Raw genomic sequence first — 56,597 nt, 5'->3', positions numbered from 1 at the left:
ACATGTCGGGAACGTCCACCGTCTGTCTCTGACGAAGTGATCTCATGCCAAGCGGTTTGTACAAAACGTACAACCCCCTCTGAAAACCCGGTACAATTTGTACATTTCAGGGTTCAATCCCCCGGCTTGACCCGGCGGGGCGGGTGGACCACAACTCGGTCAAAAGCCCCTCAAGGAACGGATGGTCAACCATGGATTATGATCCCGACAACATCTTCGCCAAAATTCTGCGCGGCGAGATACCTTCGTCAAAAGTTTACGAAGACGCCGAAACATTGGCATTCATGGACATCATGCCGCGCGCTGATGGGCATTTGCTGGTGATCCCCAAAACACCCTGCCGCAATGTGCTGGATGCCACGCCCGACCAACTGGCGGCGGTCATGAACACCGTTCAAAAGATGGCCCGTGCAGTAATGAAAGCCTTCGACGCGGACGGTGTAACCATTCAGCAATTCAACGAAGCCGCAGGCGGGCAGGAGGTTTTTCACCTGCATTTTCACGTCCTGCCGCGCCATGACGGCGTGTCGATGCGCCCACCTGGTAAAATGGGTGATTTCGACCTGATCGCACAACATGCCGAAACGATAAAAAGGTATTCATAATCAATAGCTTTGTGGGTGTTTATTAAGTTCCAGGCCGGACAATAGCCCACATTCACCCGCTCATGCCGTTGCAGCCGGAAATAAGAATACCCGAAAGACCGCCTCGGGACAGGTGAAGTGTCTCAACGGCTTGACAACGCAGAAATCGCCTGCTCCGAGCCAATACGGCTTGAGCACGGGTTTCAGCGTGAAGGGGGAAATGAATTGCCGTTCCGATTTGGGGTCGGAACGGCAGACTCGTAACCAAACACTTCTCGGATTTCGAGGGCGAGCCCTTGATCACCGGTTTAACATACCACTCACTCTTGATTGGCAGTTTCATATTACTCGTTAACAACACCGATGTATCCTAGAGAATTAAAAATTGCCTAAAGAATAACGTAAAACTGAATAGTTCTTGGTAAATTGCAACGTGTTTCGGAAACAGAGCCTTCCACACATGCATATTGTTGTAACCAAGCACAGCTGAAGCTGATTCTCTGACGAAATAGAATCAGAGATCAGAGGCACCAAAAACGTCCGAGAAGGTTTTTTTCAGGGCCGCATCAAGATCATCCATAGTGACCGGAAGCCCCAGATCCACCAACGAAGTCACGCCATATTCGCTGATCCCGCAGGGAACGATGCCCGAGAAATGCTCCAGATTCGGTTCGACATTGATCGAAATGCCGTGAAAGCTGACCCACTTTCGCAAACGCAGGCCAATTGCCGCGATCTTGTCCTCTGCCGGTTTGCCAGTCACCGTCAGCGGTTTGTCGTCGCGTCGCACCCAGACACCAACGCGTCCGTCGCGTATTTCGCCGTGTACGTTGAATTCAGCCAGCGCCGATATCACCCAGTTTTCCAGCTGCTTCACAAATTGGCGCACGTCACGCCCGCGCTTATTCAGGTCCAGCATGACATAGGCCACACGCTGACCGGGCCCGTGATAGGTGTACTCGCCGCCCCGTTTGCTTGCATAAACCGGAAAGCGGCCAGGATCGGTCAGGTCTTCGATCTTTGCCGACGTGCCTGCTGTATAAAGCGGCGGGTGTTCCAGCAACCAGATGCACTCCTCCGCGTCGCCGCGCGCAATCCCGGCGACGCGCGCCTCCATAAAGGCGGTGGCGTCGTCATAACTGGTCAGACCATCGGTGATTTTCCATTCCATGGCGGCCTCATATCCGCCCAAAGCGGGCAGGGGAAGAGGGGTCAGGCCGCTTCGGCCAAACACTGTTGCAGCACCCGAGAATAGGTGTCGACCCCTTGCGCTCCGGTCAGCAGGTATTTTCCGCCAAATACCATGGACGGCACACCAGAGATCCCCCGGCTGGTCCAGAACTGCTGTTTCTCTCGCACCAAAGCGATATGCTCCCCGGTCTCAAGCACCTGCCGTGCGGTATCAGGGTTCAGCCCTGCAGAAGTGACTGCCTGCAACAGAACCTCAGTGTCGGAAACATCCTGTTGCCGGGTGAAATACGCGTCGAATAGCGCAAGCTTCAATTGATGTTGCAGGCCCTGACCTTCGGCCCAATCCAGCAACTGATGCGCCTTGAATGTATTCACGATCCGGCTGTCTTCATCAAAGTTGAAGGTGAACCCCAATTCCGCCCCGATCGCCGTTAGCCTTTCGCGGGCCTGCTGGCTCTGTTCAGGGGTCGAGCCATATTTCTCCGTGATGTGTTCCCGAAGGTTCTGCCCTTCAGGCGGCATGTTCGGGTTCAATTCGAACGGGTGCCAGCGAAGTTGGGCTTGGATGCCCTGCTGTTTCATTGCCACATCAAGCTGACGAAACCCGACTATACACCATGGGCACACAACGTCCGACACGATATCGATCTGTATGATGGGGTGGGTGTCTGTCGAGGTCATCTTAGGCTCCTGTCAGATCGAAACTGCGCTGTGCATCGGCTTAGATAAGACTGCTGCGAAGGTTTTTAAACCAGTGTGTTTTTGCCTCTTCACATCGCGCGCGCCAACGTCTATACGCCGCTCTACCAAGTCACTGGCAGTGCGGTCGTGGCGGAATTGGTAGACGCGCAGCGTTGAGGTCGCTGTGGGGTAACACCCGTGGAAGTTCGAGTCTTCTCGACCGCACCAAATCTTCTCGTATCTTGTGATATTCAAATTGACATACGCGAAGCAGGCTTTGCCGTTCTGGTCTGTTCTCTTGCATTGCAAATCCGTGGCCCGTAACTAAGCCAGGTGTCGGGAAGCGCGCGATACCTCTGCAATGATGCGATTTTTCCCTTCGTCCTGAGTTTGCGAGCCAAGGTTGCGGGTAGGTGCGATGAGACTTGTCATATCAACGATGAAAGACGAGGGGCCGTTCATCCTTGAATGGATCGCCTATTACCTTTCGATCGGGTTCACGCATTTCATAGTCAATTCGAATGACTGTTCTGATGGCACCGACGCGATCCTGAAAAGATGCGAGGAACTGGGTTTTCTGGTGCATATCGATAACCCCGGTCCCTGGAAGCATGGGCCGCAGGCGTCGGCCTATGCGAACGCTATGGAACAACCCTGGTACGCTGAGGCCGAGTGGATTCTGGTTTGTGATGTCGATGAATTTCTCGATATCCGTGTTGGGGACGGCACGCTGGACGATCTGTTTCGCACCTTTCCACAAGCAGATGGCTTTGCCGCGATATGGCAGATGTTCGGGCACAATGGGATTGTCGAGTTTGAAGACAAGTTTGTGATCGAACAATTCACATCTGCAGCAGAGTTGGGGGTGGTTACGCCGCAGAATGTGCGTGCCTTCAAATCGCTTGTCAGAAACAACGGGTCTTATCGGGCAATCAACACACACCGTCCACGTGGCCCAATCGCCGGCAAGGCTGAAAGCTTTGCATGGATCGATGGTGACGGAGATCCCTTGCCACCTGCAATGCGGCGAAACGGTTGGTCTCATTCCACGACTGGCGCGGCCTTTGGGCAGCAGTTTTTCAGGATGAACCACTATGCCGTCCGGTCCATTGAGAGTTATCTGATGAAGCGGCTGCGGGGGGATGTAAACACAACCGCGTTTCATCCCAAGATGGAGGCAACGGGACAAGCCTATTGGCACATGCATTGCTTCAACAAGGTTGAAGAATTATCGATCCTTTCCAAATTGGACCGCCTTGGAAAATCGTATGATGAACTACGTGCGGATCGTATTCTGGGAGATTTGCACGAAAAAGCTGTTGCTTATCACAAGCGCCGTATCTCGGAGATACGTGAAACAGAGGCCGCGCAGGGATTCATAACTCGGTACAAGAATTTTGCCGGGGGGCGATATATCAAGGCGCTGGATCTGGGCGTGATGGAAGAAGGCGATCTTTCCTTTGATGCCGAGACCTACAAAGACCCCGAAGTTTCTTTCGCGCAAGTTGCGAAATGGACGCGCTTGGGCAAGATGTCCAAACCTGAAAACTCAAAACCCAATAACTACCCTTGGTTTACCCGGCTGGATTCTCTGGGAACGGCCATGGAGTACGAAGAAGCGGCGGCGCAGCATGCATTAATCACTAATGCAAAACAGGTGGACTTGCCGTTCGATCCGAAGGACCCATCTTTCCTGCCGCCAGTGTCTCCGGAGGTTGAAAGAACGAAAGAGCAGCGACAGCGGTTCTTGCGGTCAATCAGCGGCAAGAAGAACTGGGTTTTGATCGGGCATGTCGAAACCGAAATTGTAGAAGAAATACTCGCATTGGATGCAGTTGCTCAATTGACGATCATCGGGCCATGGGGGCTGTCGTGGGATACATTCGCCTGCAAGGATACGACGCAAGACAGTAATCTACAGGCCCTGGATCGCACGTTCTATGCATTGCTGGAGTACTTCCGCGAACCGATCATTGCGGGGCGTTTGAGGGTCTACCGGGCGCTGCCGCCTTTGATGCTGAAGCTGTTTCAGGATCAAAGTGTGGGCGTCGTGATCATACGCGGCGTTCGCGCCGAGCGTGTCATGTTGCAATTGCTGAACCGGATCGACAGGGTTCTGGCTCCGGGCGGAAGTATCGCTTTTACATCCTACAGGCGGGGCAAAGGGTCTTATTCCGGAATGTCTTCGGCTATTAACCGTTTTCTTGCGAGTAAAGCGAGTGACTATCGGATTACAAGCCTCGAGCCTCCATGGCTTGGTATCGACAAGTTGCCACCACTTCCCAAAAACGACACATAGCTTCTGGTTCTTGAAGCAACGACATGTTAGCCATTGCCCAATAAACAAAACGGGTTTCGTGTGAATTCAATACCCGTCTGCAAGTGAGGTCGAGATGTCAAACGAACCCAGAGTGATCGGTGCTGTTCCCGGCAGCCAGAATAAACCGAACGCAGACAAGGCAACCAAGCGCAAGAATACAAAAGACGCGATCCGTCGTACGTTCCTGACGCGCCTTCCCAAGGGTGGCGTGGCTGTTGAGATCGGTGTCTGGCAGGGCGAGTTTTCTCCGACAATCCTGAAATTGCTTGAACCCAGTCAGTTGTTTCTGATCGATCCCTGGAAACATATTGGCGAGGAAACGCATACAACGGCGTTTGTCGGCCGGACCGAAGACGAAAAGATGGAAGCCATCTTCCAGAAGGTCGTCGCGTCCTTCGAAAAAGAGATCGAAGAAGGCAAGGTTGGCATCATTCGCGATTTCTCGGTGCCGGCATTAAAGCTCTTTGACGATGAGAGCATTTCATTTGCCTATGTCGATGGGGATCATTCTTACGAAGGAGTAACTGCGGACCTGGAGGCGTTGTTTCCCAAGATCAAAGCGGGTGGGATCATGGCGTTTGATGATTACCACCGTCGCGGTTGGTGGGGCGACGGGGTGATCCGGGCCGTCAACGAGTTTCTGGGCAAACACCCCCGTGAATTGCGTATCCGGGCAATTGCTGGTGCGCAGATCGCTATAGAAAAAATCACTCCGCAAGACGACAGCAAGAAACAGGGCGACTAAGCGTCTGGGGTGAATGGCAGTGACGAACAAGCCTGAAAAAATCCTCATCTCTGCGATGAAAAATGAGGGCCCATATATTCTGGAATGGGTGGCTCATCATAAGGTGTTGGGCTTCGACAGGATCATTGTTTACACCAACGATTGCACGGACGGTACGAACAGAATTTTGCGCCGTCTTGAGGCCCTGGGTCATGTTGAGTTTCACAGAAACCGCGTGGGAACAGGCGGGATTCACAGATCAGCTCTGAGGCAGGCCCGCCGTTTGCCCGTAGTGAAAGAAGCCAAGTGGGTCTATGTCTGCGATGCGGATGAGTTTCTGAATATTCATGTCGGAAACCATAAGGTGGACGACCTGATCGAGGCCACACCGGGCGTGGATGTCATTTCCATTCCATGGAAGATATTCTCGAACAGCGGTCGCCATGTGTTGCGCGACGCGCCAGTGACGCAGCAGTTTTTCGATGGTGAGTTGGAGTATGAGCAGGGCGGGGCGGGGCGCCGGTTCGTCAAATCGCTTTTCCGGCAGGGTGAAGTCTATCTCCGCTATGGTATGCACAACCCGCACCCCAAGTCCGAGTTTGAGGCAGGTGTATTCCGGTCCGTTCCCGGGGGACACGCGAAAGAGCCCGCACCTTTTGGTAACCATGTTGCACCGCCTTATGGATTTGAGATTGCACAGATCAATCACTATGCGGTCCGCTCCACACAAGCCTATCTGGCCAAGCGCAGCCGTGGGCGGGCCAACCACTCCTCCCAGACGCTGGGAACGGAATACTGGGACCGTTGGAACCGGGGTGGTGCGACGGATGAGACGATCCTCAGGTACAAGGGCGAAGTTGACGCACTGATGGCGGAGTTTCAGTCCGATGGGCGGCTAGCTCGGCTGCACCGAAAAGCATTCCTGTGGCACAAGGCGTTGATCGAAGACCTTCTCAAACAGCCAGAATACAACGCGCTTTACCAGACGCTTGTTAATAAGCCGGCTGTAGAATTTGTTGCTAAAGACCGCGGATTGCACGCGCGTCTTTCGGCAGACAAGCAACCGTCTTCCAGCGAAAAACAGCCTGAATCCTGAAAAACCCGCCTTCGGAGAAACTGCATATGGCCGCGGAAAATACTCTTCCCACAATCGGAATGCTCTGGTTGGAAGGTCCTCTCAGTTTTCTGGAACAGATGTGCCTTTTGTCTTTTGTCGCGAACGGACACAGGGTCGTGCTGTTCCACTATGACGAAGTCGAGAATGTACCCGAAGGTATCGAACTGGTTTCGGCGAACGAAATTCACGAACCGCAGCGGTTCATTATGAACAACCAGTTTAAAACACCGGTTCCGCAATCTGATATTTTCAGGCTGCAGCTAATGCAAAAAACCGATTTTCTCTGGTGCGATACGGATGTGATTTCTTTGAAACCGATCCCGAAAGCGGATCATATTTTCGGCTTCTTCAATCGCAATACGATCTGCAATGCGATCATGCGGTTGCCGTCCGACAGCCCCGCGCTGAAAGCGTATACGGAATACAGCCTTGATCCATTCCCGATCCGTCCTTGGGTAGAAGGTGAGGAACGCGAGAATCTGGAACGCCAGAAAAAGGCCGGTGAGTTGCCTCATGCCTCGGATCAGGCACACAGTGTTTACGGACCCGGTGTCATGACGTGGTTTCTGCGACATCATGGCGAGATAGAACACGCCAGCCCACCCCCGGTGTTTTACCCGTTGCCGTTTCGGCAAACGGGGCAGGCGAACGACATTCCAGCGCGGGAGTTTCGAAAAAAGTACCTTACGGATCAGACGCAGGCCGTCCATCTTTGGGGCCGTCGGATGCGTTGGTGGATTGCCAAGGGTGTAAAACGTCATTCATTTCTGGATCGAAGGCTGCGCGGTTTGGGGATCAGTCCTGCCAATGCACCTTTGCCGCGCAGAGGGCGGGGCGCGCCGCAGAAAATCGAGTTTCCCGACTCGCTTCCGGACTTGCGGATCAGCAAAGAGGAAATCAGTGAGGCCACCAACGGCGTGATGTCTGTAGCTCAGGTCGCAAATTCTGAGCAATTCTTCAAATTGGCCCAGGTTGAATTGGATAAGATAAAAGACAAAGGGCTTTATGGGGTGAATGACAAACCCCAATCGGGTCATCAGCGAGGTTGGGATCACTATGCCAATGACGCATTGCGGTTGAATGCCATGTCTATGTCATTGTCGAGGTTTGCCAACAATCAGCGCTATTTGCCTGACTTGAGCAACCCCAAGACCGTGACTGAGAAGATGCTGGTCATGAAGCTGTTTGCCGAGATGCCCGAAGTGTCGGCGGCGGATAAGTTGACGGCGGAAAGTTATATCCCAGAACCAGCCAGGAACCTTGTTACACCGGTGAAGCGCTATTGGGTTTCATCGTCGCCTGAGTTGCCGGAAGACCTCGACCTAGAGCCCGGCAGCTATTGGCTCAAATGCAATAACGGGCAGGGGCAAAACCACAGGATCACCTGGCCCATGAACACAGAAGACCGCAACCTGGCCCAGGAAAAGCTTACCAATTGGAGCAATAAACCCATTCCCCACGGCTTCTGGGCGGCAGAATGGTGGTATTCCACGATCGAAACGCGCTATTTCCTTGAAGAGGATCTGGCGGCAGAAGGTCAGGATATCATCGACTGGAAATTCTGGGTTGTCGCCGGAAAGGTCCAGATTGTTCAGGTCGACCGGGACCGCTCTCGTGGACATGTGCAGATGATCCACGACCGGGATTTCAACTTCATCCCGAAAGAGTTGTATTTCCAGACAAGCGATGACACCGAGCCCAAGCCAGAGGTGTTTGACGATATGGTCGCAATTGCCGAAGCCGTCGGGCAACGTGTCGAGTTTGCGCGGGTGGACCTTTATGTAATTGGCGACAAGATTTATCTGGGCGAAATCACGCTCTGCCCGTTTGGCGGAAAACGCAAGATGCGTACGCCCGAACTGGATGTGCAGATGGGTGAGGCCTGGGTCGGCACCCGTCTGTTCCCGAACTGATCCGGTTACTCGACGGCGATTTCCTGACGCAGCTTTCCTGTTGTCTTGTCATAGATCAGGACGCGGTTGTCGTCGGTAACGACCGCATACCAGTTGGATCCAATGGTCAGGGCCTGCGCCCGGGCACCATCGGGTAAGTCGATCTGATCCGGCAGGGTGGGGGTGCGGTCTGATAGGCGGATGACAATCAGGGCGAATGTCACTAGAACCCCGCCAATCATCACCGCGGTCAGCAGCATGACCATCCGCCGCAGCAATCGTAGCTGCGGGGTTTCCTGCGGTTCTTGGGGTTCGGAAGGGACAGTCATGGGCACCCGCCAGATTGAGTTTCAGATCGCGGCCGATCCGCCGCCTCGCCTTGATAAGGCGCTTTCGCGGGATGTGCCAGACGGTGAAAACCTGTCGCGCACGCGGTTGGCGCGCCTGATCGAGGATGGCGCGGTTCGGATCGACGGGACCCGGATTCAGGACCCAAAGGCCAAAGTGTCCGAAGGGGCGCAGGTCGCCATAACTGTAGCCGAAGCGGAAGACAGTCATATCGGTGCTGAAGACATCCCGCTTGAGGTTGTTTTCGAAGACGCAGACGTGATCGTCGTCAACAAGCCAGCAGGCATGGTGGTGCACCCCGCGCCAAGCTCGCCCGGGGGTACGCTGGTCAACGCCTTGCTACACCATTGCGGTGACGCTTTGTCAGGTGTTGGGGGGGTGAAACGCCCCGGTATCGTTCACCGGATCGATAAGGAAACCAGCGGTCTTCTGGTGGTCGCCAAAACGGACGCCGCGCATCACGGGCTGGCCGAGCAATTCGCAGCACATAGCGTCGAGCGCTATTACCGTGCTGTGTGTTACGGGGTTCCGGATGCAAGTGATCCTCGTTTGCGCGGCGTCAAAGGTGTCAGCTTTGAGCCGGGCAACATCATGCGTGTGACGACCCAGCTTGCGCGGCATAAGACCGACCGTCAAAGGCAGGCGGTGTTGTTTCATGGCGGGCGCCACGCGGTGACGCGTGCGCGGGTTGTTGAAAAATTTGGCGCGCCTGCTGGTCTGGCTTTGATCGAATGCTGGCTCGAGACCGGGCGAACGCACCAGATCCGCGTTCATATGGCCCATGCCGGGCATGGGCTTGTCGGGGACCCGGTCTATGGTGGAAAGCGGAAATTGGCCATCAAGGCGTTTGCGCCTGCCGCTGCCGAATGCGTGTACGGCTTTACCCGGCAGGCGCTTCACGCTGCCGTATTGGGGTTCGAGCACCCGGTGACGGGCGAAAACCTGCGGTTTGAAGCCGAACTGCCGCAAGATATGGAGAACCTGATTGCCGCGCTTCGCGCACCGCTGACATAATAAGCAAAGTCCTGTGAGTAAGAGTTTCTTATCTTTCCTTCATGAAAGATTAATTTCAGACTGTTAGCAGCACCTCTTGAACAGGATGGGTTCCTTACCCATATCCCATGTTAAAGACTTAAACATTTGTCGGAGGGACATCATAATGGCAAATTACGCAAATCTCCCCGCGCCGACGCCCGAGGGCGGCCTCAACCGCTATATGCAGGAGATTCGCAAATTTCCCCTGCTCGAGCCAGAAGAAGAATACATGCTGGCCAAACGCTGGGTCGAAGAGCAGGACACAGAAGCCGCGCATAAGATGGTGACATCGCACCTGCGATTGGCGGCCAAGATTGCCATGGGATATCGCGGTTACGGTCTGCCGCAAGCCGAAGTGATTTCCGAAGCCAATGTGGGCCTGATGCAGGCGGTCAAACGTTTTGACCCTGAAAAAGGCTTCCGCCTTGCCACCTATGCCATGTGGTGGATCCGCGCCTCGATTCAGGAATATATCCTGCGGTCATGGTCGCTGGTTAAACTGGGCACAACTTCGGCGCAGAAGAAACTGTTCTTCAACCTGCGCAAAGCCAAGGCGCGCATCGGCGCACTGGAAGAGGGCGACTTGCGCCCCGAAAACGTCGCGCAGATTGCCAATGATCTTGGCGTGACCGAAGAGGAAGTGATCAGCATGAACCGCCGTATGTCAGGCGGGGACGCGTCTCTGAACGCCACGGTCGGGTCCGAAGGCGAAGGGACGATGCAATGGCAGGACTGGCTTGAGGATGAAGACGCCGACCAGGCCGGAGACTATGAAGCGCGTGATGAACTGGAAGCGCGTCGCGAGTTGCTGGCTGCGGCGCTGGACGTGTTGAACGACCGTGAAAAGGACATCCTGACCCAGCGCCGCTTGCTGGATCAGCCGGTGACGCTGGAGGACCTTAGCACGCAGTACAATGTCAGCCGCGAGCGGATCCGTCAGATCGAAGTTCGCGCGTTCGAGAAGCTGCAGAAGAAAATGCGGGATCTGGCACGTGAAAAAGGGATGCTGGGTGTCAGCTGACCACAATACCAGCCTGCAATAGCTGCGGGTTGGTTTTTCATCTGTGCGAAGAAACCTCCTCTTCGCGCAAATGCCCGGCGCGTTCTGGCAGATCATCACCTGCTGAACGTCTGCGGCCGCTATCCAAACTGTGAAGCCAAAAGAATGGCCGCAGGGCCAAAGCTATGGTACGGCAAAGACGCGTTTCATTTCGATGACGGTGTGACAGGTCGATCCTGCGGACCTCGCAGGGGAGCGAACCCTTTGGGGTTCGGAAATCTATGGAGAGCGTGATGCAAAAACCGGTTCAGTTTGGCGTGTTGGGGGCCGCGAAATTCGCGCGTGAATACATGGCACCGGCGATACATGCCGCCAACGGGGCGCGACTGGCTGCGCTGGCGACGTCAGATGCTGTAAAGGCTGAACCTTTTTTGTCGTTCTGTCCCGATCTGAAAGTGTTCGAAAGCTATGATGCGATGTTGGCGGACCCCGGTATCGATGCGGTCTACATACCTTTGCCGAACCACCTTCATGTGGAATGGAGCCTGAAAGCGCTGGATGCCGGCAAGCATGTGCTGTGCGAAAAGCCGATGACAATGAAGGCGGATGAGTTTGACGCATTGATCCAAAAGCGCGACGAAAGCGGCCTGCTTGCTGCCGAGGCGTACATGATCGTGCATCACCCCCAATGGCAACTGGCACGTAAACTGATTGCGGATGGTGCAATCGGAAATCTGGTGCATGTAACCGGGGCGTTCAGTTTCGACAATCGGGCAGATACCCAGAATATTCGTAACCGGGCTGAAACGGGCGGCGGCGGATTGCGTGATATCGGGGTTTACGTGATCGGCGGAGCGCGCTTTGCAACGGGGCAGGAACCGGTGGCGATACAGTCAGCCATCCGTTGGCAGGATGATATCGACATCTTCACCGAAATTCGCGCGCAGTTCACCGGTTTTACCTACTCAAGCTACGTATCCATTCGGATGCATCCCCACCAGGAAATGGTGTTTCACGGGGAAAATGGCCTGATCTGTCTGACAACTCCGTTTAATGCGCGTGTGTTTGGTGAAGCCCGGGTCGAGTTGCATCGCCCGGGGCTTGAGGTGCTGGTCACCCGGTTCCCCGGCGCAGACCATTACAAGCTTCAGGTCGAGGCCTTCTGCCGCTCGGCCCGGGAAGGGGCAGAGTATCCCTGTCCGCTGGAGTTTTCTCGAGGGACGCAAGAGGTGATTGACCGCGTGTTCGAGGGCGCAGTTTCGCTGTAACTTGCCCTTTGCGCGCGGGCTCGGCTATCCTTTTGCTTACGTTTAGCAGGAGATGACCCATGGCCGGAGGCTGGGCGCGCGACGGCGCAGTGAGCGAACAGATCGAAGCGTCGATTTCGGATGAACTGGCGCGGATGCAGGCGCAAAAGCGGCCTGTTGGTGAAAGCCTGACCCATTGCGCCGAATGCGAAGAGCCGATCCCTGAAAAACGCCGCGTTGCTTTGCCGGGCGTGAAGCTGTGCCTTGATTGCCAGCAGGAACGCGATAGTGCGTTCAAGGCACGTGGCGGCGTCAATCGGCGTGGGTCAAAAGACAGCCAGTTGAAGTGATCTCAGGTACGGCTGCTGAGACCCTGGAGCAGTCATCCAACGTTGCTTGGGCAGGACAATTAATTGCGCATTTGACAACAAGTATTTACGGCGCTCATGCTAAAACTTGGAAATCGAGGTGGAGCGACCAAAGGTAATTTCATGTTTAGATCATCAACCCGAAGTGAAGCAGAAAGTTTGTTAAGCGGACTTGCTCTTGGATTTTCTGCGGACCCTTTCATGCGTTGGCTGTATCCTGAACCTGCCGAATTCCTCTCCAACTTCCCGCGAGTAATGGACTTCTTTGGAGGGCGTGCGTTTGAACAGGGCAGCGCTTTTCGAAACGATGAATTCACCGCTGGCGCACTTTGGCTTCCGCCAGGCATTTACCCTGATGAAGAACGGCTTGTCGCCTGTTTTGAGCAGACGGTCTCACCAGAGAAGCATAATGCGTTGTTCGAAACCTTTGGGCAGATGGACAATTATCATCCCGATGAGGACTGCTGGCATTTAGCTTTTATTGCGGTTGATCCATTTCGCCAAGGAAAAGGGTTGGGGTCCGCATTGCTTGAATGCTGCCTCAAACGTTGTGACGAAGATGGAAGACCTGCTTACTTAGAGTCGACAAACCCCACAAATCTATCGCTGTATAAGCGCTATGGTTTTCAAGAGATGGGACTAATCAAAGCGGACCAAGCCCCACCGCTGTTTCCAATGTTTCGAGCCGCCCAATAGCGATAGTTCAAACGCCAGCTTCGTCCCGCGTAGCGGGCATTCAGTAGCCCCTTGGGCGTGACATTCCCGGGCATGGCAGGTTCTTTCCGCAAGGCAGATGTCGCCACCCTCTGTCGAGGGCGTCTCAGCCCTCCATCGCTTCCAGCTCATCAATAAAGCCCGAGATCATCGACAGGCCCTTGTCCCAGAACTTGGGGTCGCTGGCGTCCAGGCCGAACGGGGCCAGCAGTTCCTTGTGGTGCATTGAACCACCAGCGCGCAGCATGTCGAAATACTTGTCCTCAAACCCATCCGAGCCGTTTTCGTATACAGAATAAAGCGCGTTCACGAGGCCGTCGCCGAAGGCATAGGCATAGACATAAAAGGGCGAGTGAACGAAGTGGGGGATATAGGCCCAGAAGGTCTCGTACCCGTCCATGAATTCAAATGCGGGGCCAAGACTTTCGGCCTGAACACTCATCCACAGGGCGTTGATGTCATCCGGGGTCAGCTCGCCCTCACGTCGGGCGGCGTGCAACTTGCATTCAAAGTCGTAGAAGGCGATCTGGCGGACCACCGTGTTGATCATATCTTCGACCTTACCAGCCAGCAGAACCTTGCGCTGTTCCGGGGTTTCGGCCTGTTCCAGCATCTTGCGGAAAGTCAGCATCTCACCAAAGACCGAGGCGGTTTCCGCCAGCGTCAGCGGGGTGGATGACAGCATCTCGCCCTGACCGGCGGCCAGCACCTGATGGACGCCGTGTCCCAGTTCATGGGCAAGCGTCATCACATCGCGCGGTTTACCCAGATAGTTGAGCATCACATAGGGGTGGACATCGGTCACTGTCGGATGGGCGAAGGCCCCCGGCGCTTTGCCCGGTTTCACCGCAGCGTCGATCCATCCTTTTGAGAAGAAAGGCGCCGCGATTTCACCCATCCGGGGATCAAAGGCATCATACGCGTTCATCACCGTCTTTTGGGCCTCTTCCCAATTCACGATACGCGTGTCTTCCATGGGCAGGGGCGCGTTGCGGTCCCAGACCTGCATGACGTCCAGTCCAAGCCACTTGCGCTTCAGCTCATAATAGCGATGACTCAGCTTGGGGTAGGCGGCCACGACTGCCTCACGCAGGGCCTCGACCACCTCGGGCTCGACATCGTTCGACAGGTGACGCCCGGTCTGAGCGGTCGGCATCTTGCGCCAGCGATCAACGATTTCTTTCTCTTTGGCCTGCGTGTTGTGGACTCGGGCGAAGGTTTTTACGTTGTCCTGAAAGACCGATGCCAGTTCGCGCGCCGCAGCCTCACGTTTCGCGCGGTCCTGTTCCGTCAGCAGATTCAGGGTGCCTTCGATGTTCAGTTCTTCACCGTCGACATGAAATGCCAGTCCGGCAATCGTTTCGTCGAACAGACGTTCCCACGCGTCGCCGACAACCCCCAGATCGTGAAGGAATTTTTCCAGCTCGTCAGACAGCTGGTAGGGCTTCATTGCGCGGATGCGGCGGAACACAGGTTCGTATCGGGCAAGATCTTTGTTGGCCGCAAAATGCGCCTTCAGAACGTCGTCTTCGATCCGGTTGATCTCGAGCGTGAAGAACACAAGCGGAGTGGTGAAGATCGTGATCTTTTCCTGCATATCCGACAGGAATTTGGCGCGCTCTGCATCAGTGGTCAGTTGGTAATAGCGCAGACCAGCGAAGGACATGATACGCCCGGCGATGGCGTTGATCTTTTCGTTGCGATGCACACAGGCCAGCAGGTCTGCATCATCCAGATCGGCCAGTTTGCCTTCGTAATCAGCAGCAAATGCGGCACATTCGCCTTCCAGCCAATCCAGATCGCGCGCTAACTCGGGTGCGTCTTCCGCGGTATAGAGATCGCTCAGATCCCATTCCGGAAGATTGCCCAGATTGCCGGAGCCACCGATTGCGTTCGCGTCACGGACAGGGAAGGGGAGGTCGCGCATGGATCACCTTTAGTAGACTGCTTTTGCAAACATCTAGGGCTGGCGCGCCCGGATCACAAGCGGCCAATTCCAAAGGTGAAAGGGTTTACGAGGAAACCAGCTCGGATGCGCCATTGGCCTGATTGGCCAGAAAATGCGCCGCAATCTTGTCCAGAACCGGCCCTCGAACCTCGGGTGCTTCCATCAGCACCTCGTGTTCACCATCCGGGATTTCGATCAGCGTTCCGTTGGGCCAATTGGCCATGCGCGCACGAATTGCCTTGCGGTCAACGATTTGCTCATGGCTGCCCAGAAATGTCAGGCAGGGTGTTTTTGGGGCGGCCTGCTCCATCAACCAAGCACATTCATCCAGCGACTCACGCAGCCACAGATTTGATGGGGCACCCAACGCTAGTTCAGGATGCGCATTCAACTGAACCTGCATCATCCGGTACATGTCCGGATCACGGGTCAGCATATTGCCCTCGAAAGGTTGCGACAGGACATAACTTTTGAGCGTCGTGGTGGGGGGCGTCCGCTCGCCCAGGCCAAGTGCTGTGCCCCAATAGGCTGTAACGCGGCTTAGGGGTTTCATGACCGGGGTGAAGAAAATTCCCCACATCGGGCCCGTGAAGGCACACGCGGCAAAGCAGCCATTCTCGATGACGGCACGCAACCCGATTGCACCGCCCATCGAATGCCCGACCACGTACCATGGTTTTGGCAGGTCCAGCGCGCTTGTAAGTTTCAGGGTGACCTGGACGTCCTGCTGGTAATCGGTGAACTGATCGACATGTCCGACCCGAGCATCGTCCAGCAACCGATCTGCAAGACCCTGACCGCGCCAGTCGACAGCCAGCATGGCGAACCCACGCTCTACGAATTCGCTGGCAGTATTGCCGTATTTTTCAATGTATTCCGTGCGTCCCGGAAACATCATGACAGTGCCATGTGCCTTTCCGCCCGGAAGCCAGTGAGCAACGCGGATGCGTTTTTGATCCGACGTCGTCAACCAGTGGGCCTTTCCACCGGCGGGGCCGCCGGCCACGTCTTCAAACAGGGGGGCCGGCGAGAACTCCATCAGGCCAGTACCGATGCAAGTTTCATGGCAACACCCATGTCGCCATCAATGCTCAGCTTGCCGGACATGAACGCACCTGTTGGGTTCAATTCACCGCTGAGGATTTGTTCGAACGTGTCGGCATCCGCGCTGAGGGTGACATCAGCATCATCGTCGCTGACCCGAGCGCCATTGGAATCCAGGACAATGGCACCCAGATCGGCGATATCAAACTTGGCCGAGGCATCAAACGCGCCGCCTTCCAGTTTTTCATTCAAAGCGGCGGCTGCCTTTTCAAGAGTCTCGCTCATGATTTTCCTCATATTGTTAGTGCGCCGTGAATGGACATCCCCGGTCGCAACGCTACACTGACTATTGTTATGAGCATTGCAATCTACAATCTCAAAGGTATCGTCGCGGCACTTTTTGTCCTAGTCACGATTTCCTCCACTTGCCTCGCGCAACAGGCGGATTTGCGCGATGAGGGCGAATTGCTGCAAAAACTTGGCCAATCGACGCCCGAGCAGGCCATTGCTCTGGATCGGCAGTTGCAAGCTCTGTGGGCCCAGTCCGGTTCAGCATCGGCCGATCTGCTGCTGGAACGTGGCCGTGAAGCGCTGGATGACGGTGACGTAGGTGCGGCACTGGAACATCTGACCGCCCTGACGGACCATGCGCCCGATTTTGCTGAAGGCTGGCACCTACGCGCTTCGGCTTTTTTTGGGATCGAACGGTTTGGCATGGCCGCTGCCGATCTGGAACATGCCCTGACCCTGAACCCCAACAATTACGAGGCAATCTACGGTCTGGGCCTGATCTTTGAGATTATCGGACAACCCGACAAAGCCTACGAGGCCTATTCACGGGCATTGGCTATACATCCCCACCACGAAGAAGTAACCAATGCGGTGAATCGACTGAAGCCGCAGATTGACGGCGCAGCGCTGTAAGGTCCGGGCAGGGGGCAAAGGTGAGCGGGTCATCCCGAATAGTGGCCGTTTTGGGCCCTACGAATACAGGTAAAACCCATTACGCAATCGAACGGATGCTGGGATACCGCACAGGTGTCATCGGTCTGCCGCTGCGTCTGCTTGCGCGCGAGGTCTATGACAAGATCGTCGCCATCCGCGGGCCATCGGTTGTTGCTTTAGTTACCGGCGAAGAGAGGATCGTGCCGCCCCGGACCCAGTATTGGGTCTGCACGGTCGAAGCGATGCCCGAAGGTATGGGCGCGGATTTCGTGGCAATTGATGAAATCCAGCTGTGTGCCGATCCCGAGCGCGGCCATGTCTTTACGGATCGCCTGCTTCGGTCGCGCGGAACAAACGAGACACTTTTCCTTGGCTCTGACACCATGCGCGGCCCGATTGCCGCGCTGGTACCCGAGGCGCAGTTTGTCCGGCGCGAGCGGATGTCACAGTTGGTCTATTCCGGTTCGAAGAAACTCAGCCGGATGCCTGCCCGCAGCGCTATTGTCGGGTTTTCGGTTGAGAATGTGTATGCCATCGCGGAGCTTTTGCGCCGTCTGAAAGGTGGCGCGGCGGTGGTCATGGGTGCCCTCAGCCCGCGGACGCGGAATGCTCAGGTGGAGCTTTATCAGAATGGCGAGGTCGATTACCTGGTCGCCACAGATGCCATCGGTATGGGCTTGAACCTGGATGTAAACCACGTTGCATTTTCATCCCTTACCAAATTCGACGGGCGGCGGATGCGCCCGCTGGCCCCGAATGAGCTGGCCCAGATCGCAGGCCGGGCCGGGCGTGGCATGTCGGACGGCACCTTTGGCGTGACCGGCGAGGCGCCGCCGCTGGACGAAGGTGTCGCGCAGGCAATCATGGACAGCCGGTTTACGCCGATGAAAAAGTTGAACTGGCGGAATGCCGCCCTCCGGTTTGGCTCGATTGACGCGCTGATCAACTCGCTTGAGGTCAGTCCGAGTGACGAACACCTGGTCAAAGCCCGCCCTGCTGACGACCTGAATGTGTTGAAATCGCTGTCACAACAGGCCGAGATTGCCGCCCGCGCAAGTGACGGTCCATCCATTCGATTGCTTTGGGATGTGTGCAGAATCCCTGATTTTCGCGGCATCAGCCATGCAGAGCACGCCAGCCTGCTGGAAGTGATCTATGGCCACCTGCACGAACGCGGCAGTATTCCCGATGATTTCATGGCCCGGCAGATACGGCGGATTGACCAAACCCATGGGGATATCGATGCGTTATCCAAAAGGTTGGCATATATTCGCACCTGGACATATGTTGCGCAACGAAACGGTTGGGTGCGTGACGAATCACATTGGCGTGACGAAACGCGCACTGTAGAAGACAGGCTGTCTGACGCACTACATGAGCGACTGACTCAAAGATTTGTGGACCGGCGTACATCGGTTTTGTTGCGGCGGCTCAAGCAGAAGGAGGCCCTTTTGGCCGAAGTAAATGACAAGGGTGAAGTGACCGTCGAAGGCGAATTCGTCGGTCGTCTGGAAGGGTTCCGGTTCAGCCCGGACAAAAGCGCGCAAGGAACCGAGGCGAAAGCGCTCAAATCGGCATCCCTGCAAGCACTCGCGCCGCAATTCCATCTGCGTGCCGATCGCTTCTACAATGCGCCCGATACCGAAATTGATTTCACCGATCAGGGCGGCCTGATGTGGGGCGAATATGCCGTTGGCAAACTGGTTGCCGGGGCCGAGCCTCTCAAGCCCGTGGTCGAGGTTTTTGTGGACGAAGCCGCCGGTCCGGATGTTGAACAGAAGGTGCGGCGCCGGTTGCAGCACTTCATCGACCGCAAAATCGCTGCGCTGTTCGAGCCGCTGCTTAATCTGTCGCGCGATGAGGAACTCAACGGTCTGGCGAAAGGGTTTGCCTTCCGCATGGTCGAGGCGCTGGGCGTACTGCCCCGTGCGGGGGTCGCACAAGAAGTTAAGGATCTGGATCAGGACGCCCGCGGCGCCTTGCGCAAGCATGGTATCCGGTTTGGCCAGTTCACCATCTTTATGCCGCTGCTGCTGAAACCTGCTCCCACGCGTCTGCGTCTCGTGCTTTGGGCGCTGTCCAGCGGTTTGCAGGAATTCCCCGAAGCACCGCCTCCGGGGTTGGTGACTGTGCCGGTCGCCAAGGATGCACCGCAGGGCTATGACACCATGTGCGGCTACCGCGATGCGGGTGACCGGTCGATCCGGATCGACATGTTGGAACGTCTGGCGGACATGCTTCGTGCGGAGGACAGCCGTGGCGGGTTCGAAGCCAAGCCGGATATGCTGTCGATCACCGGTATGACGCTTGAACAGTTTGCTGACCTGATGCAGGGGCTGGGCTACAAAGCCGAACGCGGCGAGCGTGACAAGGTCAAACCGGCCCCGGTAGAGCAGCCTGTGACAGAGGCGGCGGAACAAGCTGTTATCGACGAGACGCCTGCACCCGATGCGGCATCAGAAGAGGTCGCCGCGCCCGCCGAAGCGACAACCGAGGCCACCGAAAGCACTGAGGTTGCAGACGAGGCCGCCACGGAAGGTCAGGTTGCGGAACCTGCGTCGGATGAACCCGAGGTTGAAGTGTATTACACCTTCACATGGGGTCGCCAGCGCCAGCCGAACCGTGGACCGCGCCGCGAGCCGGGGCAGGGCAAGGGGAAACCACGGGGCAAACCGCAGGAGGGCCGTGGCAAACCGCATGGCAAGAAGGGCGGAAAACCGCAAGGAGCCAAGACCTTCTCGTCACGTCCACCGAAGAAGGAAAAGGCCATTGATCCCGACAACCCGTTCGCCGCAGCGCTTATGGGTCTGAAGGACGGCAATTGACGCAAGATGGCCGAGGCCAAACTGCGAATTGACAAATGGTTGTGGCAGGCGCGGTTCTTCAAGACCCGCAGCCTTGCCGCCAAACAGGTCAGTGGCGGCCATGTCCGGCTGAATGGAAACCGGGTGCTGAAACCGGCCCAAGCCGTGGCCCCCGGTGACGTTTTGACCTTCTCGCAGGGCCGCATTGTCCGCGTCATACGTGTGGAAAAACTGGGGGAACGCCGCGGTCCGGCGCCCGAGGCGCAAACGCTGTACTTTGATATGACCGAAAAGCAGGAAGCGCCTCTGGTAAATCCGGGTTTCGAGGGAAAAGGTCGGCCAACCAAGAAAGATCGACGTGCTATTGATCTTTCTCGCCCGGAAGATCACTGATCCTGTCTTGAAGAGCGGGCCAGACTGAATTAGCTAGTCGCTCAAACCGCAAACAGGAATCCGACCATGACCTATGTAGTCACCGAAAACTGTATCGCCTGCAAATACACCGACTGTGTCGAAGTGTGCCCGGTGGACTGTTTCTATGAAGGTGAAAATACGCTGGTCATCCATCCTGATGAATGCATTGACTGCGGAGTGTGCGAGCCCGAGTGCCCCGCTGACGCGATCCGCCCCGATACCGAGCCGGGCATGGAGGAGTGGGTCGAGTTCAATCGCAAGTATTCCGAACAATGGCCGGTGATCGTGACCAAGAAAGACCCGCTGCCCGATGCGGAGGAGCGTGATGGTGAAGAGGGCAAGATGAAGAAGTATTTCTCGGAAGCGCCCGGCGAAGGCGGCTGAGTGATTCGTTCCAAGCGGCCTGTTTTGGACATAAAGATCGCAGTACAACCTGTTGAATCAAGGTTGAATACAAAAGATTCCCGTAAGGTAAACTTTCGGGCGTCGTAAATTTGTGATATACTATATCCACATGATGACCGAGATTGGGATGCGCTCCGTAAGTATGCTCACTTTGGAGTTCTGAACTTGTGACAGTATCGCCGCCTGACGGGGCTGAGACAGTCCCCGCATGTGGTGCTTTTGTTGTCCGTGTCCCGTCCGCTAGCAAGGAAAAAACTGAATGACAAAGTCGAAAAAGCTCGAGTTCCGCCCGAACGACTATGTTGTCTACCCCGCCCATGGCGTGGGCCAGATTATCTCGATCGAGGAACAGGATGTCGCGGGATTCTCGCTTGAGCTGTTCGTCATCTCATTTGAGAAAGACAAGATGACGTTGCGCGTTCCGACCAACAAGGTAACCGAGTCCGGTCTGCGGTCGCTCAGCTCGCCCGATGTGATCAGCCAGGCGATGAAAACGCTGAAAGGCAAGGCCAAAGTGAAACGCGCCATGTGGTCCCGTCGCGCACAAGAATATGAACAGAAGATCAACTCGGGTGATCTGATCTCGATCGCCGAAGTGGTCCGTGACCTGCACCGCACCGATGATCAGCGCGAGCAGAGCTATTCCGAGCGCCAACTGTATGAAGCTGCCTTGGAGCGTCTGACCCGTGAGGTCGCGGCTGTTTCAGGCGCTGGCGAGGTGTCAGCCGCCAAACAGGTTGACGAGGTTCTGACCTCACGCGCTGCCTGATCGAAGGTACATTGACAATACGGGCCGCTCCAAATTTGGGGCGGCCTTTTTCGTGGCTTGGTGAATTGTTCAAGTGGCGCTAATTTCACTGTGTATGCAGCAGATTACCGGACGCACATGAAGCAGACTGTGAAATACCTGTACATCGGACACGACCCTGTTTCGGTCTGGTTTAGGTATGCGCTGATCCTGTTCGATGTTGCGACAATCATTTTCTTTGTCGGGACGGCGCACATCCCGCATGGGCCGGGCTTAACCGTTGCAAGCCAACTGGTCGGTGTGCTGATTTTTCTGGATTTCTCTGCGCGGCTCTGGATCTCAAAAGACCGCTGGAGATTTTTGCGCCAGATTTACACAGTGGCGGATATCGTGGTCATCCTCTCGCTGGTGCTTGATCCGTTTTTGACAGGCAACCTCGCTTTCCTGCGGATTTTGCGTGCCCTGCGTCTGATCCATTCATATCATCTGCTCTGGGATCTGCGGCGCGACAGCCGTTTTTTCCGCACGCACGAGGACGCTGTTATCGCGGCGATCAACCTGCTGGTCTTTGTTTTTGCCACCTCGACGGCCGTTTTGGTATTTTTTATCCCCGAAGACGCGCAAACGCCTTACATAGACGCGCTGTATTTTACCATGGCGACGCTCACCACGACCGGGTTTGGCGACATCACTTTGGTCACACCGGGCGGCAAGCTGTTTTCCGTCTTTATTATGGTCGTTGGCGTGGCCCTGTTCGTCCGGCTGGCGCAGGCAATTTTCGCGCCACAGAAGGTCCGCCACAAATGCCCCAGCTGCGGGCTGTACCGGCACGACCCCGACGCCGTGCATTGCAAACATTGCGGCGATACGTTGCGAATTGAAACCGGGGGCGCGTCTTAGATCTGGGCGCTGATGGCAAGCAGAAATGTGATTTCCGCCAATTGTTGTGATGCGCCCAGAATGTCTCCGGTTTGACCGCCGATCTTGGTCTTCGCGACGAGCCCCAAAACAGCAACGATCAAAGCCGCGCAGAGTATCGCGGTAAGCGCCAGACTTCCGCACAAGCTGTAAGCGACCAGAATCGCGATGCCCACGGCGATACAGGCTGATCCTGCGCCGGGGGTGCCAACTGAATGGCTCAGGCCCGACTTTCTGGCGTTTGGAAGAAGAACCATTAGTGCTGGCATCAGGGCGCGGGAAAATACGCAAGCTGCAACAACCATCCAGATCGGACCAACAGCCAGCATAGTGGAAATCGCCGAGATTCGTAAAATCTGCGAGATCATCAAGGCAAGCACGCCGTACGTTCCAATCTGGCTGTCCTTCATGATCTCCAGCCGCCGTTCAGGGGTGAAACCGCCCCAAAGCCCGTCGAACGTGTCGGCCAGACCATCCTCGTGCATGGCGCCCGTCAACAGGATCAGTACCGCGACCAGCAACGAGGCGGCCACAAACGGAGGCAGTTGAAGCCCCATCGCCAGCCAACCAGTCAGGCATGCCAGCCCGCCAACGACCAGCCCAACCAGTGGAAATGCCCATACCGATTGTGCCTGCCGGGCAAACACGGCTTTGGGCAAACGGGGCAGGGGCAGGCGGGTCAACAGCACCAGGGCCAGCGGAACATCCCACAGGGAAAACGGTTTGGTGTCGTTTTTATGCACGCCCGTGCCTTTCGGGGTCTTGTTGGTTTCGATCCTTCGGTTAAACACGCAGGACCACTCTGATGCAATGAGGCTTTCATGCTGCCTGAACTGAATGATTTGAACACGTTCCGTGCTGTCCTGGCGGGGGCGCCGGGCCCGGATGCTGCTGCGGTGCAGGGCGCGGCCGAGCGAAACGGACAATTGACCAAACCCCCCGGCGCGCTTGGTCGGCTTGAGGATCTTGCGGTCTGGTATGCAGGATGGCGAGGGGACGCCCGTCCACAGATCAGCGCGCCTCAGGTCATTGTGTTTGCCGGGAATCACGGTGTTACCGCGCAGGGTGTTTCGGCCTTTCCGCCGGAAGTGACCGTGCAGATGGTGATGAATTTCGAACATGGCGGGGCGGCGATAAATCAGTTGGCAAGGGCGGCAGGCGCGAAGATGGATGTTCACGCGCTGGATCTGGACAAGCCGACCGCGGATTTCACCCAAACCCCCGCCATGACAGAGGATGAATTGCTGGCCGCTTTGCGCACAGGCTGGCAGGCCGTTGATCCGCAATCCGATCTTTTGGTGGTCGGCGAAATGGGGATTGGCAACACCACCCCGGCTGCGGCTATTGCCTGCGCGCTGTTTGGTGGCGACGCGTCCGATTGGACAGGGCGCGGAACCGGTGTGGATGACGCCGGTCTGGCCAACAAAACCCGTGTCGTGGCCGAGGGTGTCGCCAAACACGCGTCAGATGATGGTCTGGACATCCTGCGCTGTCTTGGCGGGCGCGAGATTGCTGCAATGGCGGGCGCGATTGCCGCCGCGCGGGTGTTGCGCATCCCGGTGATCCTGGACGGGTTCATCTGTTCGGCTGCCGCAGCCTGCTTGTGGAAGCTGTCGGATGGTGCGCTGGATCATGCTGTGGCAGGCCACCAAAGCGCCGAAGCAGCCCATGGTGCCGTGCTGGCAAAATTGGGTAAAGAGCCGTTGCTGAGCCTTGGCCTGCGGTTGGGCGAAGGGTCTGGCGGGGCGTTGGCGATCAACATTCTGAAAAGCGCGGTCGCCTGTCATTCCGGCATGGCAACCTTTGCCGAAGCTGGGGTTTCTGACGGCTGAACTCGCACCTGACCCGGGCAAAGGCTTGGGTCAGGCCGATTTCTTGGCGTGCTCTTCAGCCAGTTCCAGCAGCGCGGTTTCCAGATCCTTTTCCAGTGCCTGCGAACGTTCGATATATTTCCTGTTTTCAGCGATTGGCATTCCGGGGACCCAAAGCTCGGCCAGATCGCGCACCGCCTTCCTGTCATGGTGGTAAAACGTCTGCTCGGCCTGGGCTGCTTCGTATTCACTCAGTCCAATATTCTCCAGAACATAGCGACCTGCGCGCAGTGAACTGTCGAACATTTCCCGCACGATGTCATTGGCACCCGCCTGATACAACTCGTACACATGGGTCCGGTCGCGGGCGCGGGCGATGATGTGCAGGTCAGGACGCTGCCGTCTGGCATAGCTGACAAGCCGCGTGACTTGCTTGTGATCATCCATAACGGCGACAAGAACGGATGCTTTGTCCAACCCCGCCGCGCGCAGCAGTTCCGGTCGAGTGGGATCGCCCAGAAAGCCTTTGACACCAAATCGGCGCATCAGCTGAATCGTTTCAATATTGTGGTCCAGAACGACTGTCTTGAAACCGCTGGCCCGTACCAGCCGGTTGACGATCTGACCAAATCGACCAATGCCGGCGATGATAACGGGGCCCTTTTCGTCGATCACGTCAGGTTCAGGGCTGGCCGCGGAATCGCCAATCTTCCGCGACAACGCATCGTAGACGATGAAAAGAAGAGGCGTGATTAACATCGTCAGAGCAACGATCATTAGCAGTTTCTGCGACAGGTCGGGCGGAATGACATTCTGTTTCGTCGAAAATGCCAGCAGGACAAAACCGAACTCACCAGCCTGCGCCAACCCAAGGGTGAACAACCAGTGATCACGCCCCCGCAGTTTGAAGGCCTTGCCCACCAGAAATAGGATGATCCCCTTGGCAAGTATCACAAGCAGCGCCAGTCCAATCAGGTCCAGCGGGTCGTTGAAAAAATAACCGAAGTCTATTCCGGCACCGACCGTGATGAAAAACAGCCCCAGAAACAATCCTTTGAACGGCTCAAGGTCGCTTTCCATTTCATGTCTGAATTCAGAACTGGCCAGAACAACGCCTGCCAGGAACGCGCCCAGGGCAGGTGATAGGCCGACCAGTGTCATCAGAAACGAAATGCCCACGACAATCATCAGTGCCAGTGCGGTGTACATCTCGCGCAGACGGGTTGCGTGGATGAAGCGAAACAACGGTCTTGTCAGGTAGACACCGGCCAGAATGACAAACACCACCACGCCGATTGTGACAAGGGTGACGGCCCAGCCCGGCAGCCCTTCGACCAGCGACAAACTGTGATCGCCTGCGCCATGTGATCCTCCTGCCCCCCGGTCAATCGATCCATCTGCTTGGAAACGTGGCATGGCGGGCAGCGCCAGCAGTGGCAACAAAGCCAGAATTGGGATCACCGCGATGTCCTGCGTCAACAGAACCGAAAATGTCGCGCGGCCGCCGTTTGTCTGCATCAGGCCTTTTTCTGACAGGGTTTGAAGAACGATCGCGGTCGATGAAAGCGAAAGGGTCAACCCTACCGCCAGGGCAACCGACCAGGGATGGTTGGCGTACATGGCCACAGCAGCTATCGCGACTGTTGACAGCAACACCTGCAATCCGCCCAGACCCAATAACTTGTCGCGCATGTCCCACAGGGCGCGTGGCTCCAGTTCCAGACCAATGAGAAACAGCATCATCACCACGCCAAATTCGGCCACATGCTGAAGATTTTCGGTTTCCGCTCCGACAAGGCCCAGTGCGGGTCCGATAATGATCCCGGCGGCAAGATAACCCAGCACGGATCCCAACCCCAGTCTGGCAGACAGGGGAACGGCAATGACTGCCGCTGCCAGATAGATTGAAGCCTGATATAGAAAGTCGTCCATGTGTGTCCTCAGAACCTTTTCAGGTGGGAAGGGGGGCGTCGCGTTTAAGTTGATCCATTACGATCTGGCTTTGTACTCTTGCAACGGCAGGATGCGGCAGGATCACATGATGTAGCAAGCTGTTGAGGGCGGACAGGTCGTCACAGTAGATGTGCAGCAGATAGTCTGCCTCACCTGTCATTGTCCATGCACTGGTAATCTCGGGTCGGGTGTCGACCATGCGGGCAAAGCTTGCGGATTGCTCGGGGCCATGGGTGCCCAGATGCACCTGAACGAACCCCTGCACCTGTAAGCCCAGTTTCAGCGGGTCCAGCCGGGCAGCATATCCGGTGATGTACCCTTCGACTTCAAGCCGCTGTCGGCGGCGACCCGCTTGACTGGGCGACAGGTTCAGCATTTCACCCAGTTGTTGCGCCGTCAGATGTGCATCTTTTTGCAGTGCGGAAAGCAGTCGCTTGTCGGTTGCATCCAACATGTGCGGAAAAATCCTGATTTTATTAACTGATATGCGCATTTTGCGCGTCATCTTGCAGTTTATACAAAAACAATGCGCAGAAACAGCGTCAGAAAAGTCGTATTTTTGAATCAGCAAAGAAATTCCTGTTTTCGTAGGAGACGCCCATGGGTCCTTTCCCGCACAATGCCCCGAAATCCGTGATCAGCGAAGAAAACCCTACCGGAACAGATGGGTTTGAATTCGTCGAATTCGCTCATCCTGAACCGCAGGAGCTGCGTGATCTGTTCGCAAAGATGGGGTTTGATCTGGTGGCCCGCCACAAGGAAGATCCTGCCGTCGAGCTTTGGCAGCAAGGGGATGTCACATACATCCTGAATGCCAACCCGGACAGTTTTGCAGCTAAATTCGTAGCCGAACATGGGCCCTGCGCGCCTTCGATGGGCTGGCGGGTCGTGGACGCGCAAAAAGCGTACGAGCATGCCGTGTCAAAGGGTGCGGAACCTTACGACGACGCTGACAAAACCATGAATGTGCCTGCGATCAAGGGGATTGGCGGGTCGCTGATCTATTTCATTGATCAGTACTACGACACTTCGCCCTATAATCATGAATTCAAATGGATCAAGGAATCAAAACCTCGGGGCGAGGGGTTCTTCTATCTCGATCACCTGACGCACAATGTCTACAAGGGCAACATGGACAAGTGGTTCAAGTTCTATGGCGACCTGTTCAACTTCCGCGAAATTCGTTTCTTTGACATTCAGGGAAAATTCACTGGCCTTTACAGCCGCGCGCTGACGTCACCCTGTGGCCGTATCCGTATTCCGATCAACGAGGACCGCGGTGAGACCGGGCAGATCGTGTCTTACCTGAAGAAATACAAAGGTGAAGGCATTCAGCATATCGCGGTTGGTAGCGATGACATCTATGCCTCGACCGATGCCATTGCTGAAAACGGCCTGAAGTTCATGCCGGGTCCGAATGAAGCTTATTACGAGATGTCCAGGACCCGCGTGGTCGGTCATGAAGAGCCGCTGGACCGGATGATGAAACACGGCATCCTGATCGACGGTGAAGGTGTCGTTGACGGGGGCGAGACGCGCATTCTGTTGCAGATCTTCTCGAAAACGGTGATCGGCCCGATCTTCTTCGAGTTCATTCAGCGCAAGGGTGATGATGGTTTCGGCGAAGGGAACTTCCAGGCGCTGTTTGAATCCATCGAGCGCGAACAGATCGAAAGCGGCGAGATTTCCGCGGCTTGATCCAAATGAACCAATAAGTCGGGGGCGGTTCTACTGCCTCTGACGTGCCTGTTTACAGGTGATCGCTCACGGCTTTGAGCGCCTATGTCAGCTGCGCGGCATCGCCAGGGTCACGTTGCGACCTTTCTTTTGATAACGCAGTTCGCTGTCACTGATGGCAATAACCTTGCCGCCGTCAATATTGTCGCCGACTTTCAATTTTTTGTAGCGCCCGCTGGGAAGCCGAACCAAAGCGCGCCGGTTTGCGGGTGTGCCGTAAACGCCGATCAGATTCAGGCGGCGCAAATTGATCGCGTTATCGAGCGTGGCCTGGCGGGCTACAGATGCGGTTGAGGGAATCTTGGGTGCAACCGATTTCGGCTGAAACGATCCGGCGTCATCTGAACTCTGGTCCATTGCGGCCGTTGATCCAAGATTGGAGTTACCAGAAACAGGTGCCTTTGCAGTGTCCAAACCCGCCGGTCGCAACCTGGGGCGCGGGACGCGGACAACGGCCAATGCGGTTGGCGTCTCGTCGATTTCTGTGCGCGCTTGTAAACTGTCCGGGCGTGCTTTGGGTCGCTTCGTCGAAAGCTCTGCCAGCGACCGCCCCCCCAATTGCCCGCGCTCGAAGCTCTCGACCAGATCTGCGGGGCGAGGTTTGGGGCGAAGACCGGCCAGTCTTTCGTCGACCTCGTCAAGTACGGGTTCGTCTTCGAAACGCACTGGCGTCGCTGGTGGAATCTTCGGCGGCCGGCCCTGATAAATGACAATCCCATCCGGGTTCAGCGTCCCTTCCGGCGTGGGCGTTACCAGCCCGCGGTCATCCAGATTGAACCGCGCTCCTGCTATGCCATGTTGCACGTCCCGAACGAAGGGTTCGTCGGTATCGAAACTGGAAGCCGGGGGCAGGGCAACCGCATCGCTTGACAGGTCGGATTTGTCAATCGACGTCAGATAAAGATCGTCCGGTTCCGGGGCTTCTGGCACATCCAAAGCGGCTGGAGGCGTTACATTCACACCGGAGGCAGCGCTGATATCCTCATCTGCCTCGGGGTCCTGAGCCACAGATTCAACAGGGGTCGGGGCCACCTTGAGTGCCTCAAGGATTGCCGCGTCGGTTGGGGTGAGTTCCGGTTGTTCTACGGCTTCGGCCTCGGCGGGGTCTGGTGTAGGGGGCACGTCCCCGTCCAGAGCAGGCTCGGGTGGCAAGTTTTCCGAAGGCGCAATTGCTGCAACTTCGGGCACTGTCGGTGGCAGGGCGTCGATATCCGGCGCGGAAACACCTATCTCGGTTGGAGTTGGGCTCAGTGCGACCTGATCTGTTTCTCCACCGCTGTCCAAGGCCAGCCAAACGCCGAAAACGCCGCCAAGAAGAACCGTCGCGGCAAATGCCAGGATCGCAATGCGCGGTGCCTGCGCTTTCGTATTCGCAAACTTTTTGTCAGGTGTTTCGGGGGTCAGAAACACGTTTGGTGCTGCCGTGCCTGCAATGGGATGCGCTGGTTTCTCAGTGGATTTTGCCGGTTCGGGCAGGTCAGAGTTTTTTTCCGACAGCGGTGGCTCTGCTGGTTGGGTTTTCGATACGCCCGAACGCGCTGTGAACAATGCCTCTCGGGGGAATGCGTCTGCGTCTTCCTCGGCGCAAAACAAAACCGGCACGAAACCATGGTCCGAGGCAAAGGTACGCGCCTCGCTCAGCGTTTCCTGCGCAACAGCTGCAACATAGGTGGTGCCGCCTTCGGTCTGATAGTCGTAACTGAGTTCGGACAAAGCGTAAGGCGTAGCGTCGGCAAGTGCTCTCTCAATACGTTCGACCGTGTCTTCGGGGGGTAAGTCATCGGTTGCAACCTGAAGGTATCGAACCTGTTCGGAAGGCAAAACAAGCTTGCAGCTCAGGTCGTTTTCCAACGCAAAGGCTTTTTCCCGCAAAACCTGCATCTGACCGGACAGGTCCGGCGAATCCAAGGGAATCGAGCCGATAACGAACCATTCGTCATCCGAGTGATGATACAGTGATATTCCGGTCGCAGAAAAAGACAGCGCAAAGGCAGGTTTCATAATCCGCAGGAACCATAATTATCAACGTCAATGCAAACACCTTGGCGTTCGCAGACCGACATTAAAGCAGGAACTTGCCGAGGGAAAGAAAAAGGCAAACTCTCCTCTTGTATGGCAATGCATCGCCGACCCATCTTTAACGCAAGCAAATCGGAGTGATAACATTGAAGACATTCGCTTTTCTGGCCGCGATGATGGCCGCAACGACCGCTGGACTTGCCCATGCGGAAGAACGTCGCATCACCGTTGGCGCAACCGGAACCATCGAGGTTGCCCCCGATATGGCGACGATCACATTGGGTGTGACAAATGAAAATGCCGAGGCTTCGGCGGCGATGCAGGCCACTTCGGATGCAGTTGCGAAGGTTCTTGCGCGCCTGACCGGGATGGGGATTGAAGACCGCGATATTCAGACCCGCGATCTGTCGCTTTCCCCTGTTTGGTCCGGGCGGCACGGGCAGAATGGAGAAACACCGGAAATCTCGGGATTCGCTGCCTCGAACCGCGTGTTTGTACGTGTGCGTGATCTGTCCAAACTTGGAAGCATCATGGATGCGGTCATTCAGGATGGCGCCAACGATTTTGGTGGATTGAGCTTTGGGGTGCAGGATACCAAACCAATCGAAGCCCAAGCGCGCGCGCAAGCTGTCGGCGAAGCTATGGCCAAGGCCGAGCAGCTGGCGCAGGCCGCGGGTGTAACCCTTGGCGCGGTGCAAACGATTTCGGAACAAACGGGGGGCGTGCGCCCGATGCCCGAGATGCGCATGATGAGCATGGCTGACGCAGGGGGTGTTCCTGTGGCAGGTGGTGAGGTTTCGGTGTCTGTCAGCGTCTCGATGGTGTTCGAGATTTCGGAATGAAATCAACCCTTCGCGCGGGCCATCAGCGGTTTTCGTTGTTGGCCCGAAGCGTCGAAATTTTCGGGTAACAACCAGGCCTCGAATGCATCGCGGATGCGTGGCCATTCGGTATCTATGATTGAATACCAGGCTGTGTCGCGGTTGCGTCCTTTGTAGTGGGTCGCTTGGCGAAACACGCCTTCGAAGGTGAATCCAAGCCGCTCTGCCGCACTGCGCGACGGACCATTCAGAGCGTCGCATTTCCATTCGTAACGCCGGTAACCCAGTTCATCGAACACGCGCCGCATCATCAGATACATGACTTCGGTTGATTGCGGTTTGCGCTGAAGCAGTGGTGAAAAGTGGATATGCCCGACCTCAATCGCTCCGGCAGCGGGTTCGATCCGCAAATATGAGGCCATGCCCAACGGTACGTCATCACCGTCCAGAACGGTATGGAACATCGGGTCCGCGTCCATGCAGTTGGCGCGCGTCCAGTCTTCGAACTCAGGTTCGCCAGCAAACGGGCCGTAGGGCAGGTACGTCCAGTTGCGGCCAACCGTGTCCATTGAAAACGCCCGGAACAGTCCGGGCGCGTGCCTGTTCACATCAAGGGGCACGACGGAACAATACCTGCCCACCATCGGCGTATATGGTGGTGTCGGGCGTGGAAAGTCACCCGAAACCGGTAAACCGATGGGCTGGCCAAGATCGTTTGTGTCGTGCTGGGTCATGGTCAGGCGGTTGCTTTGGCCAGGGCCTGATCAAGGTCGGCAATCAGATCGTTCGCATCTTCGATACCGATGGATACGCGCACCACGCCCGGACCTGCGCCCGCGGCTTCCTGCTGTTCCGGGGTCAATTGACGGTGTGTGGTCGATGCCGAATGAATGATCAGCGAACGCGCGTCGCCCAGATTGGCTACGTGGCTGAAAATCTCCAGCGCATTGACCAGTTTGATACAGGCGTCATAGCCACCCTTCACTGCAAAGGTGAACAATGCGCCAGCGCCACGTGGATATTGCGATTTGACCCGGTCTTTGTAAGGCGAAGACGGCAATCCCGCATAGGTGACGTAGTCCACCCGGTCATCCGCTTCCAACCACGCTGCGATTTTCTGGGCGTTCTCTACGTGGCGCTCCATCCGCAGCGACAGGGTTTCGATCCCCATCAGCGTGTAATGAGCAGCTTGCGGGTTCATGGTCATACCCAGATCGCGCAGACCGATGGCGATGCCGTGGAAGGTAAAGGCCAGAGGTCCGAACGTTTCGTGGAACTTCAGGCCGTGATAGGCCGGTTCGGGTTGGCTGAGTGACGGGAACTTGTCGTTTGCCGACCAGTCGAACTTGCCCGAATCCACGATGCAGCCGCCGGTGACGGTGCCATTGCCGGTCAGGTACTTGGTGGTTGAATGCACCACCAGCGTCGCTCCGTGATCGATCGGACGGCACAGATATGGTGTTGCCGAGGTGTTATCGACGATCAGCGGAATGCCCGCCGCATCGGCCACATCTGCCAGTGCACGGATATCCGTCACATAGCCGCCGGGATTGGCGATGGACTCGCAGAAAATCGCCCGGGTGTTCTCATCGATTGCGCCCTTCACCGCGTCCAGATCATCGGTGTCGACAAACTTGGCAGACCACCCAAAGCGTTTGATTGTCTGGCTGAACTGGGTGACCGTGCCGCCGTACAAACGGGTTGAGGCGACCACATTGCAACCCGGACCCATCAGTGGGAACAGCGCCATGATCTGGGCCGCGTGCCCGGACGAGCAGCAAACGGCACCAACGCCGCCTTCAAGAGTCGCCACGCGTTCCTGCAGAACGGCGACGGTTGGGTTGGTCAGGCGGGAATAGATAAAGCCCACCTCTTGCAGGTTGAACAGGGCCGCTGCGTGGTCCGCATCGCGGAACACATAGGCAGTTGTCTGATAGATCGGTGTCTGGCGCGCTCCGGTCGCCGGGTCGGGGCGGGCGCCCGCGTGAATTTGCAACGTGTCGAAACCGTAGGTGGGGCCGTCAGACATCTTGAAAATCTCCTGTTGGAATTTGTCTTGCGAAATCTGTAGGCCATTGCCCGCCTGCGCACAACGATCCTGTCAGCGCAGCCAGAGGCCCTTGCTTTTGATCGTGTTGCGGATGGCCTGTTCACGTCGTGGCAGATGATCCTGGTCAAACAGGGCGCGGACTTTTGCGCCTTTCCCCTGCAGAACCATCTTTTTCAGTGGCTCAAATTGCTTGAGAACCTTCTTGACCTTGTTTGGAGCGACGACGGTTTCCAAGACCTCAATCACATGGTTGCTTTCACGGGCGTAAAGCAAGGGAAACAGGCGATAGTGGCAACTGACGGACCCGTCCAGCAAACCGGGGGGCAAAACATCACGACCACCGCCGAACGAGTGAATGACAAGGGGCAGGGCGGCCTGGTCCAGCCAGGGGTCAAGGCTTTGGCCAGTCAGCTCCGGAATGTTTTCGTCGCGGATTGTCCTAGCGTAGTCCAGAAAACGCTCACCAAATCTCCGCGGGCATTTATAGAAGAAATAGCCTGCATTGAAATACAGGTACCGCCGCCAGTGGTCATGGGGTTGATCGGTGTCCAGCGAGCTTTCGAAATCCAACCCGAACCGGGCGTAAAGCGCGCGCCAGATACCGTCAAAGCCGGGGCCATACAGCGTTGGTTTGGGCCATGTCCCTTCAACCTTCAGTGATGCGCAGGGGCGGTCGAAGTCAAAAGGTACAGATGTGATCTCGCCAGTGATCAGCGTGTCGGTGTCAAAGAACACAAAGGGCTCATCTTCCGGCAGGGCCATCAGCGCTTCGATCTTGTTGCCGTAGGGATAGCTTTCACCGAATACATGCGAGTCGAAGGGCAGAATTTCGGCATCCAGTTGTTTCAGGGCTTTCAGAGCTTCTTCGTCCTGAATGCGTGGGTCCTGTTTCCAGCGTGGCCCCGGATTGGGTGTGGCGACAAACAGTTTGCCCTCGAATTGCGGTGAAGAATGGCGCAGTGAAGCCGCAAACAACAGGGCTTCGTATTGCAGGCGGTTGTTTTGACCGACGACCGCGATGTTGAATGTCTGTGACGTTGCCTGCATCTATGCCCGTTCCCGACAGGTGTTTGACCGTGCACCTTGAAGTTCGGATTACAGCAAGCGGCCCAAGGCGTCAAAAGCGGAAAATTTGAAATTTCATCACGCGATCCCATTTCTTTCAGGGGTCGCAGCAGAAAGGGTTACACATGCGGATCAATGCGGATTTCACAAAACGGGTCGCAGTTCATTTTGACAATAGCGAATGGGTCGCTTCCCCTGCGGCTGGCGTCGAGCGTAAAATGCTGGACCGGATTGGTGATGAGGTGGCCCGCGCAACGACCATTGTCCGCTTTGCGCCCGGCAGCGCTTTTTCTGCCCATACCCATGACGGCGGCGAGGAATATCTGGTGCTGGACGGCGTGTTTCAGGACGAGACCGGAGATTTCCCCATCGGCAGCTATGTGCGCAATCCACCGACGTCCTCGCACACTCCGTCTGCAGCGGAAGGCGCGACCATTCTGGTCAAGCTGCACCAGTTTGACCCGCAAGACCGTACCGAGGTGCGCCGCTCGATAAATGGCGTTTCTGACGTACAACTGTTCAAAGATGATCATGAGGACGTTTTTGTGCGGACATGGGCGGCGGGGGACGTGGTCGAGCTGGATGCGCGCGACGGAATGGAAGTGTTTGTCATAAGCGGCAGTTTCTCTGAATCGGGGGAGGAATTTTCGACATGGGACTGGTTGCGCTTGCCGCCCGGAACGCACTCGCGGGCCGTTGCAGGGCCTGACGGCGCCCGGGTTTGGACCAAGTCCCGCCATCTTGGCGAAATGGTCTGAAAGCTTTTCGGCCCTGAAATTAACCAAAATGCCAATGAATCCGGGTTTTACGGCCCGGATTTTCAATTTTTTGACCATTTGGCAAATTTTACCAATTGATAAAAAATTTATTTGTGGCAAGCTGAGGTCATAACAAACATATCTACAGGGAGTAGAGTGATGGCACAGGGCCAGATGGCACCCGGCATCGTCGCCGGGCGGCTTTCAAGCGATGAGCTGACCTCGAATTTCACCGATCTGCATCCGCCATTGGCCCCGCATGAGGCCGCAGTTGCAGCAGACCGTTGTTATTTCTGCTATGACGCACCTTGCGTGACAGCGTGTCCGACAGACATCGATATTCCGCTATTCATCCGTCAGATTCAGGCTGGACAGCCGCAGGCAGCCGGGCGAACGATTTTTCAGCAGAACATTTTGGGCGGAATGTGCGCCCGTGTCTGTCCGACGGAAACACTGTGCGAAGAGGCCTGTGTTCGTGAGACGGCAGAAGGCAAGCCGGTCGAGATCGGGCGGCTACAGCGCTTTGCGACGGATGATCTTATGTCCGCGGGCGCGCATCCGTTTGAACGTGCGGCATCAACCGGGAAGACGGTTGCTGTCGTGGGGGCAGGGCCTGCCGGTCTGGCCTGCGCGCATCGTCTTGCCATGCTGGGTCATGACGTGGTGATCCACGAAGGCAAGCCCAAACCGGGCGGTCTGAACGAATACGGGATTGCCGCCTATAAATCGACCAACAATTTTGCGCAGGCCGAGGTCGACTGGCTGTTGAAAATCGGTGGTATCACGGTTGAAACCGGGTCGGTTCTGGGTGAAAGCATCTCACTGGATGGTCTGGTCGAAAATTACGACGCGGTGTTCCTGTCCATCGGACTTGCCGGGGTCAATGCCCTGCACGCGGATGGTGTTGACAAGGACGGGGTGCGGGATGCCGTCGATTTCATCTCGGACGTCCGGCAAGCTGGTGATCTTGCACAGCTTCCTGTCGGGCGGAACGTCGTCGTTATTGGCGGAGGCATGACTGCCGTGGACGCGGCGATAAAGTCCAAATTGTTAGGTGCCGAGAATGTCACCATTGCCTATCGCCGGGGCCGCGACGCCATGGGTGCCAGCCGGTACGAACAGGATCTGGCAGCCTCGCACGGGGTTCAGATTTTGACCAACGTGCAGCCGGTGGCAGTACGCGGCAATGGAGCCGCCACCGAGATTGAGCTGGAATATACCTCGAGCCAGAACGGTCAGCTTACCGGAACCGGTGAGATGGTCCGGCTGCGGGCGGACCAGGTTCTCAAAGCCATCGGTCAGACGCTGGAAGGTGCGCCGGAAGGGCTGAAGCTGGACGGCAACAAGATCGCTGTCAGCGGTGCGGGACGCACTTCAGTGGCCGGTGTCTGGGCAGGTGGAGATTGCGCGGCGGGTGGCGAGGACCTGACAGTCACGGCTGTTGCCGAAGGCAGGGATGCTGCAATGGACATCCACGCGACGCTGGTTTCGTGATAGGATGGGGTATTCACCCCATTCCTTTCGCTGCTGAGGTATTCCCATGTCCCAGATCGAACAAGCCGTAGCGCAACATTACACCACCGGAGCTCTGACCGACCGCGTCCGCGCGGCGCTTGAGGCCAGCGGTATCGATCCGGATGCGGCCACGGTCGCAGACCTGAAAGCAGGGGACGAGTTCCACACGGGTGGCGTTCTGGCGACCAACAACCTGTTTGCGCAGTTGTCGCCGACCCATGCGACGCGCGTTCTGGATGTTGGATGCGGTATCGGCGGAACCTCTCGCTATGTTGTGGATCGCTATGACTCGACGGTAACGGGAGTCGATCTGACACCGGAATTCGTTGAAACCGCCAGGGTACTCAGCGACATGGTCGGGCATTCCTCGAAAACCAGCTTTCATGTGGGCAGCGCATTGGACATGCCGGTGCCGGATGCTGGGTTCGATCTGGCTGTCATGATGCATGTGGGCATGAACATTATGGACAAGGCCGGGCTGTTCGCCGAAGTGTCGCGGGCGCTGGCCAAGGGTGGCACTTTTGCCCTGTTCGATGTGATGGCCGGAGACGTGGACGAGCCGCTGGCTTTCCCTCTGCCGTGGTCCACTGTTGCGGAAACCTCGTTCGTGGATGCGCCGGATGTTTACAAGTCTGCGGCAAGCGCCGCGGGTTTTGAACTGGTGAAAGAAACGGATCGCACCGAATTCGCGATACAGTTCTTCGAGGACGTCTTTGCAAAGATTGCCGAATCCGGCCCGGCACCGCTGGGCATTCATCTGATGATGGGCGAGACGGCACCCGAAAAGTTCCAGAACTACGTCAAAAACCTCAAGGCCGGGCGCATACGTCCGACCGAAATGATATTCAAAAAATCCGGCTGAGCCGGGAAGGGAGAAGCCATGGCCGATCTGACGACTAACTTTCTGGGCATTTCCAGCCCCAACCCTTACTGGCTGGCCTCTGCGCCGCCGACGGACAAGGAATACAATGTTCGTCGCGCGTTTGAGGCCGGTTGGGGCGGTGTTGTGTGGAAGACGCTGGGGTCCGAGGGACCGCCGGTCGTAAATGTGAACGGCCCGCGGTATGGCGCGATCTACGGTGCCGACCGCCGTTTGCTGGGACTGAACAATATCGAACTGATCACCGACCGCCCGCTTGAGGTGAACCTCGAGGAAATGGCGCGGGTCAAGGCCGACTATCCGGATCGCGCCCTGATCGCTTCGATCATGGTGCCCTGCGAGGAAGAAGCCTGGAAAGCCATTCTGCCGAGCGTGGCTGAAACCGGCGCGGACGGAATCGAACTGAACTTCGGTTGCCCGCACGGGATGAGCGAGCGCGGTATGGGGTCCGCCGTAGGGCAGGTGCCGGAATATATCGAGATGGTCACGCGTTGGTGCAAGCAATACTATGACCGTCCGGTCATCGTGAAACTGACACCGAATATCACCGATATCCGGAAACCTGCGGCGGCGGCCAGAAATGGTGGCGCGGATGCGGTGTCGCTTATCAATACGATCAATTCGATCACCAGCGTCAATCTGGATACGTTCAGCCCGGAACCCTCGATCGATGGCAAGGGCAGCCACGGAGGATATTGCGGCCCTGCCGTGAAGCCGATCGCCCTGTCGATGGTGTCCGAAATCGCTCGGGCCGAGGCGACGCATGGCATGCCAATCTCGGGCATCGGGGGTGTCACCACGTGGCGTGATGCGGCCGAGTTTATCTCGCTGGGATGTGGCACGGTGCAGGTCTGTACCGCTGCGATGACCTATGGGTTCAAGATCATTGATGAATTGACGGCAGGTCTGTCGGAATGGATGGATGAAAAGGGGTATACCAGCATTGATGAGGTGATCGGGCGCGCGGTGCCCAATGTCACCGATTGGCAATACCTGAACCTGAACTACATCGCCAAAGCCAAGATCGATCAGGACCAGTGCATCAAATGCGGCCGATGCTATGCCGCCTGTGAAGATACCAGCCATCAGGCGATTTCAATGTCGGATGACCGTGTGTTCGAGGTGATGGATGACGAATGCGTCGCCTGTAACCTCTGCGTTGATGTCTGCCCGGTGGAAGGCTGTATTTCGATGGTGCCGATGGCGGCGGGTGAAATCGATCCGCGCACCGGGAAAAAGGTTCAGCCGACCTATGCGAACTGGACCACGCACCCGAACAATCCGATGGCCAAAGCAGCGGAATGATCGAGACAGGGAATATCCCTGAGGGGCCGCTGACGCGGCCCCTGCATTCATGGCGTCAGAAGCTTTCGGTACAGCGTATCGACAAAGGGTTCTGCACCCTCAAACGGGTTTTCGTCACCCAGAATAGCCCGCACCTGAACGTCGAAATCGGCATAATGCTGCGTCAGCGCCCAGATCGAAAACATCAGATGATAAGGGTGCAACCGCGCGATTTTGCCCTGATCCATCCAATTGGTGAGAATGGTGACCTTTTCGTCAACCAGTTGTTTGAGATCATTGGACAAAGCGTCGTGAATGCGGGGCGCTCCTTGCACAAGCTCATTGGCAAAAAGGCGGCTTTCCCGTGGTAGCTCCTGACTCATTTGCAGTTTCCGGCGAATATAGGCCAGCATTTCCTCCATCGGATCACCGGTCTCATCCAGATCGTGCAGGGGCGCCAGCCAGGTTTCCAGCAAGCCCGAAAGCAATTCGGTGTGGATCGCTTCTTTCGACGCGAAATAGTAGAGGAGATTGGGTTTGCTCAACCCCGCCTCGGCAGCAATCTGATCTACGGTCGCCCCACGAAACCCGTGTGCGGAAAACACATTCAGGGCAGCCTCGAGAATCGCGGCTCGGTTCTTCTTCTGGATACGAGTCGGTGCGCGGTCTTTCGGCATGATTTCAGTGTGTCTCTTTTTTCGTCGGATAGGCACGGATTACACTGAAATTTCAGGCTTTGCCGCGCAATTTCTTGACTGATACCGAACCCGTGATAGCGTGAGTTTGACCAGTTGGTCAAATCAAGACACCAATAGCGAGCAAAATCGCAAGCAAACAGGGAATAAGACAATGGCAGCTCCGGCGCAGAATCTCAGGATCAATGGCGACAGGTTGTGGGACAGCCTGATGGAGATGGCCAAGATCGGTCCCGGTGTTGCGGGGGGGAATAACCGGCAAACTCTGACTGACGAGGATGCCGAAGGCCGCGCCTTGTTCCAGAAATGGTGTGAAGAGGCTGGATGCACCATGGGGCTGGACCAGATGGGCAACATGTTTGCGCATCGTGAGGGCACCGACCCGGACGCTTTGCCGGTCTATGTGGGATCGCACCTGGATACGCAGCCGACCGGTGGAAAATATGACGGTGTGCTGGGCGTTCTGGGCGGGCTGGAGATCATCCGCACACTCAATGATCTCGGGATCAAGACAAGACATCCCATCGTGGCGACCAACTGGACCAACGAGGAAGGGACGCGATATGCGCCTGCCATGCTGTCGTCTGGTGTCTTTGCGGGAATGCACACGCAGGACTGGGCGTATGACCGTGAAGATGCCGATGGTAAGAAATTCGGGGATGAACTGAACCGGATCGGTTGGCGCGGTGAAGAAAAAGTTGGCGCGCGCAAGATGCGCGCTTTCTTTGAGTTGCATATCGAACAAGGCCCGATCCTTGAAGCCGAAGGAAAGGATATCGGCGTCGTCACCCACGGTCAGGGTCTGAGCTGGACACAGGTCACGGTGACCGGCAAGGATGCTCATACCGGTTCAACCCCGATGCCGATGCGCAAGAATGCCGGGCTTGCGATGGCGCGCATTCTTGAGAAAGTGGACGAAATCGCCTGGTCTCACGCACCGCATGCGGTCGGTGCCGCGGGGCATATCGACGTTTTCCCGAATTCTCGCAACGTAATCCCGGGCAAGGTGGTGTTCACGGTCGATTTCCGCTCGCCCGAGCTGGAGGTGATCACCGACATGGAAAATCGCCTGCGGGTGGCGGCGGAAGATATTGTCGAAGAAATGGGCCTGCAGATCGAATTCGAGAAAGTCGGGGGTTTTGATCCGGTGAAGTTCGACGACGATTGCGTGTCTGCCGTGCGCAATGCGGCTGAAAGACTGGGCTATTCGCATACCAATATCATCTCGGGCGCGGGGCATGATGCCTGCTGGATCAACCGTGTGGCCCCGACCGCCATGGTCATGTGCCCCTGTGTCGACGGGCTGAGCCATAATGAGGCTGAAGAGATCAGCAAGGATTGGGCGGCAGCCGGGGCAGATGTCCTGCTACATGCCGTGGTCGAGACTGCCGAAATCGTGGAATAGGGGGCGCTGCCCCCGTCGCCCAAGGGCGACTCCCCCGGGATATTTTTGGCCAGATGAAGCAAGCGGCGCAGACCGCATCAGGGAGTTCAAAATGAGTACTGTTATTAAAAACGGAACCGTTGTCACCGCGGATTTGTCATACAAGGCGGATGTATTGGTCGAAGGCGGCGTCATCACGGGGATCGGGATGGGTCTGAAAGGGGATAACGAGCTGGACGCGACCGGCTGTTATGTGATGCCCGGTGGGATTGATCCGCATACCCATCTGGAAATGCCGTTCATGGGCACCTATTCCAGCGATGATTTTGAAAGCGGTACACGGGCGGCCCTGGCAGGGGGCACGACGATGGTTGTTGACTTCGCGCTGCCCAATCCGGGCGAAAGCCTGCTGGATGCCCTGAAGCGCTGGGACAACAAATCGACACGGGCGAATTGCGATTATTCGTTCCACATGGCGGTGACATGGTGGGGGGAACAGGTATTTGATGACCTCAAGACCGTGATTGAGACGCGCGGCATCAACACCTTCAAACATTTCATGGCCTATAAAGGCGCGCTGATGGTGAATGATGATGAGCTTTATGCCTCGTTCAGGCGTTTGGCCGAACTGGGCGGCATCGCAATGGTGCATGCCGAGAACGGAGACGTCGTTGCCGAGCTGAGCGCCAAGCTGCTGGCAGAGGGAAACTCTGGCCCCGAAGCGCATGCCTATTCCCGACCGCCGCAAGTAGAGGGTGAGGCCACCAACCGGGCCATCATGATCGCTGATATGGCGGGGGTGCCGCTATATGTTGTTCATACATCCTGCGAAGAATCTCATGAAGCCATTCGTCGGGCCCGAATGCTGGGCAAGAGGGTGTGGGGCGAACCGTTGATTCAGCATCTGACTCTGGATGAAAGCGAATATTTCAATCAGGATTGGGACCACGCCGCGCGGCGGGTCATGAGCCCCCCGTTCCGCAATAAGCAGCATCAGGACAGCTTGTGGAATGGCCTGCAATCAGGATCGCTGAGTGTTGTGGCAACCGACCATTGCGCCTTTACGACCGAACAAAAACGCTTTGGAGTTGGGGATTTCACCAAGATCCCGAACGGGACCGGCGGTCTGGAAGATCGGATGCCGATGCTGTGGACGCACGGTGTGAATACCGGACGCCTGACGCCCAATGAATTTGTTGCAGTGACTTCAACAAACATCGCCAAGATACTGAATTGCTATCCGAAAAAAGGCGCGATCCTTGTTGGGGCGGATGCAGATATCGTAGTGTGGGATCCTGAAAAAACGAAAACGATCACAGCCAGTACGCAGCAATCTTCGATCGACTACAACGTGTTTGAGGGCAAAGAGGTCAAAGGCCTGCCGCGCTTTACGCTGACCCGTGGACAGGTTGCGGTACATGATGGTGAAATCCGCACGCAGGAAGGCCATGGCGAGTTCGTTGCGCGCGAGGCAAATACGACTGTCAACAAGGCTTTGAGCGCGTGGAAGGAACTAACCGCCCCTCGGCCGGTTGAGCGGACAGGTATCCCGGCGACGGGGGTTTGATCCGTTGGGCCGCTATCTGGGCGGCCCCGGCACCACTCTTTTCAAGGCAGTAGAATGACCACTGAAAGCACGACCCAGCACGTCATCGAAGCAAGGCAGCTTGACCTCACCTTTCAAACCAATGACGGGCCTGTTCACGCGTTGAAAGACGTGAACCTGACGATCGACAAGGGTGAATTTGTTAGTTTCATTGGCCCCTCGGGCTGTGGAAAAACCACTTTCCTGCGCTGCATCGCGGCCTTGGAGACACAGACCGGCGGGTCGCTGACTGTCAACGGAATGACCGCGGACGAAGCGCGGCGGAACAGGGCCTATGGGTATGTCTTTCAGGCGGCGGGCCTTTATCCCTGGCGCACCATAGCAAAGAACATCAAGTTGCCGCTTGAGATCATGGGCTATTCCGCGTCCGAGCAGGAAGAAAGGGTGAGAAAAGTCCTTGAACTGGTTGATCTTGAAGGATTTGGCGGAAAGTTTCCATGGCAGTTATCCGGCGGGATGCAGCAGCGCGCCAGCATCGCGCGGGCCTTGGCCTTTGATGCTGATATCTTGTTGATGGATGAGCCGTTCGGCGCTTTGGATGAGATTGTGCGCGACCACCTGAACGAGCAGCTTTTGGCGCTTTGGGCAAGAACCGAAAAGACCATCGGATTCGTGACGCATTCGATTCCAGAAGCCGTTTATCTGAGTACTAAAATTGTCGTGATGAGCCCGCGGCCGGGGCGGATTACGGATGTGATCGACAGCCCGCTGCCAAAGGAACGGCCCTTGGACATTCGTGACACTTCGGAATTCATCGAAGTGGCCCATCGTGTTCGCGACGGGTTGCGGGCGGGGCATTCTTATGACGACTGATCCGGGGACAGAAACCATCAGACGGGCCGTGGTAGGTGACGTGCCGGCTTGTGCCCGCGTGATTTACAACTGGGCCTCGCAGACGGACTGGATGCCTGATGAATTGCCAGTTGAAAAACTGGCGATCTTGATCCGCGATGCGTTTGACAGCCGCGAAATCTGGGTCGCGGGTGATCCGGTTGATTGTTACATGTCCGTTGATCCGGCACAGTGTAAACTCGGCGCGTTGTATTGCAGCCGGACGGGGCAGGGAATTGGCAAGCGTTTCGTTGACAAGGCGAAGCAGGGTCGGACCCATCTTTGGCTGACAACACACAAACCCAATCGGTCGGCGCAGCGGTTTTACCGCCGTGAAGGGTTCGAGGTAACTGCCGAAGAACTACCTGCACCGCCGGATACAGTGCCCGTCTATCGTATGGAGTGGCACGCATGAAGCAGATCATCGCCGTTTTCACAGTCGTCGCCGTGATCGTTCTGTTCTGGTATGTCGCTTGCGTTCCGATGAACATCAAAGGGGTTTTGACCGAACTTGAACGTGGCGGTGCCGAGGTTCAGCCACCCACCGCAAGCGCGCGTCGGGATCTGGGAGAGTTCGGTCTCGTTCTGGATAATTCGTTTGCAATTCCAGCTGCTTGGGAGCAGGGCAAGCCCCGTTTGCCATCCCCTCATCAGGTGGCGATTGAACTGTGGGATACAACCGTCCTGAAGAAAATCAACTCGAAAAGATCGCTGGTCTTTCATGGATGGGTGACACTCAGCGCCACGATGCTGGGCTTTGTCATCGGGACCGGGCTGGGTGTCTTGTTGGCCGTTGGGATCGTGCATAGCCGCGTGATGGATTTGTCGGTCATGCCATGGGCTATCGTGAGCCAGACGATCCCGATTATCGCTCTGGCACCGATGATTATCGTGGTCCTTTACTCGGTCGGGGTTCAGGGGATCATTCCCAAGGCGATCATCTCAGCGTATCTGAGCTTTTTCCCGGTTGTCGTCGGCATGGTCAAAGGGTTGCGCAGCCCTGACGCGATGCAACTTGACCTGTTGCGGACCTATAATGCCAGCCAATCGCAGGGGTTTTGGAAACTGCGCCTGCCTGCGTCGATGCCATACCTGTTTACCTCATTGAAGATCGGTATTGCGGCGTCGCTGGTCGGCGCAATCGTGGGCGAGCTGCCGACAGGCGCTGTCGCAGGATTGGGTGCTCGGTTGCTGGCGGGCAGTTACTATGGACAAACCGTGCAGATATGGTCAGCGCTGTTCGCAGCGGCCATTCTGGCCGCCTGCATGGTCGGTTTGCTGGGATTGATTGAACGGTCGGTTCTGAAGCGGATGGGGATGGCGCAATGATGTTGGTTGTCTTTGCTTTGCTGCTGTGGGCTTTCGGCTGGTGGTTGAACAGCCGATTGGCCAGTGGCCCGCAAGCCGACAGCCAGATGGTACGCTTCCTGGCACCGGTGGTTTTTGGTCTGACCATTGTCGGAGTCTGGGAGCTGGTGGTCCGCGGGCTTGAAGTGCCGCTGGTCATTCTGCCAGCACCGTCTGCCATAGCGGTGCGATTTGCAGGTAGCCTTGATATTCTTTGGGCCGACTTTGTTCAGACAATCCTGAAAGGAGCGCTCAGCGGATATGTCATCGGCTGTGGATCGGCCTTCCTTATGGCGATTGCCGTCGATCGGTGGGATTTCCTGCGTTTGGGGTTATTGCCAGTCGGGAATTTCGTCGCGGCTTTGCCCATCGTGGGGACGGCACCCATTCTGGTCATGTGGTTCGGGTTTGATTGGCATTCCAAAGCGGCGGTGGTCGTTGTGATGGTGTTCTTTCCGATGCTGGTCAACACCGTGGCCGGACTGCGCGAGGCCACCGCGATGCAGCGTGACTTGATGGAAACCTATGCAGCAAGCTATTGGCAGAGCTTTCTGAAGCTGCGGCTGCCTGCGGCGATGCCTTTCATTTTCAACGGGTTGAAGATTTCAACAACTTTGGCTTTGATTGGCGCCATCGTGGCTGAATTCTTCGGATCGCCGATCGTGGGGATGGGCTTTCGGATTTCTACCAGCGTCGGCCAGCTGTCACTTGATATGGTTTGGGCTGAGATCGTCGTAGCTGCACTTGCCGGGACCGCCTTTTACGGGCTTGTCGCTGGTATCGAGAAGGTCGTGACGTTCTGGCACCCGTCGCAGCGTCGATGAAAACGAAGGAATAATTCAACAGACCTCGACAACGGGGCAATCAAAAGCAACTAGGAGATAGGAAAATGAACAAGCTACTTAGCGGGGCGGTTGCCGCCTTCAGTTTGGCAGCCAGCACGGTGTTTGCGGCAGACGAAGTGACGTTGCAGCTGAAATGGGTTGGGCAGGCGCAGTTTGCTGGCTACTTTGTGGCAGAAGCAAAGGGTTTCTACGACGAAGAGGGGCTTGATGTCACAATCAAACCGGGCGGCCCCGATATTGCACCGGAGCAAGTGATCGCTGGTGGCGGTGCAGACGTTATCACCACGTGGATGGCCGCCGGCTTGGCTGCACGCGAGCGCGGTGTTCCGCTAGTAAACATTGCTCAGCCATTCAAAACAGGCGGTCTTCAAGTTAACTGCCTGAAATCCACAGGAGTTGAATCGCCTGAGGATTTCCCAGGTCGCACCATGGGGGTCTGGTTCTTTGGCAATGAATACCCATTCTACGCTTGGATGGCGTCTCTAGGCATCGAGACCGATGGTGCTGATGAGAACGGCGTTACTGTTCTGAAGCAGGCGTTTTCCGCAGATCCTTTGATCCAAGGGCAAGCGGATTGCATCTCGACCATGACTTATAACGAATACCGCCAGATCCTTCAGGCTGGTATCACCCCGGAAGAGTTGGTGACTTTCAACTATTTGCAGATGGGGTTCGGTATGCTGGAGGACGGGCTTTATGTTATGGAGGAAAACCTGAACGATCCAGCGTTTGTCGACAAAATGGAGCGTTTTGTTCGGGCGTCGATGAAAGGCTGGAAATACGCGGCTGAAAATCAGGAAGAGGCCGCTGAAATCGTTCTGGAGTTTGACGAGACCGGCGCGCAGGAGCTGGACCATCAGGTTTACATGATGGGCGAGGTAGCGAAGCTGATCGAAGGATCCGACGGTGCGCTAGATCCAGCGGACTACGAGCAGACAGTGAAAACGCTGTTGTCGGCCGTATCTGCGGAAAATCCGGCGATCACCAAGGAACCCGAAGGGGCCTGGACGCACCAGATCACGGACGCTGCTCTGAACTGACGCTAACCGTTAATTTGAAGGTCAAAAGCGCGGTCCCAATCGGGGCCGCGTTTCGTATTCGTGGTGTCGGAATTGTGTCTGTACTTGGCACCGATATGAAGTAGTATTTCCATGTAATCTAATGTGTTTTGTACGAAGCGCAGGTGTTTGAGAAGAGAATGCAGGAATTTTCATCAGAATTCAGCGCTGCGATTGCCTTGATCCTTGGGGGAGATTCTGAGCTGTGGGCAATTGTGCTGTTGTCTCTGAAAGTGTCCGTGTTTGCGGTTCTGGTTTCTGCTCTGATCGGAATGCCCGTGGGGGCTGCATTGGCCGTCGCACGGTTCCCCGGCCGCCGGATGCTGATCGTCCTGATGAATGCACTGATGGGGTTTCCGCCGGTTGTCGTAGGCCTGCTGGTCTATCTGATGCTGTCCCGTTCGGGTCCTTTGGGAGTGCTTGAGCTTTTGTACACTCCGACCGCCATGATCATTGCGCAGGTCGTTTTGGTCACCCCCATTGTCACGGCTCTGACGCGACAGGTTGTTGAAATGTTGGCTGAGGAATATTCCGAACAGCTGCGGTCCTTGGGTGTGTCACGGCTGGCCTCGGTTCCGGTTTTGTTGTGGGATGCGCGACTGGCGCTTGTCACGGCCCTGCTTGCCGGTTTCGGACGCGCCATCGCCGAGGTGGGCGCGGTTATCATCGTTGGCGGAAACATCAATCATGTGACCCGCGTGATGACGACAACCATTGCGCTTGAAACGTCGAAGGGAAATCTGTCGCTGGCACTGGCGTTGGGGGCGATCCTGATCGGGATTGCAGTTGCCGTAAACGCGATGGTCAGCGCGGTCAGTTTGCGGGCCGAGCAGGAGGGGTTGAGCCATGCGTGACGTGATCTGTGACATGTCGAACTGTCTGACGGTTGAAAATGTGCAAATTCTCAGCAACGGCAAGGTTTTGCTGGATGTTCCTTCATTGATTCTGGATGGTCCGGGGCCGACGTTGCTTCTTGGCCCCAACGGTGCGGGCAAAAGTCTGTTGCTGCGGTGTTTGCATGGCCTGATCTCGCCGGATCGCGGGCGGGTGGTGCAGGATGGAAACCATCTGGGCGCTGCGCAGAAAGCGCGCCAAGCCATGGTATTTCAGAGACCGGTTCTGTTGCGACGGTCTGTTGCTGCGAACCTGGGTTTTGTCCTCAAGCGTCAGGGCATGGGGCGAAGGGCAAGAAAGGCACGTATCGCCGAGTTGCTTGCTGAAGGCGGGCTGGATGGGAAGGCCCGGCAATCCGCCCGGTCGCTCTCGGGGGGCGAGGCCCAGAGGCTGGCCATTTTGCGTGCTTTGGCGCTGGAGCCCGAAACACTGTTTCTGGACGAACCCACCAGCGCCCTTGATCCCGGCGCGACACAGATGATCGAACGTATGGTTCTGCGCGCCTCGGCGCGGGGTGTACGGATCGTTATGGTGACACATGATATTGGGCAGGCCCGTCGTTTGGCCTCGGATGTGGTCATGATGCAGGGCGGTCATGTGGTTGAACACGGCCCCGCAAAACAGGTTTTGGATACCCCCGAAAGTGAAGCATCGCGTCGCTATCTCGCGGGTGGATTGGTTACCTAAAAGATAAAACGGAGAAAATGATGTTCCGCGCAATACTTCGGGCGGCAGTGATGGCCCTTGGTCTGTCGGCAAATGCGGCCTTGGCAGAGACACCGTTCATTGTCGTGCAGTCTACGACATCCACCCAGAACTCGGGGCTGTTGGACTATATACTGCCGTGGTTCGAGGCCGAGTCGGGCATTGACGTGCGGGTTGTGGCCGTAGGAACCGGTCAGGCAATCCGCAATGCGGTCAATGGTGACGGGGACGTCCTGCTGGTTCACGCCAAATCCGCCGAAGAGAAATTCGTCGCTGATGGATATGGCGTGGAGCGGAAGGACCTGATGTATAACGATTTTGTATTGGTGGGCCCCAAGGCAGATCCCGCCGGAATTCGCGGTGGTGCCGACATTCTGAGCGCTCTTACAGCGATTGCAAAGGCTGAAGCCCCGTTTGCGTCGCGCGGCGATGATAGCGGAACGCACAAGGCTGAACTGCGGCATTGGTCGGCTGCGGGGGCGGATCCGACCGGCGCGTCCGGCAGTTGGTATCGGGAAACCGGTTCAGGTATGGGTGCGACTCTGAACGTGGCCAGCGGCATGGATGCGTATACTCTGACAGATCGGGCGACCTGGCTGTCCTTTGGTAACAGAGGCAATCTTGAGATCCTGGTTGAAGGTGATCCGCGTCTGTTCAATCAATACGGTGTGATCCTCGTAAATCCCGAAAAGCATCCGCATGTGCGCGCTGCCTCTGGTCAGCGGTTCATCGACTGGTTGACCGGGCCGGACGGGCAGGAGGCGATCGCTTCTTTCCGGCTGGACGGTCAGCAGGTGTTTTTCCCCAATGCGCAATAAGCTGGCCTGCGGCCAGCCCCTGCGGGGCGAGTATTTATAAAAAGATGAAGGCGCGGGTAGAGGTTCACCCGCTGGCCCCATTGTGGTGGATCGTGCCAAGACCAGACAGGTCATAGCCGCCAAACTCGCGTGCCCGCTGGGCGAACTGACCCGAGCGCAACAGAATTAGCAGTTTCTGTATTGGCGGATCGAAAAAGGCCCGACGCCAGATGGCAAGATCCAGCCTCTCGGAATGAGTGGGGACAAAACCCAAGTTGTAGAGACCGGCTAGGGCGCCAAGCCCAAAACCGGCCTCGGCCTTCCGGTCATGCAGCGCGATCGCAAGCTCTTCTTCTGTGCGTGCGCAGCCTGGTCGAATATCCAGATCATCCCGGCGCAGGCCGTGAGCGCCCAGTTGGGCGTCAAACAGGCGCTGGCTTGCCGCACTGTCCTGACGCAGTATGACGGTGCGGGACTTGAGGTCGTCAAAAGAATTGATGTCGGATATGCCCGGAGCAAGAAGCAACCCACGCTCACGTCGGGCGATTTCAAACAGGATTACCGGGGCTTCGCCCAAAGTGTCTTGCAGGGATTCTTTGTTGAATCCGCCATTTTCGTGGATGTGCAACACAGCGGCCTGCGCGCTGCGTTCGCTGAGCCTGATCAGCCCGTCAAAAGAACCGTCGTAATAGGTGGCCAGCCCCGACCCACTTTCACGCAGCGCCCAGTCCAGCAAAGGATCGTGGCTGCCCGCTATGATCGGGGGTAGGGGCGGTTCGGCAACCTGTGGGCCAGATCGCGACGCGTTGAGCCAGGCAATGATCTCGGCCCGCGGAAACAACAGTTTGCCCATGGCGCGCACGCACGGCACCTCACCTGACGAGGCAAGGTCATAAGCCTTCCGCTCGCCAATGCGCAGCAGATCGGCCAGTTCACGGGTGGTCAGATATTGCGGCATTCAGTCTAGGCGCACGGCGGCGCCGGATGTGGTGTCAGCGGTGCTGAACCCGATCTGTTCCAGCACAAATGGGGCTGCGCCTGCAATAACGACCATCGCGGCGACAGCGGCGAGAAAGGCTTTCATGGGCTCCTCCGGTTCAGTTCCGGTCAGTTGTTGCGCGACGCAGAAAAGCGATAAGGTCCTGGCGATCCTGTGATTTGGCAATCCGCTGCATCGGCATTTTCGACCCTGGAATGTAGTGGTCTGGCCCTTCGTCGAAAAGGGCATTTATTGTCTCGTCATTCCAAATGATATCAGAGCCTTGCAATGTATCCGAGTACAAATATCCTTGAACCGTGCCGGCCTGACGTCCAAATACACCGTGCAGGGTGGGGCCTGCACGTCGTTCGTTATCGGAAGACAAGCTGTGACAGATCGAGCATTTGCGCGCAAACTGGCGTTCTCCGTTGTCCATCTCGTCAGGATTTTTTAGGAAACTTGGTACTGCCGAGGCCATCTGGTGTTGGTCGGACAACGCATCCACAGGCCAGCTGTACATCGCCTCGTCAAGCCCGCCCGCATGGATGTTCTTACCGTCTGTGGAAAATGCCAAAGCCCAGACCGGACCGCGCAAAGTGGCGCGAAAATCCTGTGCAATGCGCCAATCGACGGTGTCGATGACCATAATATACCCTTCGCCATCGCCTACGGCCAAAAGTCTCCGATCCGGGCTGAGTGCAAGGGCAAGGATCGGGCGGCGGTCCAGAGTGAAATCGCGCTCTTCCCCGGTGGCAAGGTCAAGGACACGCGTGACACCGTCAACCGCGCCATAGGCGATCCAGTTGTCCTGTGCATTCAGGGCCAGTTCATTGATGCCGAACCCGTGCTCGACCAGACGCCTTGTTTCCTGCCCGCTGGATACATCCCATAACCGCAAAGCGCCGTCGACTCCCGCCGAATAAAGCTGTGTGCCGTCAGGTGAAAATGCAACCGCATTCACGCCACTGCCGGTCGGTCCAAGCCGCGCGGGCTCTGTGCCATCGACAGGCCACAGGCCGATTGTTCCATCCCAGCTGGCGGTCGCAATTGCGGTTTCTGACGCGGCAAGGCCGACAATCTTGCCCTTGTGTCGGCCAATGACTTCACCGCTGGGCCACTTGCGCAGGGTGAAGTCGTCTCCGGCAGAATAGAAAGCGGCGCCGTTGAACGCGACTGTGTTCACGGCGGCTTCGTGCCCTTCGTACCATTCTGGTGCTTGCCCGGTCCAAAGACCCACAGAGTTGTCGAAACTGGCTGTTGCGATGCGACCGTCAGGCGCGATGGCGATGCCCATGATGGGGCCGCCATGCCCTTTCAGCGTGTAGAATTCTGCCACGGCGGGCAGGGGCACCAGCACCAGCGCCAGAACCAGCCCACGCATCTATTCAGCGGGTGAGGCGGCTGCTGTGTCAGCCTCTTTTTTCTGCACCTCTTCCAGCCAGAGCGAGTGATGCTCGCGCGCCCATTGTTCCTCGACCTCTCCGGTTCCCATGGCGTCAAACGCACCCTCCATCCCGACCGAGCCGAGATAGATGTGCGCAACGATGATCGCGATGAACACATAGGCAATCATGACATGCCAGACTTGGGCGAATTGCATCTCTTCCTGCGGTGACATCTGCACCGGCAAGGTCAGACCCAGCGCCTGCGGAATGCCCGTGGCGTTTGCGACCGAGAAGGTTTTGGCGAACAGGGGCATCTCGAACGGGAACAGCAGTGACAAGCCGGACAGGCTGATCGACACGCCTAACAGAATACAGGCCCAGAAAATGATCTTTTGCCCCGCATTGAATTTCCGGGCGGGCGGGTGGTTGCCCTTGGTGAACAGCCCCCCTCCGGCGGCGAGCCATTTCAGGTCGGTCCGGTTGGGGATGTTATGAGCAATCCAGTTCACCGTGACGATGATCAGACCCAGCATAAAGGCCCAGGCCAGATTGTTATGCAGCCACTTACAGCCGAGTGCGATGGTAGCGAAACCTTCCTTGCCGAAGATCGGAATCAGGAAGTCGCGGCCATAGAGCGTGAGCAAACCAGTAATGCCGAGGATTAGGAACGATCCTGCAAACAGCCAATGACCGAAACGTTCAATCCCGTTGAAGCGGGTAACCGTGCGGCCCGTTTTCTCTCCATCGATGCGGATTTTCCCACGGATCAGAAAGAACAGCAGAATGATGCCCAGCATCCCGGCGATGATATAGGTGCCATATTCGCGCAGCGGTCCACTGCGGAAGTTCAGCCACCACATGCCGCCATCCTGTATCAGCACACTTGCCGCCGGGCCGTTTGACGATACGGTCACATCGGCCGAGCCATAACGCAACGCACGGTACACATCACTATCCGACGCGACTCCACGGGTGCCAAGCTGACCCATCAGGCCCTCGACATTGCTCTGGCCGGTATTGCCGGAGCGATATCCGTTATCCACCTGCTCACCACGTTGCCGGGCGAGAATGTCTTCGAGGGTCGTCGCTCCGCCGGTTCCCGCCCTTTCAGGCGTGGCGTTGCTGTCATCGGTCGTTTGGGCGGCTGCCGAAAGGGTCAGCCCAAGGGTCAACAGAAAAGCGATGAGAAAGCGGAGCATCTGAACCTCGGTCAAATTCCAAGATCGGACAACCCGCGCCGAGCGGGTTGTCCATTGCTTTGTGCAGACAGCAGCTTAGCCGTCTTTCTGGTCGTAGGCAGTACCCCAGCCCCAGGCGCCCGAGCCGAAACCGCGCGCCACGACGCGTTCACGGTAAACAGCCGACACCACGTCGCCGTCACCGGCAAGCAGGGCCTTGGTGGAGCACATTTCGGCGCAGATGGGCAGTTTGCCCTCGGCGATCCGGTTGCGACCATATTTGGCGAACTCTGCGGTCGAATGGTTTTCTTCGGGACCACCGGCGCAGAAGGTGCATTTGTCCATCTTACCGCGTGAACCGAAATTGCCCGCTTGCGGGTATTGCGGCGCGCCAAACGGGCACGCATAGAAGCAATAGCCGCAACCGATGCACAGGTCCTTGGAGTGCAGGACAACACCTTCTTCGTTCTGATAGAAGCAGTCGACCGGACACACCGCCATGCAGGGCGCATCCGAACAATGCATACAGGCCACCGAGATCGAGCGTTCGCCCGGGTTGCCGTCATTGATCGTCACCACCCTGCGGCGGTTGATACCCCAAGGTACCTCATGCTCGTTCTTGCACGCGGTTACGCAGGCGTTGCATTCGATGCAGCGTTCAGCGTCGCAGAGAAACTTTGCTCTAGCCATTAATCGTCCTCCTTACGCTGCCGAGATCTTGCAGAGAGTACACTTGGTCTCCTGCATTTGGGTCACTGAATCATAGCCATAAGTCTGGGCGGTGTTGGAACTTTCGCCCAGAACATAGGGGTCAGCGCCTGCGGGGTATTTGTGCCGCAGATCCTCGCCCTGGAAATGGCCGCCAAAGTGGAAAGGCATGAAGGCGACACCGGCACCAACCCGATTGGTCAGCATCGCCATCACCTTGACCTTACCGCCTTCCGGACCTTCGACCCAGACCTGTTGTCCGTCCCGAATGCCAAGGTTGTTGGCATCGCGCGGATTGATCTCGACGAACATATCCTGCTGAAGTTCAGCAAGCCATGGGTTCGACCGGCTTTCCTCGCCGCCGCCTTCATACTCGACCAGACGACCTGACGTCAGGATTATCGGGTAATCCTTTGAAAAGTCGTTCTTTTGGATCGAAGCATAAAGGGTGGGCAGGCGATATGCGTGCCGGTCCTCGTAGGTTGGATAGTCCGCCACCAGATCGCGCCGGTTCGTATAAAGCGGCTCGCGGTGCAGTGGGATCGGATCCGGGAAGGTCCAGACAACCGCGCGGGCTTTGGCGTTCCCGAAGGGCGCACAGCCATGAGCGATCGCGACCCGCTGGATACCACCTGAAAGGTCGGTTTTCCAGTTGGTCTCGGGGCCTGCAACGGCATCGATTGCGGCGCGTTCTTCAGCCGTCAGGTCACCATCCCAGCCAAGATCCATCAGCATCTGCATCGTGAATTCAGGGTATCCGTCCTGAATTTCCGATCCGACGCTATAGACCCCTTCGGCCAGCAGGTTGTCGCCATCGCGTTCCACACCGAACCGGGCGCGGAAGGTCAGGCCGCCTTCGGCCACCGGTTTGGACATGTCATAAAGGTTGGGTGTACCCGTATGACCCATCTCAGGCGTTCCCCAGCAAGGCCACGGCAAACCGTAATACTCGCCGTCGTTGGGTCCACCAATGGCTTGTAGTGTGGTTCTGTCGAACGTGTGCTGATTGGCCATATGGCTTTTCAAGCGTTCCGGTGACTGCCCGGTATATCCGATGGTCCAGAGGCCCGAGTTAAACTCACGCGTGATGCTTTCAACATTCGGGGTCTCGGGGTCTTCCATCTCGATATTGCGGAACAGGCGGTCTGCCCAGCCGAACTTGTTGGCGAACTTGGCCATGATGACCTCGTCCGGCAGGCTTTCGAACAGCGGATCAACCACCTTGTCACGCCACTGTAGCGAGCGGTTTGACGCGGTGACCGAGCCACGGGTTTCGAACTGCGTACAAGCGGGCAAAAGGTAGACGCCATCGGTGCGGTCATGCAGAACAGCGGAAACGGTGGGATACGGGTCGATCACGACCAGCATGTCCAGCTTTTCCATTGCCGTTTTCATTTCCGGACCCCGCGTTTGCGAGTTCGGCGCATGACCCCACAGAACCATGGCACGGACATTGTTGTCCTGATCCATGTTCGCAGGGTCTTCCAGAACACCGTCGATCCAGCGGGATACCGGGATACCGCTTTCATTCATCAGCGGTTTGTCCTTGCCGTCTTTGCCCTTGATCGTGGCGAACTGGCCCTTCAGCCAATCCAGATCTTCGCCCCAAACGCGGCTCCAGTGGCCCCATGCGCCTGCGGACAGGCCGTAATAGCCGGGCAGGGTGTGGGACAACACACCAAGGTCTGTCGCGCCCTGCACGTTGTCGTGGCCGCGGAAGATATTGGTGCCACCACCCGAGGTACCCATGTTGCCCAGCGCAAGCTGAAGCACGCAATAGGCGCGGGTGTTGTTGTTGCCGTTGGTGTGCTGCGTGCCGCCCATGCACCAGATGACCGTGCCGGGGCGGTTGTTCGCCATGGTTCGGGCAACACGTTTCAGTTGTGAGCCGGGCACGCCAGTGACGCGTTCTGTTTCTTCGGGCGTCCATTTGGCCACCTCATCCTGAATCTGGTCCATGCCCCAGACACGGGTGCGGATGAATTCTTTATCCTCCCAACCGTTGTCGAAGATGTGCCACAGGATGCCCCAGATCAGCGCAACGTCTGTGCCTGGGCGGAAACGGACATATTCATCCGCATGGGCCGCCGTGCGCGTAAATCGCGGGTCGCAGACGATCAGTGGGGCGTTGTTCTGCTCTTTTGCGCGCAGAACGTGCAGTAGAGAGACAGGGTGCGCCTCAGCCGGGTTGCCGCCAATGATGAAGATGGCGCGCGAGTTGTGGATGTCGTTATACGAATTGGTCATGGCACCGTAGCCCCATGTATTCGCAACACCCGCAACGGTGGTCGAGTGGCAGATACGGGCCTGATGGTCCACGTTGTTCGTGCCCCAGTAGGCAGCGAACTTGCGGAACAGATAAGCCTGTTCGTTATTGTGTTTTGCTGAGCCCAGCCAGTACACGCTGTCGGGCCCGGATTCCTCGCGGATGCTCATCATGCCGTCGCCGATCTCGTTGATCGCCTCTTCCCAGCTGATGCGCTTCCACTCGCCGCCTTCCTTTTTCATCGGATATTTCAGGCGACGCTCACCATGGGCGTGCTCGCGAACCGACGCTCCCTTGGCACAATGTGCACCCAGGTTGAACGGGCTGTCCCAGCCGGGTTCCTGCCCGACCCAGACACCGTTCTGCACTTCGGCGACGACAGTACAGCCGACCGAACAGTGGGTGCATACGGATTTGATGTTTTCGACGGCCTGATTGGCCGCAGTCTGGGCACTGGCTGGCGTCACGGTTCCACCCGTGGCGCTGATCGCGGCAAGGCCGCCGATCGTCAGGCCCGAGCCACGCAGGAATGCGCGGCGATCGACGGTTTTCTCGCCGACCTGGGACAGGATACTTGTCCGCTGGGGGCGTCTCGCAACCCCGTTGGTCTTTTTCCTAAGCATGTCTTTCCTCCCTTGCGCACCGTGTAAGCCACGGCTGGCTTGGTACTGCTGAAACCGACGTCAGGGCCAATCGCAACCGTCTGTCGGGTGTGAAAGCGTCCGGTCCTAGAACCGGGTGCTCTCGATGTAGGCGCGTGTATGCGCTGTATCCTGAATGCGGGTTTCGTCGGTCGGCAGCGCTGCGGCTTCGGCCTTCCCGGTCAGGCTGGCGGCGGCAACGGCAGCAGGCGCTGCGGTACCGGCCAGTTTGAGGAAGTCACGGCGCGTGGCGCCTTCTTCCTTGGTCTTGCTCATGGGAACCTCCTTTCCCAATTGCGGTTTGGTGCCCATGGGACACCGGCGATGTGCGGATTACCCCGCCGTCATCCGGAACGCTTCGCGCTCGATCTCCATAAACACCCGCCCGGCAGTGCCGACGGATGCATAAAGGACCGAGTTCTCGGCTGCTTCCAAATCCGAATAGAAATGCGTGGCCCAGGGGCCGATGTGCTTGCTCCAGAATGCCTTTTGGTCATCCAGGGAAGCCGGGCCGCCAAAACGCCCGACGATCATTCCGGCCATCATCTCCATCAATGAGGCGATGTTATCTTCGGGCTCGAACACGTTTTGGGCACGTGTGATCCCGCGAACCGCCATGTCATTGCGCAGCTGAGCCAAGGGTTTCTCGTTCAAAAAGCCCGTCAGGTAGAAGCTGGCATATGGCAGCAACTCACCCCGGCCCAATCCGATGAACAACGCATTGAATTCCCGTTCGGCAGCGGCTGGCTTGGTGACCTTAGCAACCCGTGCCATGGATTGAACGGCCTTGCCGAGATCCGTGTCATCTCCGACCAGACCAGCCATTTGGTCCAGCAACATCTGATCCGGAGGACCTGCCAGTAACAGACCCAAAAAGTTATAGAAATCCGCGCGCAGTCGATCCTCGGCTGAAACATCTAGAGTGTGCGCGTCACTTG

At 56.9% G+C, this 56,597-nt stretch carries 55 protein-coding genes and 1 tRNA gene (1 of these 56 cut by a window edge); 34 read left to right on the top strand and 22 right to left on the bottom strand.

Annotation, left to right across the window (positions count from 1 at the left end; translation table 11 throughout):
• Positions 1-191 precede the first annotated feature (191 nt).
• A complete protein-coding gene (locus I9188_RS04495; protein WP_209504226.1) occupies positions 192-605 on the top strand; it encodes an HIT family protein in 414 nt (137 codons plus the stop codon).
• A 493-nt stretch (positions 606-1,098) separates the two neighbouring features.
• Here the strand turns inward: I9188_RS04495 and lipB are convergent, their stop codons facing one another.
• Both lipB and I9188_RS04485 read right to left on the bottom strand, forming a co-directional pair.
• Positions 1,099-1,755, bottom strand: a complete 657-nt coding sequence (gene lipB, locus I9188_RS04490) for a lipoyl(octanoyl) transferase LipB (RefSeq protein ID WP_209504225.1) — start codon at positions 1,753-1,755, stop codon at positions 1,099-1,101.
• 41 nt (positions 1,756-1,796) lie between these two features.
• Positions 1,797-2,456, bottom strand: coding sequence for a DsbA family oxidoreductase (locus I9188_RS04485; RefSeq protein ID WP_209504224.1), 660 nt, complete (start codon positions 2,454-2,456; stop codon positions 1,797-1,799).
• A gap of 141 nt (positions 2,457-2,597) precedes the next feature.
• On the opposite strand from I9188_RS04485, the gene I9188_RS04480 reads away from it, so the two are divergent.
• From I9188_RS04480 to I9188_RS04460, 5 genes are all read left to right on the top strand, one after another.
• Positions 2,598-2,684 (top strand) — tRNA-Leu (locus I9188_RS04480).
• Positions 2,685-2,874: 190 nt separating this feature from the next.
• A complete protein-coding gene (locus I9188_RS04475) occupies positions 2,875-4,755 on the top strand; it encodes a glycosyltransferase family 2 protein (RefSeq protein WP_209504223.1) in 1,881 nt (626 codons plus the stop codon).
• A 94-nt stretch (positions 4,756-4,849) separates the two neighbouring features.
• Positions 4,850-5,521 carry a class I SAM-dependent methyltransferase gene (locus tag I9188_RS04470; RefSeq protein WP_209504222.1) on the top strand — a complete coding sequence of 224 codons (672 nt, stop codon included), beginning with the start codon at positions 4,850-4,852 and terminating at the stop codon, positions 5,519-5,521.
• Between the two features lie 55 nt (positions 5,522-5,576).
• Positions 5,577-6,596: a glycosyltransferase family 2 protein gene (locus tag I9188_RS04465; protein WP_209504902.1), complete on the top strand. Its 1,020-nt coding sequence runs from the start codon at positions 5,577-5,579 to the stop codon at positions 6,594-6,596.
• A 26-nt stretch (positions 6,597-6,622) separates the two neighbouring features.
• Complete coding sequence (locus tag I9188_RS04460; RefSeq protein ID WP_209504221.1) at positions 6,623-8,530, top strand: ATP-grasp fold amidoligase family protein; 1,908 nt, start codon at positions 6,623-6,625, stop codon at positions 8,528-8,530.
• A 5-nt stretch (positions 8,531-8,535) separates the two neighbouring features.
• On the opposite strand, the gene I9188_RS04455 is transcribed toward I9188_RS04460, so the two are convergent.
• On the bottom strand, positions 8,536-8,838 hold the full coding sequence (locus I9188_RS04455; protein ID WP_209504220.1) for a DUF6476 family protein: 303 nt from the start codon (positions 8,836-8,838) through the stop codon (positions 8,536-8,538).
• On the opposite strand from I9188_RS04455, the gene I9188_RS04450 reads away from it, so the two are divergent.
• The 5 genes from I9188_RS04450 to I9188_RS04430 all read left to right on the top strand — a co-directional run bounded on the left by I9188_RS04450 (position 8,837) and on the right by I9188_RS04430 (position 13,203).
• Complete coding sequence (locus I9188_RS04450) at positions 8,837-9,871, top strand: RluA family pseudouridine synthase (RefSeq protein ID WP_209504219.1); 1,035 nt, start codon at positions 8,837-8,839, stop codon at positions 9,869-9,871. The two genes, I9188_RS04455 and I9188_RS04450, sit on opposite strands and share 2 nt — an antisense overlap.
• 145 nt (positions 9,872-10,016) lie before the next feature.
• Positions 10,017-10,913, top strand: a complete 897-nt coding sequence (rpoH, locus tag I9188_RS04445) for an RNA polymerase sigma factor RpoH (RefSeq protein ID WP_209504218.1) — start codon at positions 10,017-10,019, stop codon at positions 10,911-10,913.
• Positions 10,914-11,185: 272 nt separating this feature from the next.
• The gene (locus I9188_RS04440) at positions 11,186-12,160 is read left to right on the top strand and encodes a Gfo/Idh/MocA family oxidoreductase (RefSeq protein ID WP_209504217.1); all 975 of its coding nucleotides are present in this window, start codon (positions 11,186-11,188) and stop codon (positions 12,158-12,160) included.
• Positions 12,161-12,219: 59 nt separating this feature from the next.
• The gene (locus tag I9188_RS04435; protein WP_209504216.1) at positions 12,220-12,489 is read left to right on the top strand and encodes a DksA/TraR family C4-type zinc finger protein; all 270 of its coding nucleotides are present in this window, start codon (positions 12,220-12,222) and stop codon (positions 12,487-12,489) included.
• A 96-nt stretch (positions 12,490-12,585) separates the two neighbouring features.
• Complete coding sequence (locus I9188_RS04430; protein WP_209599569.1) at positions 12,586-13,203, top strand: N-acetyltransferase; 618 nt, start codon at positions 12,586-12,588, stop codon at positions 13,201-13,203.
• Positions 13,204-13,327: 124 nt separating this feature from the next.
• On the opposite strand, the gene I9188_RS04425 is transcribed toward I9188_RS04430, so the two are convergent.
• The 3 genes from I9188_RS04425 to I9188_RS04415 form a co-directional block, all read right to left on the bottom strand.
• A complete protein-coding gene (locus tag I9188_RS04425) occupies positions 13,328-15,148 on the bottom strand; it encodes a M3 family oligoendopeptidase (protein ID WP_209599568.1) in 1,821 nt (606 codons plus the stop codon).
• 85 nt (positions 15,149-15,233) lie between these two features.
• Positions 15,234-16,208, bottom strand: coding sequence for an alpha/beta hydrolase (locus I9188_RS04420; protein ID WP_209599567.1), 975 nt, complete (start codon positions 16,206-16,208; stop codon positions 15,234-15,236).
• A complete protein-coding gene (locus I9188_RS04415; protein ID WP_209504212.1) occupies positions 16,208-16,498 on the bottom strand; it encodes an SCP2 sterol-binding domain-containing protein in 291 nt (96 codons plus the stop codon). Before I9188_RS04415 ends, I9188_RS04420 begins: the two co-directional genes overlap by 1 nt.
• A 69-nt stretch (positions 16,499-16,567) precedes the next feature.
• On the opposite strand from I9188_RS04415, the gene I9188_RS04410 reads away from it, so the two are divergent.
• From I9188_RS04410 to I9188_RS04385, 6 genes are all read left to right on the top strand, one after another.
• The gene (locus I9188_RS04410; protein WP_245222454.1) at positions 16,568-17,137 is read left to right on the top strand and encodes a tetratricopeptide repeat protein; all 570 of its coding nucleotides are present in this window, start codon (positions 16,568-16,570) and stop codon (positions 17,135-17,137) included.
• A 20-nt stretch (positions 17,138-17,157) separates the two neighbouring features.
• Positions 17,158-19,983 carry a helicase-related protein gene (locus tag I9188_RS04405; RefSeq protein WP_209599566.1) on the top strand — a complete coding sequence of 942 codons (2,826 nt, stop codon included), beginning with the start codon at positions 17,158-17,160 and terminating at the stop codon, positions 19,981-19,983.
• 6 nt (positions 19,984-19,989) lie between these two features.
• The gene (locus I9188_RS04400; RefSeq protein WP_209504209.1) at positions 19,990-20,355 is read left to right on the top strand and encodes an RNA-binding S4 domain-containing protein; all 366 of its coding nucleotides are present in this window, start codon (positions 19,990-19,992) and stop codon (positions 20,353-20,355) included.
• 66 nt (positions 20,356-20,421) lie between these two features.
• Positions 20,422-20,760 (top strand): ferredoxin FdxA, encoded by a 339-nt coding sequence (fdxA, locus tag I9188_RS04395; RefSeq protein ID WP_209504208.1) that lies wholly within the window; start codon positions 20,422-20,424, stop codon positions 20,758-20,760.
• A 280-nt stretch (positions 20,761-21,040) separates the two neighbouring features.
• Positions 21,041-21,550, top strand: a complete 510-nt coding sequence (locus I9188_RS04390) for a CarD family transcriptional regulator (RefSeq protein ID WP_209504207.1) — start codon at positions 21,041-21,043, stop codon at positions 21,548-21,550.
• A 117-nt stretch (positions 21,551-21,667) separates the two neighbouring features.
• Positions 21,668-22,429, top strand: coding sequence for a potassium channel family protein (locus I9188_RS04385; protein WP_209504206.1), 762 nt, complete (start codon positions 21,668-21,670; stop codon positions 22,427-22,429).
• Here I9188_RS04385 and cobS read toward each other — a convergent pair.
• Complete coding sequence (gene cobS / locus I9188_RS04380; protein ID WP_209504205.1) at positions 22,426-23,190, bottom strand: adenosylcobinamide-GDP ribazoletransferase; 765 nt, start codon at positions 23,188-23,190, stop codon at positions 22,426-22,428. The genes I9188_RS04385 and cobS overlap by 4 nt on opposite strands.
• Positions 23,191-23,268: 78 nt before the next feature.
• On the opposite strand from cobS, the gene cobT reads away from it, so the two are divergent.
• A complete protein-coding gene (gene cobT, locus I9188_RS04375) occupies positions 23,269-24,279 on the top strand; it encodes a nicotinate-nucleotide--dimethylbenzimidazole phosphoribosyltransferase (RefSeq protein ID WP_209504204.1) in 1,011 nt (336 codons plus the stop codon).
• Positions 24,280-24,309: 30 nt separating this feature from the next.
• On the opposite strand, the gene I9188_RS04370 is transcribed toward cobT, so the two are convergent.
• Together I9188_RS04370 and I9188_RS04365 are read right to left on the bottom strand one after the other, a co-directional pair.
• Positions 24,310-26,190, bottom strand: a complete 1,881-nt coding sequence (locus tag I9188_RS04370; protein WP_209504203.1) for a monovalent cation:proton antiporter-2 (CPA2) family protein — start codon at positions 26,188-26,190, stop codon at positions 24,310-24,312.
• 19 nt (positions 26,191-26,209) lie between these two features.
• Positions 26,210-26,665 (bottom strand): Lrp/AsnC family transcriptional regulator, encoded by a 456-nt coding sequence (locus tag I9188_RS04365; RefSeq protein ID WP_209504202.1) that lies wholly within the window; start codon positions 26,663-26,665, stop codon positions 26,210-26,212.
• 146 nt (positions 26,666-26,811) lie between these two features.
• Here I9188_RS04365 and hppD point away from each other — a divergent pair, with 146 nt between their 5' ends.
• Positions 26,812-27,909 (top strand): 4-hydroxyphenylpyruvate dioxygenase, encoded by a 1,098-nt coding sequence (hppD, locus tag I9188_RS04360; RefSeq protein WP_209504201.1) that lies wholly within the window; start codon positions 26,812-26,814, stop codon positions 27,907-27,909.
• A gap of 87 nt (positions 27,910-27,996) precedes the next feature.
• On the opposite strand, the gene I9188_RS04355 is transcribed toward hppD, so the two are convergent.
• Positions 27,997-29,949 (bottom strand): hypothetical protein, encoded by a 1,953-nt coding sequence (locus I9188_RS04355; protein ID WP_209599565.1) that lies wholly within the window; start codon positions 29,947-29,949, stop codon positions 27,997-27,999.
• A 164-nt stretch (positions 29,950-30,113) separates the two neighbouring features.
• Between I9188_RS04355 and I9188_RS04350 the strand changes: the two genes are divergently transcribed.
• Entirely contained in the window at positions 30,114-30,809 is a 696-nt protein-coding gene (locus I9188_RS04350) for an SIMPL domain-containing protein (protein WP_209504199.1), read from the top strand.
• A 2-nt stretch (positions 30,810-30,811) separates the two neighbouring features.
• Here the strand turns inward: I9188_RS04350 and I9188_RS04345 are convergent, their stop codons facing one another.
• The 3 genes from I9188_RS04345 to I9188_RS04335 all read right to left on the bottom strand — a co-directional run bounded on the left by I9188_RS04345 (position 30,812) and on the right by I9188_RS04335 (position 33,885).
• Positions 30,812-31,522 (bottom strand): GNAT family protein, encoded by a 711-nt coding sequence (locus tag I9188_RS04345; protein ID WP_209504198.1) that lies wholly within the window; start codon positions 31,520-31,522, stop codon positions 30,812-30,814.
• A gap of 2 nt (positions 31,523-31,524) precedes the next feature.
• Positions 31,525-32,817 carry an O-acetylhomoserine aminocarboxypropyltransferase/cysteine synthase family protein gene (locus tag I9188_RS04340; RefSeq protein WP_209504197.1) on the bottom strand — a complete coding sequence of 431 codons (1,293 nt, stop codon included), beginning with the start codon at positions 32,815-32,817 and terminating at the stop codon, positions 31,525-31,527.
• 72 nt (positions 32,818-32,889) lie between these two features.
• Complete coding sequence (locus tag I9188_RS04335; protein ID WP_209599564.1) at positions 32,890-33,885, bottom strand: hypothetical protein; 996 nt, start codon at positions 33,883-33,885, stop codon at positions 32,890-32,892.
• Positions 33,886-34,028: 143 nt separating this feature from the next.
• Here I9188_RS04335 and I9188_RS04330 point away from each other — a divergent pair, with 143 nt between their 5' ends.
• From I9188_RS04330 to preA, 4 genes are all read left to right on the top strand, one after another.
• A complete protein-coding gene (locus I9188_RS04330) occupies positions 34,029-34,661 on the top strand; it encodes a cupin domain-containing protein (protein WP_209599563.1) in 633 nt (210 codons plus the stop codon).
• 159 nt (positions 34,662-34,820) lie between these two features.
• Positions 34,821-36,155 carry an NAD(P)-dependent oxidoreductase gene (locus I9188_RS04325; protein ID WP_209504194.1) on the top strand — a complete coding sequence of 445 codons (1,335 nt, stop codon included), beginning with the start codon at positions 34,821-34,823 and terminating at the stop codon, positions 36,153-36,155.
• 46 nt (positions 36,156-36,201) lie between these two features.
• Positions 36,202-37,038: a methyltransferase domain-containing protein gene (locus I9188_RS04320; RefSeq protein WP_209504193.1), complete on the top strand. Its 837-nt coding sequence runs from the start codon at positions 36,202-36,204 to the stop codon at positions 37,036-37,038.
• Between the two features lie 18 nt (positions 37,039-37,056).
• Entirely contained in the window at positions 37,057-38,361 is a 1,305-nt protein-coding gene (gene preA / locus I9188_RS04315) for an NAD-dependent dihydropyrimidine dehydrogenase subunit PreA (protein ID WP_209504192.1), read from the top strand.
• 47 nt (positions 38,362-38,408) lie between these two features.
• Here preA and I9188_RS04310 read toward each other — a convergent pair whose 3' ends face one another.
• Positions 38,409-39,017, bottom strand: a complete 609-nt coding sequence (locus I9188_RS04310) for a TetR family transcriptional regulator C-terminal domain-containing protein (protein WP_209504191.1) — start codon at positions 39,015-39,017, stop codon at positions 38,409-38,411.
• A 172-nt stretch (positions 39,018-39,189) separates the two neighbouring features.
• Between I9188_RS04310 and I9188_RS04305 the strand changes: the two genes are divergently transcribed.
• The 10 genes from I9188_RS04305 (at position 39,190) to I9188_RS04260 (ending at position 48,523) form a co-directional block, all read left to right on the top strand.
• Positions 39,190-40,440, top strand: a complete 1,251-nt coding sequence (locus tag I9188_RS04305; protein ID WP_209504190.1) for a Zn-dependent hydrolase — start codon at positions 39,190-39,192, stop codon at positions 40,438-40,440.
• A 91-nt stretch (positions 40,441-40,531) separates the two neighbouring features.
• Complete coding sequence (gene hydA / locus I9188_RS04300) at positions 40,532-41,986, top strand: dihydropyrimidinase (protein ID WP_209504189.1); 1,455 nt, start codon at positions 40,532-40,534, stop codon at positions 41,984-41,986.
• A 54-nt stretch (positions 41,987-42,040) separates the two neighbouring features.
• Positions 42,041-42,838, top strand: coding sequence for an ABC transporter ATP-binding protein (locus tag I9188_RS04295; protein WP_209504188.1), 798 nt, complete (start codon positions 42,041-42,043; stop codon positions 42,836-42,838).
• On the top strand, positions 42,828-43,271 hold the full coding sequence (locus I9188_RS04290; RefSeq protein ID WP_209504187.1) for a GNAT family N-acetyltransferase: 444 nt from the start codon (positions 42,828-42,830) through the stop codon (positions 43,269-43,271). The genes I9188_RS04295 and I9188_RS04290 overlap by 11 nt, the downstream gene beginning before the upstream one ends.
• Positions 43,268-44,185: an ABC transporter permease gene (locus tag I9188_RS04285; protein ID WP_209504186.1), complete on the top strand. Its 918-nt coding sequence runs from the start codon at positions 43,268-43,270 to the stop codon at positions 44,183-44,185. Before I9188_RS04290 ends, I9188_RS04285 begins: the two co-directional genes overlap by 4 nt.
• On the top strand, positions 44,182-45,027 hold the full coding sequence (locus I9188_RS04280) for an ABC transporter permease (RefSeq protein ID WP_209504185.1): 846 nt from the start codon (positions 44,182-44,184) through the stop codon (positions 45,025-45,027). The genes I9188_RS04285 and I9188_RS04280 overlap by 4 nt, the downstream gene beginning before the upstream one ends.
• Positions 45,028-45,092: 65 nt before the next feature.
• Positions 45,093-46,088 carry an ABC transporter substrate-binding protein gene (locus I9188_RS04275; protein ID WP_209504184.1) on the top strand — a complete coding sequence of 332 codons (996 nt, stop codon included), beginning with the start codon at positions 45,093-45,095 and terminating at the stop codon, positions 46,086-46,088.
• Between the two features lie 158 nt (positions 46,089-46,246).
• On the top strand, positions 46,247-46,960 hold the full coding sequence (locus tag I9188_RS04270; RefSeq protein ID WP_209504183.1) for an ABC transporter permease: 714 nt from the start codon (positions 46,247-46,249) through the stop codon (positions 46,958-46,960).
• The gene (locus I9188_RS04265; RefSeq protein ID WP_209504182.1) at positions 46,953-47,687 is read left to right on the top strand and encodes an ATP-binding cassette domain-containing protein; all 735 of its coding nucleotides are present in this window, start codon (positions 46,953-46,955) and stop codon (positions 47,685-47,687) included. The genes I9188_RS04270 and I9188_RS04265 overlap by 8 nt, the downstream gene beginning before the upstream one ends.
• A 17-nt stretch (positions 47,688-47,704) precedes the next feature.
• On the top strand, positions 47,705-48,523 hold the full coding sequence (locus tag I9188_RS04260; protein WP_209504181.1) for a substrate-binding domain-containing protein: 819 nt from the start codon (positions 47,705-47,707) through the stop codon (positions 48,521-48,523).
• Positions 48,524-48,587: 64 nt separating this feature from the next.
• Here I9188_RS04260 and I9188_RS04255 read toward each other — a convergent pair whose 3' ends face one another.
• The 8 genes from I9188_RS04255 to I9188_RS04225 all read right to left on the bottom strand — a co-directional run.
• A complete protein-coding gene (locus I9188_RS04255; protein ID WP_209504180.1) occupies positions 48,588-49,460 on the bottom strand; it encodes a helix-turn-helix transcriptional regulator in 873 nt (290 codons plus the stop codon).
• A complete protein-coding gene (locus I9188_RS20365) occupies positions 49,461-49,586 on the bottom strand; it encodes a hypothetical protein (protein WP_280922366.1) in 126 nt (41 codons plus the stop codon). It abuts the gene before it with no gap.
• Positions 49,587-49,599: 13 nt separating this feature from the next.
• Positions 49,600-50,862 (bottom strand): c-type cytochrome, encoded by a 1,263-nt coding sequence (locus I9188_RS04250; RefSeq protein ID WP_209504179.1) that lies wholly within the window; start codon positions 50,860-50,862, stop codon positions 49,600-49,602.
• Positions 50,863-52,065: a formate dehydrogenase subunit gamma gene (locus tag I9188_RS04245; protein WP_209504178.1), complete on the bottom strand. Its 1,203-nt coding sequence runs from the start codon at positions 52,063-52,065 to the stop codon at positions 50,863-50,865.
• A 75-nt stretch (positions 52,066-52,140) separates the two neighbouring features.
• A complete protein-coding gene (gene fdh3B, locus I9188_RS04240) occupies positions 52,141-52,734 on the bottom strand; it encodes a formate dehydrogenase FDH3 subunit beta (RefSeq protein ID WP_209504177.1) in 594 nt (197 codons plus the stop codon).
• Positions 52,735-52,746: 12 nt separating this feature from the next.
• Positions 52,747-55,641, bottom strand: coding sequence for a formate dehydrogenase subunit alpha (locus I9188_RS04235; RefSeq protein ID WP_209504176.1), 2,895 nt, complete (start codon positions 55,639-55,641; stop codon positions 52,747-52,749).
• A gap of 105 nt (positions 55,642-55,746) precedes the next feature.
• Positions 55,747-55,935 (bottom strand): ubiquinol-cytochrome c reductase iron-sulfur subunit N-terminal domain-containing protein, encoded by a 189-nt coding sequence (locus tag I9188_RS04230; RefSeq protein ID WP_209504175.1) that lies wholly within the window; start codon positions 55,933-55,935, stop codon positions 55,747-55,749.
• 57 nt (positions 55,936-55,992) lie between these two features.
• On the bottom strand, positions 55,993-56,597 hold the 3' portion of the coding sequence (locus I9188_RS04225) for a molecular chaperone TorD family protein (RefSeq protein WP_209504174.1). It continues 7 nt past the right edge of the window; the window shows 605 of its 612 coding nt (coding positions 8-612); its start codon lies beyond the right edge, outside the window; the stop codon is at positions 55,993-55,995.

Origin of the sequence: Ruegeria sp. HKCCSA071 (assembly GCF_017872555.1) — a bacterium.
GTDB lineage: Bacteria > Pseudomonadota > Alphaproteobacteria > Rhodobacterales > Rhodobacteraceae > Ruegeria.
Note: the sequence above shows the minus strand (reverse complement) of the source record. Positions and strands in the feature narration are given on the sequence as shown.

Excerpts from the sequence above, each read along its gene's own strand:
- I9188_RS04430 (WP_209599569.1), top strand. The coding sequence starts at position 12,586 with ATGCTAAAACTTGGAAATCGAGGTGGAGCGACCAAAGGTAATTTCATG.
- fdh3B (WP_209504177.1), bottom strand. The coding sequence starts at position 52,734 with ATGGCTAGAGCAAAGTTTCTCTGCGACGCTGAACGCTGCATCGAATGC.
- I9188_RS04355 (WP_209599565.1), bottom strand. The coding sequence starts at position 29,949 with ATGAAACCTGCCTTTGCGCTGTCTTTTTCTGCGACCGGAATATCACTG.
- I9188_RS04440 (WP_209504217.1), top strand. The coding sequence starts at position 11,186 with ATGCAAAAACCGGTTCAGTTTGGCGTGTTGGGGGCCGCGAAATTCGCG.
- I9188_RS04320 (WP_209504193.1), top strand. The coding sequence starts at position 36,202 with ATGTCCCAGATCGAACAAGCCGTAGCGCAACATTACACCACCGGAGCT.
- I9188_RS04400 (WP_209504209.1), top strand. The coding sequence starts at position 19,990 with ATGGCCGAGGCCAAACTGCGAATTGACAAATGGTTGTGGCAGGCGCGG.
- I9188_RS04435 (WP_209504216.1), top strand. The coding sequence starts at position 12,220 with ATGGCCGGAGGCTGGGCGCGCGACGGCGCAGTGAGCGAACAGATCGAA.
- I9188_RS04470 (WP_209504222.1), top strand. The coding sequence starts at position 4,850 with ATGTCAAACGAACCCAGAGTGATCGGTGCTGTTCCCGGCAGCCAGAAT.
- I9188_RS04325 (WP_209504194.1), top strand. The coding sequence starts at position 34,821 with ATGGCACAGGGCCAGATGGCACCCGGCATCGTCGCCGGGCGGCTTTCA.
- I9188_RS04495 (WP_209504226.1), top strand. The coding sequence starts at position 192 with ATGGATTATGATCCCGACAACATCTTCGCCAAAATTCTGCGCGGCGAG.
- fdxA (WP_209504208.1), top strand. The coding sequence starts at position 20,422 with ATGACCTATGTAGTCACCGAAAACTGTATCGCCTGCAAATACACCGAC.
- I9188_RS04420 (WP_209599567.1), bottom strand. The coding sequence starts at position 16,208 with ATGGAGTTCTCGCCGGCCCCCCTGTTTGAAGACGTGGCCGGCGGCCCC.
- I9188_RS20365 (WP_280922366.1), bottom strand. The coding sequence starts at position 49,586 with ATGAAAGCCTTTCTCGCCGCTGTCGCCGCGATGGTCGTTATTGCAGGC.
- I9188_RS04475 (WP_209504223.1), top strand. The coding sequence starts at position 2,875 with ATGAGACTTGTCATATCAACGATGAAAGACGAGGGGCCGTTCATCCTT.
- I9188_RS04410 (WP_245222454.1), top strand. The coding sequence starts at position 16,568 with ATGAGCATTGCAATCTACAATCTCAAAGGTATCGTCGCGGCACTTTTT.
- I9188_RS04270 (WP_209504183.1), top strand. The coding sequence starts at position 46,247 with ATGCAGGAATTTTCATCAGAATTCAGCGCTGCGATTGCCTTGATCCTT.
- rpoH (WP_209504218.1), top strand. The coding sequence starts at position 10,017 with ATGGCAAATTACGCAAATCTCCCCGCGCCGACGCCCGAGGGCGGCCTC.
- I9188_RS04230 (WP_209504175.1), bottom strand. The coding sequence starts at position 55,935 with ATGAGCAAGACCAAGGAAGAAGGCGCCACGCGCCGTGACTTCCTCAAA.
- I9188_RS04305 (WP_209504190.1), top strand. The coding sequence starts at position 39,190 with ATGGCAGCTCCGGCGCAGAATCTCAGGATCAATGGCGACAGGTTGTGG.
- I9188_RS04455 (WP_209504220.1), bottom strand. The coding sequence starts at position 8,838 with ATGACTGTCCCTTCCGAACCCCAAGAACCGCAGGAAACCCCGCAGCTA.
- I9188_RS04465 (WP_209504902.1), top strand. The coding sequence starts at position 5,577 with ATGAAAAATGAGGGCCCATATATTCTGGAATGGGTGGCTCATCATAAG.
- I9188_RS04370 (WP_209504203.1), bottom strand. The coding sequence starts at position 26,190 with ATGGACGACTTTCTATATCAGGCTTCAATCTATCTGGCAGCGGCAGTC.
- I9188_RS04335 (WP_209599564.1), bottom strand. The coding sequence starts at position 33,885 with ATGCAGGCAACGTCACAGACATTCAACATCGCGGTCGTCGGTCAAAAC.
- I9188_RS04295 (WP_209504188.1), top strand. The coding sequence starts at position 42,041 with ATGACCACTGAAAGCACGACCCAGCACGTCATCGAAGCAAGGCAGCTT.
- I9188_RS04255 (WP_209504180.1), bottom strand. The coding sequence starts at position 49,460 with ATGCCGCAATATCTGACCACCCGTGAACTGGCCGATCTGCTGCGCATT.
- I9188_RS04235 (WP_209504176.1), bottom strand. The coding sequence starts at position 55,641 with ATGCTTAGGAAAAAGACCAACGGGGTTGCGAGACGCCCCCAGCGGACA.
- I9188_RS04425 (WP_209599568.1), bottom strand. The coding sequence starts at position 15,148 with ATGCGCGACCTCCCCTTCCCTGTCCGTGACGCGAACGCAATCGGTGGC.
- I9188_RS04345 (WP_209504198.1), bottom strand. The coding sequence starts at position 31,522 with ATGACCCAGCACGACACAAACGATCTTGGCCAGCCCATCGGTTTACCG.
- I9188_RS04485 (WP_209504224.1), bottom strand. The coding sequence starts at position 2,456 with ATGACCTCGACAGACACCCACCCCATCATACAGATCGATATCGTGTCG.
- I9188_RS04390 (WP_209504207.1), top strand. The coding sequence starts at position 21,041 with ATGACAAAGTCGAAAAAGCTCGAGTTCCGCCCGAACGACTATGTTGTC.
- I9188_RS04275 (WP_209504184.1), top strand. The coding sequence starts at position 45,093 with ATGAACAAGCTACTTAGCGGGGCGGTTGCCGCCTTCAGTTTGGCAGCC.
- hydA (WP_209504189.1), top strand. The coding sequence starts at position 40,532 with ATGAGTACTGTTATTAAAAACGGAACCGTTGTCACCGCGGATTTGTCA.
- I9188_RS04415 (WP_209504212.1), bottom strand. The coding sequence starts at position 16,498 with ATGAGCGAGACTCTTGAAAAGGCAGCCGCCGCTTTGAATGAAAAACTG.
- I9188_RS04260 (WP_209504181.1), top strand. The coding sequence starts at position 47,705 with ATGATGTTCCGCGCAATACTTCGGGCGGCAGTGATGGCCCTTGGTCTG.
- I9188_RS04250 (WP_209504179.1), bottom strand. The coding sequence starts at position 50,862 with ATGCGTGGGCTGGTTCTGGCGCTGGTGCTGGTGCCCCTGCCCGCCGTG.
- I9188_RS04265 (WP_209504182.1), top strand. The coding sequence starts at position 46,953 with ATGCGTGACGTGATCTGTGACATGTCGAACTGTCTGACGGTTGAAAAT.
- I9188_RS04340 (WP_209504197.1), bottom strand. The coding sequence starts at position 32,817 with ATGTCTGACGGCCCCACCTACGGTTTCGACACGTTGCAAATTCACGCG.
- I9188_RS04290 (WP_209504187.1), top strand. The coding sequence starts at position 42,828 with ATGACGACTGATCCGGGGACAGAAACCATCAGACGGGCCGTGGTAGGT.
- I9188_RS04310 (WP_209504191.1), bottom strand. The coding sequence starts at position 39,017 with ATGCCGAAAGACCGCGCACCGACTCGTATCCAGAAGAAGAACCGAGCC.
- I9188_RS04285 (WP_209504186.1), top strand. The coding sequence starts at position 43,268 with ATGAAGCAGATCATCGCCGTTTTCACAGTCGTCGCCGTGATCGTTCTG.
- I9188_RS04245 (WP_209504178.1), bottom strand. The coding sequence starts at position 52,065 with ATGCTCCGCTTTCTCATCGCTTTTCTGTTGACCCTTGGGCTGACCCTT.
- lipB (WP_209504225.1), bottom strand. The coding sequence starts at position 1,755 with ATGGAATGGAAAATCACCGATGGTCTGACCAGTTATGACGACGCCACC.
- I9188_RS04460 (WP_209504221.1), top strand. The coding sequence starts at position 6,623 with ATGGCCGCGGAAAATACTCTTCCCACAATCGGAATGCTCTGGTTGGAA.
- hppD (WP_209504201.1), top strand. The coding sequence starts at position 26,812 with ATGGGTCCTTTCCCGCACAATGCCCCGAAATCCGTGATCAGCGAAGAA.
- I9188_RS04450 (WP_209504219.1), top strand. The coding sequence starts at position 8,837 with ATGGGCACCCGCCAGATTGAGTTTCAGATCGCGGCCGATCCGCCGCCT.
- preA (WP_209504192.1), top strand. The coding sequence starts at position 37,057 with ATGGCCGATCTGACGACTAACTTTCTGGGCATTTCCAGCCCCAACCCT.
- cobT (WP_209504204.1), top strand. The coding sequence starts at position 23,269 with ATGCTGCCTGAACTGAATGATTTGAACACGTTCCGTGCTGTCCTGGCG.
- I9188_RS04280 (WP_209504185.1), top strand. The coding sequence starts at position 44,182 with ATGATGTTGGTTGTCTTTGCTTTGCTGCTGTGGGCTTTCGGCTGGTGG.
- I9188_RS04365 (WP_209504202.1), bottom strand. The coding sequence starts at position 26,665 with ATGTTGGATGCAACCGACAAGCGACTGCTTTCCGCACTGCAAAAAGAT.
- I9188_RS04385 (WP_209504206.1), top strand. The coding sequence starts at position 21,668 with ATGAAGCAGACTGTGAAATACCTGTACATCGGACACGACCCTGTTTCG.
- I9188_RS04330 (WP_209599563.1), top strand. The coding sequence starts at position 34,029 with ATGCGGATCAATGCGGATTTCACAAAACGGGTCGCAGTTCATTTTGAC.